Below are 55,536 nucleotides of genomic sequence, written 5' to 3' on the forward strand. Positions count from 1 at the left end.
TCGCCGGGCCGGCCGTCGCCGGGCCGGAGAGCCGACCTCCAGGTCGGCTCTTCGCCAGCGCATCCCGCTCTGTCGCCGTGTTGACCTGGAGGTCAACACTCCAGTCAACACTCCAGTCAACACTCCGGTCAACACTCCGGTCAACACTCCGGTCAACACTCCGGTCACTCCCGCCAACACCGCAGACATTCCATGACGATTACGACAACGACAACGACGAAACCCCGGTCTCGGGATTTCGGCAGCGAAGCACTAGCTCCTAGCCCCTAGCCCCTAGCCCCTAGCCCCTAGCTCCTAGCCCCTAGCTCCTAGCCCCTGCCTCCCATGGATTTGGTCAACACCCTGTTCCAGTCCGCCCCCTGGGGCGTGCTCCGCATCGGCCTGCACGCGGTCTTTCTGCTCGCGGCGCTGTACGTGCTGAAGCAGATGCTGGACCTGCGCGCCGTCGTCGGGCTCAAGCACCTGGCCAAGCCGCGGGCGGGGTTCGCCGCCGCCGGCGTGCTCGCGGTGCTGGCGTTCGGCGCCGTGCTCGCGTATCAGGCGAGCTGGCAGCTCTCCGGCACGGCGCGGCCGGAGCTCATCGCCTTCATGCAACTGCACGACCGCCGGCAGTTCAATCCCGCGCACTGGATCGAGCGCGGGCGCATCCTGGATGTCGCCGGCACCGTGCTCGCCGAGACCCGCGCCGTCGAGGCCCCGGCCGGGCTCCAGGCCCAGCGGCACTATCCCTTCGGGCCGGACTTCGCCCACGTCGTCGGCTATGCGGACCCGCGCTTCGGCGCCTCCGGCATCGAGTCCGCGACCAACGTGCTGCTGAACGGCGGCAAGCCCGACTCCTGGCGCGACTGGGGCGAGCTTGGCAAGCAGATCCTGACCAAGAGCAAGCGCCCGAAGGGCAACGACGTGACGCTGACGCTGGATGCGGCGCTGCAACGGCTCGCCGTCGAGCGCCTGGGCGAGCGCGCCGGCGCCGTGGTGGTGCTGCGCCCGCAGGACGGCGCGGTGCGGGTGCTCGCGAGCACGCCGTCCTTCGACCCGAACCACATCGACGCGGACCTCTTCCTGCGCGCGGACCCGCAGACGCGGCTCTTGAACCGCGCCACCGCCGGGCTCTACCCGCCGGGCTCGACCTTCAAGGTCGTCATCGCCGCCGACGCGCTGGACCGCGGCTTCCGCAGCCTCATCGACTGCCCGGCGGACGGCTGGACCACGTCCGGGCGCTACCGCAAGATTCGCGATCACGAGTACTACGAGGCGCGCCGCGCCGGTCGCGGCTGGCGCGGACACGGGCGCATCGGCATGACCACGGCGCTGGCGGACTCCTCCAACGTCTTCTTTGCGCAGCTCGGCGTGCACCTCGGCCACGAGGCCTTCCGCGCGACCGCGGAGCGCTTCCTGTTCAACAGTCGCGTCACCATCGGCGCGGGCGACTCGGGCCGGCAGCTCATGCGCACCGGGCGCATCCCGCGCATCCCGGCCTCGGACCGCTACGGGCTCGCGCAGGCCTCCATCGGCCAGGGCAAGGTGCTGGCCACGCCGGCGCAGATGGCGCTCATCGCCGCCGCCATTGCCAACGACGGTGTCGCGGTGCGGCCACGGCTCCTCGCCGACGAGGAGCCCGCCGCCATCGGCCGCTTCATGCAGGCGGGCACGGCGCAGGAGCTGCGCTCGATCCTGCGCAAGGCGGTCGCAGACGGCACCGGGCGCAGCATCGAGACGCCGGGGCTCGCCATCGCCGGCAAGACCGGCACCGCCGAGAACCCCTTCGGCGCATCGCATAGCTGGTTCATCGGCTATGCGCCGGCGGAGCGCCCGCGGCTCGCCTTCGCGGTGCTGGTGGAGCACGGCGGCTACGGCTCCACGGCCGCGGCGCCCATCGCGCGGGATCTCCTGCTGCTGGCGCAAGAGCGCGGCCACCTGCCATGACCCACACCGGTAGCTGAGCATGGCCAAGCCCGCCCGCCCCATCACCCTGGCCGAGCGCTGGGACGCCCGCGCGCCGGAGCGCCGGCTGCTGGCGTGGGTGCTGTTCGCCATCGGCGTCGGCTTCGTGATGGTGCTGGGCGCACTGCCGAAGGACGGCATCCCGGTGCGCTGGACGGACCTCGTACCACCCGTCGGCTTCGCGCTCGCCTTCGCCGGCGCGCATCTGGTCTTCGTCGCCGCCGGCTTCCGCGGCGATCAACTGATGCTGGCGGCGGTGGCCTTCCTCGCCGGCGTCGGGCTCCTGGTGCAGTTCCGCATGGGCGCCTATGCGGGTGGTGCCCTCACGCTCGATCACCTGGTGCTGCCGGTGGGTGTGCTGGCGCTCACGCTGACGACGCTGGCCTGCATGGACGGCCGCTACCGGCCGCTGGCGGCGGGGCTCTGGTTCTGGGCGGTGCTGTCGCTCGCGCTTGTGGCCTTCGTGCTCGCCACCGGGCAGCGCTTTCGCGGCGCGGTGTTCGGTGCCGGCTTCATCACGCCGACGGAGGGGCTCAAGCTCACGGTGGTGCTGTTCGCGGCCGCCTTCGTGGACCGCCATGCACAGGCGCTGGCCAAGTGGCACGCGCCCGTGCCCTTCCCGCCGCTGCGGGCGCTCTGGCCGCTCGGGCTGTTCAGCGCGCTCTTGCTCGGGCTGCTGCTGGTGCAGCGCGACCTTGGCCTGGCGCTGATGCTCGCCGTCGTGCTGCTGCTTCAGCTCGCGGCCGGCACCAAGCGCGTCTGCTATCTGGTCTATGGCGCGCTCGCCGCCGCCGCCGCGGGCTATGCCGTGCTCCAGTTCTTCAGCCACGGCCAGCGTCGCGTCGCGAGCTGGCTCGACCCCTTCGCGGACCCCACCGGCGCCGGCTGGCAGGTGCTCCAAGGCCTGTCGGGCATGTACGCCGGCGGGCTCTGGGGCGAGGGCTTCAGCCAGGCGCGCCCGCGCTACACGCCCATCGCGGAGTCGGACTTCGTCTACGCCGTGGTGGCGGAGGAGCTCGGCTTCGTCGGCAGCGCGCTGTTGCTCGTCTTCTTCGGGCTGCTGTGCTGGCGGCTGATGCTGATCGCCGCTCGCGCCAAGTCCCCCTTCGGCACGCTGGTCGCAACCGGCCTTGCCGCGGTCTTCACGGTGCAGACGCTGCTCAACGTCGGCGGCGTCACCAAGGCCATCCCCATCACCGGCGTCACGCTGCCCTTCATCAGCCAAGGCGGCAGCAGCCTGCTGGTCACCTGCCTCGCGCTCGGGCTGGTGCTCGCGATCTCCGACGGGGAGCCGAAGCCGGTGCGACAGAAAGCCGCGCCGCGCCGCGCCGGCGCGGCAAGGGCTCGGGCGAGTGCCCGCTAACTTTTCAGATCAGCAAGGACGGGCGCGAGCCGGTGGCACCGTTCCCCTGCCGACCCGGCTGTTCCGGCTGCGTCTGGAAAAGCTCGAAAGCCTGTGTGCCCCGGGTATGCCGCAGAAATTCCGCGAAGCCCGCCTACGGCTGCTCGAAGGCCTCCCGCCGCCTAGCCAAGTTAGGCGGCGCGGGCTAAGCTCGCTGGTCACCGCGACAGCGTGCCATGAACATCGCCTGGATCATCGACCGCGTCAGCACGCAACACTACCGCTGGTCCCGTCACGCCGATTCGATCATGTCGAAGAATCGAGAAGAAAAGCGCCGCCGGAAAAAGCAACAGGCGCGCCGTCAGGGGCAGGCCGCGACGAGCAAGCAGCCAGCGCCTCGCGAGCTGGTGCTCGTGCCGAGTGCGCAGACGCTGTGGCGAACCCTGCACCTGGACTTGAGCGTCCAAGAGCGGTTGCACGCGACGACAAAGGCGGTGCAGCCGTCGCTGTTGAAACGTGACGCACCCAAGATCCGACGCATCGAGCAGGCTGCGGACCTGGCGGCCTTGCTGGACCTCGCACCGGCTGCAGGCGGCTTGGCTGAGTATGCCTGGCTCAAGCGGGTGACGGAGCTCGGTGCAGGCGCCGCTGCCGAGATCGTCGCGCGGGTGCACAGTGATTGGATGCGATCGCAGCGGCAGTCGAGCGGGAGCGTTGATGAGCGATTCATCGGCGCGCTGCGGTGGTGCGGCGACGCTGGAGCCGGGGCGCTGATCGATTGCTGGGACGCGCTGGACGACTACGGACGCAGCCTGGCGAGCGTTGCGCTCGGTTTGCTCGATGCGCACACGGAAGCCGACCGACTATGGATCTTCTTCGAACGTACGCGCTCCGACTCGACCACGAACTGGGTCGGCCCGCTTTGGGGCTTGATCGACTTCGCGGACGCGCGTGCTGCGGACGCTTTGTTGGACCTCTTGCTTGGCCAGCGGGAGTTTTACGAGCGGTACGGATTCTTGTCCCGCGGCGGTGACCGCCGAGCGGTTCTGCCGTTGTTGGCGGCGACGTTCGATGGTCCGGAGTGGCTGCGTGCGGATGCGACCTGGGCACTGACCGGCATCGCGCATCGCCTGGGCCGGGAAGGCTTTCGCGAGGCCATGAATGACGCCGAGGCCGCCGCGAGCGCGCCGGCAGAGACGATCGACACGGTGGTCGATAGCATCTTTCGGTTTTCGCAAGACGCTGTAGAGAGGCACTTCGAGACCTTCTACAATCGTTACCCGAGCTTCCTCGCCAGTACCCGCGCCACTGGTCGGGCGCTTTGACCAGCTTAGGGAGCCCACCTCAGGGAGCCCACCTCAGGGAGCCCACCTCAGGGAGCCCACCTCAGGGAGACCAGACGTCGCGCTGCTCCAGCAAGCGGCAGCGGCCGGGGCTGACCTCCTAGACCCGGAACTGCTTGGCGTGGCCGAAGTGCTCGCTGACGGCGAGGCCTTCCTTGCTGGCGACGGCAACCTTGAGCGGTGTGGGGGTGGGCGGGGTCAAGCTGGGATTACCTGCATGCGGGCCGTTGGGGCAGGCTTCGTTGTCGTTGTCGAATTGCGCGGGATGCCGAAGCTCCCCCGCGTCGTCGTTTCGCGGCTGCAGCCGCTCCCACGGGTCAGAGGTTGATCTCGGCGCCCACCGGGTTGCGCTGGACCTGCTGCATCTCTTCCGGCGTCTTGGCCTTGATGCCGAGCGCGTGGAGCTTGCCGGTGGCGATCTCGGTCTTGAACAGGTCCAGGATGCCGCGCTGGCGCTCCAGGGTCTTCATGCCCGCGAAGGCGGGCGTGACGACGTAGACCTCGAAGCTGCACCGTTCGCCGGCGACCTCGATGACGGCGTCGGGGTAGAGGCCGCGGATGCGGGCGATGATCTCGTCTTCGTGCATGTCTGGTCCCTCAGCTCGCGGCGGCGGCCTTGGCGGCCTTGGCGGCCTGGAGCATGTCCATCAGCTCGCCGGACTCCATCAGCTCGGCGACGATGTCGCTGCCGCCGATGAGCTCGCCGCCGATGAAGACCTGCGGATAGGTCGGGAACTGCGACACGGCCGGCAGACGCTCGTAGATGAACGGCGATTGCAGCACGTTGACGAAGGCGTAGTCGATGCCCGTGTCGGTCAGGATCTGCGCCGCGCGAGCGGAGAAGCCGCACTCGGGCTTCTCGGGCGTGCCCTTCATGTAGATGAGCACGGGGTTGTCGCTGATCTGCTGGCGGATCTTCTCTTCGGTGGTCATGGTTTGGGCTCCGGTTGCGGCAGGGGGCGCGTCGCGCGCGTGCTGACTGGTGACGCGATGAGGCGCCGCCCGCGGCGATGCCGAGGCATTAAGCAAATAACGAGCCGGGCTGGATCTGTCCGTAAGCCGCTGTTTTCGCAGTTCGGGGCGCAGCGGCGGGCCTGTCGCGTCCACCGCAGTCCAACGGGTGGGCCGTTGCGATTGCGACAAACCGCGTTGGGATCTGGGTTGAGGGGAGGCGAGCGGTTTGACCCGCGTGCCGGTCAGGTCCCGTCGATGCGATCGTAATAGCGAGCGCGATACAGAAGCCGCGGCACCTCGCCGTCGGTGAAGCCGGTGCGGGTGTGCAGCACGTTGTTGCTGATGAGGCCCCAGCCGGACTCGAGCCGGCCGCGGAAGTGCCAGGGCGTGTCGCGGTGCAGCACGTCCTTGAGCCAGGCGACGGCCTCGCGCGTGAGCGGGTCGTCGCGCCAGACGATGTTGCGCGCGCGGTTGGTGTAGCGCATGTGCAACTGCCCGTCGGGGCGCACGGCGAACACGGGGCCGGGCTGGTCCGGGCGCACCTGGGCGCCGTCCACATGGCTCGCGGGGATGGTCATGCACTCGGGGTGCATCAGCGCGCGGATGTAGTCCGGCGACTGGTCGCGGACCAGGATGTAGACGATCTCGTGGTCGAGCAGGTCGTTGGCGCCGCCGTCCGCGGCCGGGTGCACGCAGTGCAGCAAGAGCGCGTCGATGCGTCGCTCGGGGCTGTTGTAATAGCCGTCGGTGTGCCAGGCGATGGGCCGGTTGGAGTAGGGGATGTAGTCGCGGTGGCGGGCGTCGGTCTGCACCGTGAGCGAGGTGATGGCGTCGTCGTCGGCACCGCGGTTGTGGTCCAGCCGCGTGAGGCCGAAGGCGGCGCCGAGCCGGGTTGGGATCTCCTTGTCAGGGTCGTCGCCGGTGTTGCCGATGTAGATGGCCATGTTCGCGCGCCGGCAGCGCTCCAGGATGGCCGCATGCTCCGCGGCCGTGAGCCGGCGCGGGTCGTCGATCTCGACGATGAGGTCAGCGAGCCGCGTCGGCGCATCGGCGAGCTTCTGCTCGCGCCAGGCGAGGTAGGCGTTGTCGGAGCCGAGATCGAAGGGCGATGCGGGCATGGTCATTGACGCGAAAGGCGGCGGCTGCGGCGGGCCGTGGATTCTCGCACAACCAGCGGGGTCTTGGCCTCAGCGTCCCGGGCGCACCAGCCCGCCAAGGCCGATCTCCTCCAGCGCGTCCATCAAGAGCTGGCGCACGCAGGCGCCGGTCTCGCAGAAGAGCGCCTTGCGCAGGATCTCTTTGGCGCGGGTGCGGCTGATGCTGCGCACGACGCCCTTCACGCGCAGCAGGCTGCCGGCGCTCATGCTGAGGCTGTGCACGCCCATGGCGAGCAGGAGCGGCGTTGCCCGCGGGTCGCCGGCCAGCTCGCCGCAGACGCTGACCTCGCGTCCATAGGCGCGCGCGGCCTCCACCACCTGGATCAGCGCTCGCAGCACGGCGGGGTGGAACACGTCGTAGAGCCCGGCGACGCGGGCGTTGTTGCGATCCACCGCGAGCAGGTACTGAATCAGGTCGTTGGTGCCGATGGACAGGAAGTCCACGCGGCGCGCGAGGGCCTCCGCCTGGTACACGGCAGCAGGGGTCTCGATCATGACCCCCACCGGCGGCAGCCGCACCGGATGACCCTCCTCGTGCAGCTCGTCGCAGGCGCGCTGGATCAGCGCGAGGGCGTCATCGACCTCGTCGGTGTTCGTGATCATCGGCAGCAGTAGCTGCAGGTTCCCGAGGCCGACGTCGGCGCGCAGCATCGCGCGCACCTGGGTCATGAAGATCTCGGGGTGGTCGCGGGTGATGCGGATGCCGCGCCAGCCGAGGAAGGGATTGGACTCCTCTACCGGGAAGTAGGGCAACGACTTGTCGCCGCCGACGTCGAGCGTGCGGATGGTGACGGGGCGCGGCGCGAAGGTCTCCAGCAACTGCCGATAGTGGTTGCGCTGCGTCTCCTCGCCGGGGAAGCGGTCGCGCACCATGAAGGGCAGCTCGGTGCGGTAGAGCCCGACGCCGGCGGACTCCTCGATGCCCAGCGGGCGCTGCTCCAGCACGAGGCCGGTGTTGAGGTAGAGCGGCAGCGCGAAGCCGTCGGTGGTCTCCGCCGGCAGGCCGCGCAGGTTGTCGAGCTCCGCGGAAAACGCCTGCTCCTCGACAATGAGTCGCCCGTACTCGGCGCGCACCAGCGCGGACGGCTGCACATAGACCCGGCCGCGGTAGCCGTCGACGATGAGCGGCCAGCCCTCCAGCCGGCTCACGGGCAGATCCATGACGCCCAAGGCGGCCGGGATGCCGATGCCGCGGGCGAGGATCGCCACGTGCGACGACGCCGAGCCGCGGCGGCTCACCAGGCCGACCAGCGATTCCCGCGGCACCGCCGCGATCTGCATGGCGCTGATGTCGTCGCCGACGAGCACCGTCTGCCCCGGATAGTCCTCACCGGGGGTTGCCGCCGCGCCTTGTTGCAGGCGCAGCAGCACCTGCCGACCGAGGTCGCCGACGTCGGCGCCGCGCTCGCGCAGATAGGGGTCGTCGAGTCGGTCGAACTCGGCGACCAGGTTCGCGACCGTGTCGCGCAATGCGCCCTGTGCCCAGTTGCCGGCGCGGATGCGCGCGATGGTGTCGGCGACGAAGCTCTCGCTCTCGAGCATCAGCCGCCAGGCGCCGAACAGGGCTTGGTCTTCGTCGCGCAGCGTGCCGCTCATGCGCTCGGCAAGGCGGCCGATCTCGGCGGCGACCGCGGCAACGGCTTGTTGAAACGCGGCCACCTCGGCGTCGGGGTCGGCGGCGGGCCGGTCCGGCACCGCTTCCAGGTCCGCGGGCGGATAGACCACGACGGCGGTGCCGATGCCCACACCGGGCGAGGCGGCGACGCCGGCCAGATGGCGGCTCGGCAGGCCCGGACCCTGGCTCAGCCGGCCCAGCTCGCCGTTGCCGCGGGCGAGCGCGATGGCCGCGGCCAACTGCACGGCGAGGGTCACGACGAAGGTCACCTCGTCGTCGGCAAACCGCCGCGGCGCGCGCTGGCGCAGCACCAGCACGCCGAGCACCTTGCGGTGCTGGATGATGGGCACGCCCAAGAAGCCGTGATACTGATCGTCCCCGGTCTCGTTCAGCTTGAGATAGCAGGGATGGGTGTGCGCATCGTCCAGGTTGACGATGTCGGCGCGCTCGGCGGCGCGGCCGATGAGGCCGCGGTTCAGCGGCACCCGCACACGGCCGACAGCGTCGGGAGGGAGCCCGTCCGTGGCCAGCAGCACATGCTCGCGGCGGTCTGGGTCGGTGAGATAGACCGAGCAGACGTCGGCGCCGATGGCGTCCTTGACCTCGTGCACGAGCACGGCGAGCGCGGCGTCGAGTGACGGCGCCCTGTCGACGGCCTCAAGGATACGGCGCAGTGGGGCGAGCATGGCGTCAGGAACCGTGCAAACGCATCGGCGTTGCGTCGTGCTCGGCCGTGGGTGCTGTGTCCCTCAACGGCGGCGCTGCCGCAGGCCGCCGAGAAAGTGGGCGCTGCCGGCGCGCCGCTCGGCGTCCAGCCACGCGGCCAGGGCCGTGTCCTCCGCCGGGTCCGGCAGCGGTGCGCCTTCCGGATAGAGCAGCGGCGCGAGCTCTTGCAATGCCTGCGCGTAGACGTGCCGCTTGAAATACACGACCTCGCGTAGCGGATGCCAGTAGCGCACCCAGCGCCAGGCGTCGAACTCGGGCTTCGCGGTGCGGTCGAGGCAGAACTCGTTCTCGCCACAATCCACGCGGAGCATGAACCAGACCTGCTTCTGGCCGATGCAGGTGGGCCCGCAGCGTCGGCGGATGAAGCGCCGCGGCAGCCGGTAGCGCAGCCAGCCGTGGGTCGCGCCGAGCACCGTGACTTGGCCGGCGCAGAGCCCAACCTCCTCCTCAAGCTCCCGGTACATGGCCTCCAGCGGCGTCTCATCCGACCGGATGCCGCCCTGGGGGAACTGCCAGGCGTTCTGGCCGATACGCCGTCCCCAGAACAGTCGGCGCTGCTCATTGGTCAAAATGATGCCGACATTGGGGCGAAAACCGTCCGGGTCGATCAAGGCGGCGTACCTGTTTGAGTGCCACGGCATTTTTCCATAACCACACGCAACCGGGCAAATCCACAAGCATTTCAGTCTTTGCTGATATGGCCTGCTTCCGCTAAGGTTCGCGACCACCCTGCTCCAAGCGCCGACCATCATGCCGCTCGCGATCTTCGATCTGGACAATACGCTCTTGTCGGGCGACTCGGATTACCTCTGGGGCCGGCATTTGGTGGCGCTCGGCGTGGTCGACGGTCCTGCCTACGAGGCCGCGAACGCCCGCTTCTACGCGGACTACAAGGCCGGCCGGCTCGACATCGACGCCTTCCTCGCCTTCGCGCTGCGGCCGTTGCGCGACAACGACCCGATCCTGCTCGCCGCCTGGCGGCAGGCCTTCGTCGAGACGGTGATCGCGCCGCTCATCGGCCGGCCGGCCCTCGACCTGGTGGCGCGCCACCGGGCGGCGGGCGACACGCTGCTCGTGATTACCGCCACCAACGCCTTCGTCACGGCGCCCATCGTGGAGCGCTTCGGCATTGCGCATCTGATCGCCACCGAGCCGGAGCGCGACGGCGATGGCTATACGGGCCGCGTCGCGGGCATCCCGGCCTTCCGCGAGGGCAAGGTCACGCGGCTGCAGGCCTGGCTCGCGGAGCAGGGCGCGGACCTTACCGGCAGTCACTTCTACAGCGATTCCATCAACGATCTCCCGTTGCTGGAGCGCGTCGACCATGCCGTGGCGGTGGATCCGGACCCGCTGCTGGCCGTTATTGCGTCGGAACGCGAGTGGCCGATCATCTCGTTGCGCGAAACGCCCGCCTGAGCGCGCCGCGCCGTCACCGTTCCGTCATCATTCCCTCATCAGCCTGCAATGCCGATCCGCTATTCTGCTCAATTGGCCGGTCCATTGGCCGCGTTATTGGCCGAACAGCGAGCGATGGGGTGATTTCATGGGGGTCAACGCGTCCGCACTCCCGGTCCGGCGGGGAGAGCGTTTGTTCGTGGAGCTGGCCGCTGGCCCGCAGGCCGTGCGCCAGGCGCAGGCGCTGCGCTACCGTGTCTTCGGGCAGGAGCTCGGCGCCAAGCTCAAGCACGGCCACCCGGGCCTGGACGTGGACGATTTCGACGCCCATTGTCATCACCTCTTGGTGCGCGAGACCAAGACCGGCGCCGTCGTGGGCTGCACGCGGCTCCTGAACGGCGACGACGCCCGGCGCATCGGCGGCTTCTACTCGGCCGGCGAGTTCGACTTGGGACCGATCCCGAACCTGCCCGGCAAGCTGCTGGAGGTGGGGCGGACCTGCATCTCCGCGGAGTGCCGCGACGGCGCCGCCATCGCCGTGCTCTGGTCCGGCATCGCCGGCTACATCCAGATCCACAACATCGACTACCTGTTCGGCTGCGCCTCGGTGCCGCTCGGCGAGGGCGACCTGCAGGCCGCGGCCATCATGAACCGCATGCGCCGGCACGCGATGTCGCCGCCGACGCTCCGCGTCACGCCGCGGACGCCGTTGCTCTGCACCCATGTTCCTGCAACCGTGCTGGATGCGCCGCTGCCGGCGCTGCTGAAGGCCTACGTGCGCCTTGGCGCGCGGGCCTGCGGCGAGGCCTGCCGGGATGCCGACTTCGAGGTGGGCGATATCCTGATGCTGCTCGACATCGGCGAGCTCAACCCTACCTATGCCAGACACTTTCTGGAGCGTGTCGGCGAGCATTGAACGAGCGGCAACCATCGACCGCGCTGGCGCGGGCGCTCCGTCTGACGGAACATTTCTCGACCGGCGTCGTGCTCGCCGTGCCGGTCGCCGTGCTCGGCTTGCTCAAGCGCCCGCGGCCCTGGCTGCCGGGGCTGGTGGCCTGGTGGCACCGACGCCTGCTCAGGAGCCTCGCGGTGGGCGTGGAGGCGACCGGCACACCGGTGCAGGGGGCGCTGCTGGTGGTGAACCATGTCTCCTGGCTCGATATCCCGGTGCTGGGGAGCCTCGCGCCGGTGCGCTTCGTCTCCAAGCTCGAGGTCCGGCGGTGGCCCGTCGTGGGCTGGCTGGCCGACCTCGCCGGCACGCTGTTCATGCAGCGCGGCGCGCACCAGGCCACGGCGATGGCCCGGGTCATCGCCGCCGAGCTGCAGGCGGGCGCGACGGTCGCGATCTTCCCGGAAGGCACGACCGGCGACGGCCGCGAGCTCAAGCGCTTTCACGCCCGCCTGTTGGCGGCGGCGGACGGCGGGCAGGTGCCGATACAGCCGGTGGCCATCCGCTACGGCAACGGCGTGGAGCCGGACGCCATCGCGCCGTTCATCGGCGATGACAGTCTGTTGCCGCACCTGGGGCGCGTGCTGCGGCATCCTGAGCTCTGCGTGCGCGTAAGCTTTCTGCCGCAGCTAGACCCCGCGGGTCTCACTCGGCGCGCCCTCGCCGAGGCCGCCCGCGAGGCCATCGACCGGCAGTTGCGGGACTGGTCGAATGCCGCCTGCGGCAGCAGCGCGGCCACCCCGGACGCGCATGCCGCGGCCCGGACGTTCTGACTTTACGATTCTGGACAGCGCTCGGCGGACGCGTCATGGACAATCAGCACGAACAACCTCTCCGTATCGCCGTCGTCACCGAGACCTTCCCGCCGGAGATCAACGGCGTCGCCAATACCATGCAGCAACTGGTGACCGGCCTCGCGGAGCGCGGCCACCACCTGTTTTTGGTGCGCCCGCGACAGGTGACCGATCGTCGTCGCCGGACCCCGCGCGGGCATTTTCTGGTGCCGGGCCTGCCCATCCCCGGCTACCGGGGGCTGCGTTTTGGGCTCCCCGTGTACTGGCGCCTGCGCCACCTGTGGCTGCGCCTGCGCCCGGACGTGCTCTACGTTGCGACCCAAGGCCCCCTCGGCCACGCGGCGCTGAACGCGGGGCTCAACGCGTCGATCCCCGTCATCACGGGCTTCCACACCCAGTTCCATCAGTACAGCCAGCACTATGGGCTCGGGCTGTTGACGCGTCCCATCGAGCAGACGCTCAGGAACTTCCATAATCGCTCGGACGCAACGCTGGTGCCGACGGCGGCGCTGCGCACACAGTTGCACGAGTCCGGGTTTCGCAACGTGCATGTGTTCAGCCGCGGCGTAGACACCGCGCTGTTCGACCCGGCCCGGCGCAGCGCCGCATTGCGCCGAGACTGGGGCTGTGAGCCGGACAGCCTGGTCGCGCTCTATGTCGGGCGCATCGCGGCAGAGAAGAACATCCATCTCGCGCTCGAGACCATGGACGCGCTCGGCGCCCGCCTGCCGAGCCTGCGCTGCGTCCTGGTGGGCGATGGCCCGGAGCGCGCGCGGCTCGCCCGTAACCATCCCAATTGCCGCTTCGTCGGCGCCCGGGTGGGCGAGGAGCTGGCGGCGCACTACGCGAGCGGCGACCTGTTCCTGTTCCCGAGCCTGACGGAGACCTTCGGCAACGTCGTCACGGAGGCGATGGCGAGCGGGCTCGCGGTCTGCGCCTTCGACTACGCCGCCGCCCACGAGCACATCCACGCGGGCGTCAACGGACAGTTGGTGCCGTTCGACGACGCCGAGCAGTTCGTCGCGCGCGCACTCGCGCTCGTCGAGCAGCCGGAACAGGTGCGTGCCATGGGCAAGGCCGCGCGCAGCACCGCAGCGGCGCTGAGCTGGTCACGCGTCATCGCCGGCGTCGAGGAGCGGCTGCGGGATGTCGTCGGCGGGCGCTCGGCGCGGCCCGCGCCGAAAGCGGTGGAGGCGGCAGAAACGGCGCCGTCGGGCAACGGGGTCTAGCGAGTGCTCATCGAGATCGAAATCGCTATCGAAATCGCTATCGCTATCGAAATCGAACCCAGTGGCTACCGATCCCGATCCCGATCCCGATCCCGATCCCGAAAGTGAGCCAAAGGGCCAAGGGCCAAGGGCCAAGGACGGCTCCCTCGGCCCTCGGCCCTCGGCCCTTATTCCCGGCTCATCTGCAAACATCCATAAGCCCCGAAGGCTTTGTCGCCGCCAGCACCGTCACCGGCAGCGCCGGGCGCCAGGTCTCGAAGCGCCCGAGTGCTGCGGCATCTGCCACCTGCACGCGGGTCAGCTCGCCGCCGATGCGCTGGTGCAGCGCCACCAGCAGCGTCTCGGTCTCCAGCGTGACGGCGTTGGCGATGAGCCGCCCGCCCGGCCGCAGCGCGTCCCAGCAGCGCTCGACGACGCCGCCCGCGGTGAGCCCGCCGCCGATGAAGATCGCATCGGGCGCCGGCAGGTCGGCGAGCGCCTGCGGCGCGCGGCCGGCGACGATGACCAGATCCGGCACGCCGAGGGCCGCCGCGTTCTGCTGGATCAGCGCGCCGCGCCCCGCGTCGGGCTCGATGGCGATGGCCCGGCAGCCGTCGCCGACGCGCAGCCATTCGATGGCGATGCTGCCGCAGCCGGCGCCGACGTCCCACAGCAGCTCGCCGGGCAGCGGCGCGAGGCGGCTTAAGGTTACGGCGCGCACGTCGCGCTTGGTGAGCTGGCCGTCGTGCGCGAAGGCGTCGTCCGGCAGCCCGGCGCGGCGCGGGCGCGGCGGCAACCCCGGTGCCGCCCGACACTGCACGGCAATGAGATTGAGCGGGTCGACGTCGATCTCCGGCCAGGCGTCCGCGCTGGCGTCGATGCGCCGCTCGGCCGGGCCGCCTAAGCGCTCGAACAGCGTCATTGCGCTGCTGCCGAAGCCGTCGCCACGCAGCAGCGCGGCCAAGAGCCCCGGCGTCTCCCGATCCGCCGACAGCACAATGAGCCGCGCCCCATCGGCCAGATGCAGCCGCACCCGCGCGAGCCCGAGCAGCCGGTCCGGCGCCACCGGACGCAACACGCGCAGGTCCTGGAGCGGCCAGCCGAGCCGAGCCGCCGCCAGCGACGCGGAGGACACCGCCGGCAGCACCTCGTATTCGCCGGGCGCGAGCCGCTCGGCCAGCTTTGCGCCCGCGCCGAACCACATCGGGTCGCCGCTCGCGAGCACGCAGACGGGCGCGCCCCGCAGCGCCAGCACGGCACTGAACCCAACGTCGAAGGGCTGCGGCCAGGGCTCGCGGCGCTGGCCCTCGCGCTGGCCCGGCAGCCGCTCGGGCAAGAGCTTGAGGTGGCGCTCGGCGCCGAAGACCACGGCGGCCCCGGCCACGGCCGCGCGCGCCGCCTCGCCGAGGCCGGCGAGCCCGTCCTCGCCGATGCCGACGACGCACAGCCAGGGGCCGGCGGGCGCCGGGTCGGATTGCAGGTTGATTGACATAGATAGCGATTCCATCGGGCGCCGCGCTGGTGGATACCGGCGCCAGCCGCTACAGTTACGCGTTTTCGCGCATCATCGCGTGATCGGGCCGCGCCAACGCGCCGCCGCCACGCCGCCGAAGACCCCGCAGATGCTGCCATACAACCGCGACGCCCACGCCATCTACCGCGAATCCTTCGCGATCATCCGCGCCGAGGCGGACCTCTCGCGCATCCCGCCGGACTTGGAGCCGCTCGCGGTGCGGGTGGCCCACGCCTGCGGCATGCCGGACGTCATCGATGACCTGGTGTTCTCCGACGGCGCCGGCCGCGCCGGGCGCGCCGCGCTGCAACAGGGCGCCGCGCTGCTCTGCGACGGGCGCATGTCCGCCGAGGGCATCACCCGCGCCCGGCTGCCGGCGGACAACGCCGTCATCTGCACGCTGCAAGACCCGCGCGTGCCGGCGCTCGCCAAAGCCCACGGCAACACGCGCACCGCCGCCGCGCTGGAGCTGTGGCGCGAGCATCTGGCCGGCGCGGTCGTCGTCATCGGCAACGCGCCCACGGCGCTGTTTCGGCTGCTGGAGATGCTGGACGACGGCGCGCCCCGACCGGCGCTGATCCTGGGCTTTCCGGTCGGCTTCGTCGGCGCCGCGGAGAGCAAGGCCGCGCTCGCCGAGGACAGCCGCGGCGTGCCCTTCGTGACGGTTCGCGGGCGCCGCGGCGGCAGCGCGATGGCGGCGGCGGCGGTCAACGCGCTCGGCATTGAGTCATCGACCGGGCATCGCGCCGCATGAGCCCGTTCGACGCGCGCCCGGACCCGCTTCGGCTGCCGGATGGACAAGCGGCCGCCCCGACCACGCGGTCCGTGGCCGTCGGCCGGCTCATCGGCATCGGCGTCGGCCCGGGCGACCCGGAGCTGCTGACCCTGAAGGCGCTGCGGCTGCTGCGCGCGGCGCCCGTCGTCGCCTATTACGCGGGGCCGAAGAAGCGCGGCAACGCCTTCACGACGGTGCAGGATTATCTGCGCGAGGAGCAGATCCTGCTGCCGCTGATCTACCCGGTCACGGGTCGCATCCCGGCGCCGCCCTTCGACTACGAGGGCGTCATGAGCCGTTTCTACGACGCCTCCGCCGAGCGCATCGCCGCGCATCTGGCCGCCGGGCGCGACGTGGTGACGCTGTGCGAGGGCGACCCGTTCTTCTACGGCTCCTTCATGTACCTGCACGACCGGCTGTCCGGCCGCTTCCGTGCCGACGTGGTACCCGGCGTCTGCTCCGTCGTTGCAAGCGCCGCGGCGCTCGGCGTGCCGCTGGTCTACCGCGACCAGAGCATGCTCGTGCTCGCCGGCACGCTGCCGGAGGACGAGCTCGCGCGGCGCTTGGCCGACGTGGACGCGGCGGCGATCATGAAGCTCGGCAGCAACTTCGCGAAGGTGCGCCGGGTGCTGAGCCAACTCGGTCTCGACACGCGTGCGCTGTACGTGGAGCGCGCGACCATGACGGATGAGCGCATTCGCCCGCTGGCCGACGTCGACCCGGCGACCGTGCCCTACTTCGCCATGGTGCTCTTGCCCGGCGCGCGGTGGCAGGGCGCGTGACGGGGCCGGCCGGCCCGGGCAGCCTCACCGTCGTCGGCCTAGGGCCGGGCGATAAGCAACTGCGCACCCCGGCCGCCGACGCCGCGCTCGCTGCTGCAACGGACATCGTCGGCTACCAGACCTATCTCGACTTGGCGGGTCCCTTCCGTGCCGAGCAGCGCGTACACGTGTCGGACAACCGCGAGGAGATCGCCCGCGCCCGGCACGCCTTCGCGCTCGCGGCCGGCGGTGCCGCCGTCGCCGTCGTCTCCTCCGGCGATCCCGGCGTATTCGCCATGGCCGCCGCGGTGCTGGAGGCGCTGGAGGCCGCGGACGACCCCGCCTGGCATCAGGTGGCGCTGCGCATCCTGCCCGGCGTCAGCGCCGCCCAGGCCGCCGCCGCGCTGGCCGGCGCGCCCCTGGGCCACGACTTCTGCGCCCTGTCGCTGTCCGACAACCTCAAGCCCTGGGCCGAGATCGAGCGCCGGCTCGCGCTGGTCTGCGAGGCCGACCTGGTGATTGCGCTCTACAACCCGCGCTCCAAGGCGCGCCCGGACCAATTCGGCCGCGCGCTCGCCCTGCTGCGCGGGCGGCGCGCGCCGGACACCGTCGTCGTGCTCGGCCGCGATGTGGGCCGCTTGGACGAGCAGCTCACCATCACGACGCTCGCCGCGCTGTCCCCCGAGCAGGTGGACATGCGCACCGTCGTCATCATCGGCTCCTCGCGCACCCGGCGCATTGCGCGGCCGGACGGGCGCGAGTGGGTGTATACGCCGCGGAGCTATCCGGGCTGAGCCAGGCTCATATCACCTCTTTCGCTCGTGCCTGTAGAAACTGCGATGCTGCGCGCTGTGCTCGACATGATCAATAAAGGACAACCACCGTTCCTGCCAGACATCCACCATCGACCTCATCTCTTCCAGCGAGTAATTCCGGCCCACTTCCTCCGGTGTCAATCTGCCGTGGGCTATTGCGTTCCTTTCGGCTACCACGGCATCCAGCCTGTTCCAAACCTCCGCAAGAATGGGGCCGGGATGCCCGAGCTCGAATATCTCACAGAAAAGCATAACCTGAGATCGTTTCATAAAGCTGCCGTCGCCAGGAAACAGGTTTGCATTGATCGTGCAGTCTCGGCCATCCATTACGCACGCTAGGAGCTCGCGGCCTTTACTCTTCCAAACCGTGGCGGGCGAGACGCCAGCGAGGGATTGCATTTTCTCGTGTGCCGCGAACATGAGTAGGCCATCACGAAGCCTGCGATTCCCAACGCGCAGCGTCACCGCGATCTCCAAGAGCCGCCGACAGAGGGAATACAGTAGATGTTCGTAACAGGCATAGAGCAGCAAGACCGCAATGCCGCGCGCATCGCGACTAGCGTCGGCCGCGTCATCGACGGGAGAAGGAGGGTGCGCGGCATCCAATATCCGCCGCACAGCATCAAGTCGGCGAACGAGCTCATCACGATAAGGCTGACCATCAAACATCTTGTGGCAAACTCAAGAATCGATCGCGGCAGAACTCGATGCGACCTTTGACCCGTGGTCGACTGTTGGTAGCGCCGGTCGTCAGCCGCCGCAATTCGGGAGAAGCAAGCCATTCCGTAGAGCGCGGAAGCTCAAGTGCAGGCTCAGCGCGAAGCGCCAGCGCCGCGCCAACAGAGACCGCTTCGAAAAGATTGACCGGTGTCATGCCCCTGCGCGTCTTGACGCCATCGGGGAACACCCGAGCAAGGAAAAGAAAAGTCTTCCGAAAAGTTCCTTCCCGTCCCTCTGTATCGGCGTCCTTGGCATTGTTCGCGGTAAAGGCATTCAAGAAATCCTTAACTGAGTGGCTAAAGACTTCGTACCCTTCCAGAAAAGCGAAGAAGCGCAGCACATAGTCCTCCGGCGTACCGTCCTTCCAATTGGGCTTGGGCAGCCGCACTACGGTGCGAAAGTCGGCACTGTCCGAGAGCGCCGTCAACATTGCAATGAAGGGGCCTCGATATACGCATGCCCGAACCTCCTGATCGGTGAGGGCGATTCCTCCCGTATTCAGGCGTTCGAATAGGTCGAAGCGAACCTGCAGATCGCTCTTATCGTTCAGCACAATGACCTTGACGGGGCGGTCCTCCAATGCCGTGCGGATGTCTTGGGGCAGATCTTCGAACGCCATGCCAACCAGCGCGGATAGCTTATTCAGATCGGTGAGGCGAAGAGGGCCGTCGTCCAATTTCGCAACCTTCCTCGCCGTCTCGCCTCCAACGAAATGGACCAGGCTCAGCAGCCGCTGCAATCCATCGACGACTTCCCATTGGTTTCGCTCGTCCGGCGACAGGTTCGTAGCCATGAAGAGCGGGGGAACGGGAATGCCCAGCAGCAGCGATTCCAGCAGCCTGGACTGCCTGCCCTCGTTCCAACGGAATTGTCGCTGGTAACTCGGTGCGATCTCGATCCGCGCCCGCTCTACTCTTCGAACAAGCTCTTCCACAGTGACGTCGTAAGTATCGAAGTCTACTTTGCGCCGCTCTTTGGCAAGCTGGGAGCGCTGCTTCATTGGATCATTCATATGCAAGCCGACCCTTATCGAAACCTTCAGCCGCAGTCCGCGCCGTCACCGAACGGAGACTATCAGGAAATCCCGCACGCCGGAAACGCTCCGCGATGCGAGTGTATGGGCATTACGACTGCAGACCCAGTACGCAGTCCAGCCCAGTCATCCACCGCCCGCGCTCGGTCGATATTCAGCTTGATCGGAGGGCGTTGCGCAGCCAGCGGGCGGCCGCGGCCACGTCCGCCACCACGGCCGACGCCGGCCGCGCCGGGCGCTCGCGCATGACCACCGGAATGGCGCGCTCGCGGGCGGCCTGGAGCTTCGCGGCGCTTGCGCTGCCGCCGCTGTTCTTGCAGACGATGCAGTCGATGCGGTGCGTATCGAGCAGTGCGCGCTCGGCGGCGAGGTCGAAGGGGCCGCGGTCCAGCAGGATCTCGGCGTCGGCGAAGGGCGGCAGCGGGTCCGGGGCGCTGACACAGCGGATCAGGAACCGGATCTCATCGAGCACCGCGAAGGGCGCAAGCTCCTGCCGGCCGAGGGCGAGCAGCACGCGGCGGGCGCCAAGGGTGCGCAGCGCGGCGATGGCGCCATCCCAGTCGGCCACCGGCTCCCAGCGATCTCCGGGCACGGGCCGCCAGGGCGGGCGCTCCAGCCGCAGCAGCGGCACGGCGAGCTCGGCGCAGGCGGCTGCCGCGTGCTCGCCCATCGTGGCCGCGAAGGGGTGCGTGGCATCCACCACGGCGGCGACGCCCTCCGCGGCGAGATAGTCCTTGAGCCCGGCGACACCGCCGAAGCCGCCGCTGCGCAGCTCCCCGGCCGGCCGGCGCGGGCTCGGCGTGCGCCCGGCCAGCGAGCTGATGACCCGCACCCCCGGTCGGCCCGCCAGCGCCTCGGCCAGCGCATAGCCTTCGGTGGTGCCGCCGAGGATCAAGAGCGTGGTCGGGTCCGGCACCGGGCTCATCGGCCGCGCCGCTCCAGCGCATCCCGCATCAGCGCGGCGGCGCGATAGGCGCCGTGCACGAGCTTGCCGTAGGGCGCGAGCACGAACAGCGCCAGCACCGTACCCAGGTGCACGGCGAGCAGGAGGCCCATCGCCGCCGTCTCGCGCAGCGCGAGCAGCGCGAGCCCCGTCACGGCCACCGCGAGCAGCAGCCACAGGAGCGCCCGGTCGGCGCCGCGGCTGTCCGGGTCCGTCGGCGCCGGGTCCTCGCGGTGCGCGAGCCACAGCAGCCCGACGGTGCCCGCGACCATGCCGAGGCCGCCGAGCATGCCGAGCAGCACGGGCAGGCTCAGCAGCGGATACGGCGCCGCGCGGCCGAGCAGGTGGTGATAGCCGCTCGCCGCGAGCGTCGCCGCGAAGCAGAGCAAAAACCCGTAGAACAGCGCATGGTGAAAGCGCCGGCGCAGCCGCGACGGGCGATGATCGATGTCCGCGCAGCCGGGGCCGCCGCCGCGCTGGTTCGTCAGCGTCAACACCTCGAGCGTCGCCGTGGCCGCCGCGGCAGCCGGCGGCGCGCTGACCGCCATCGCGGGGGCCGTCGTCCGCCAGAAGCGGCGCACCCCCATGCCGATGGCAAGGATCGCCCAACCGAAGCCGAGCCCGGCGCCGGCGACCATGAGCCACCACGGGATGATCCGGTAGAAGGCGCCCTCGCCCACCTGCGCCGAGAACAGCACCGACGACGGCACCGCGAGCAGCACCGCCGCCGTGAAGGCGACCGTGATCCCCAGTGCAAGGCCCGGGAACCAGCGCCCACCGCCGGCAAAGAGCACCGCCAGCGCCGACGGCCAGGCGTAGGCCCGATAGCTTGCCCAGCGCTGCCGTGCCAGCGCCCGCGGCAGGTTCACGTCGAAGGCGTGGGGCGGCGCGTACTGGCAGTCGTACAGGCAACTGCGGCACTGGTGGCAGAGGTTGGCGAGCAGGTCGAGGTCGCCCGGCGCGAGCCGCGCCCGGCGCTCGGCCGCGTCGAACACCGCGCAAAGCCCGTTGCAGTAGTTGCAGATGTTGCAGACGGCGAGCTGCCGGCGCGCCTCGGCGTCGTTGCCATCAGCAGCGGCACCGCCCGCCGGCCGAGTCGGCTCAGCACTGCCCATCGCCACCTCCGCAGCGGCTCGCCGCCCGCCCGGCCAGGCGCCCGAACACCAGCGAGATGCTCACCGCGAGGCCGGACACATAGCCCCGCGGGATCAGGTTCGCGGCCATGATCATGCCGGCCGCGAAGGCGTTGTCGAGCTGCGTGCCATCGGCCCATCGTACCCGCGTCGCCGCGTCCACCGCGACGCCGTGGTGCGCGAACGTCACGCCGGGGCGCATCGGGTAGGCGGCGAAGGGCGGCTCGGCGATGGGGCGGGCGTGGGCGGACTTCGGCGGCACGAGCCCCGCAGTGCGCCAGCCGGCGGCGTCGGCCCGGTCCGCGGGCGGGCGGATGCTCGCGTTGTAGTTGGCGACGGTGGCGGCGAGCCCGTCCGCGTCGATGCCGGTCGCCGTGGCCAGATCGGCGATGCTCGGCGCCCGGATCGGCGGATACAGCGCCGCCGGGGCGGCGGCGAGTCCCGCGGCGTCGAGCACCAGCCAGCCGGTCTGCCCAGGCAGGTCCGCGAGCCGCCGCCCCCAGCGGGCATAGCGCGTGGAGGCCGTGTCCGCGCCCTCGTCGTGGCCGCGCAGCCCGGCGTTGTCCACGACGATGCCGAGCGGCATGCCGCGGATGCGCGTGACGATGCCGCCGTCGTGCGCCGGCGAGCGCGCGTCCACGGCCACCAGATAGAGCCCGGCCGGATCGCCCGCGGGCTCTGCGCCGGCGGCCATGAGCCACTGCAGCAGCTCGCCGCGCGCATGCGGCGTGCCGCGGTTGATGAAACCGGCGGCGGCCTCGCCCCAGTGCCGGCGGAGCCAGTCCGGGTCCGCGTGCGCGGCACCGCAGGCGAGCACCTGCGCGCCGGCGGCGACGTCCTCGGCCGTGGTGACGGCCGCGACAACCCGGCGTCCGTCGAGCTCAAGCCCGGTAACGCCGACGCCGTGGCGGATCTGGACCCCGAGCGCCAGCGCCCGATCCGTCAGCGCGCGCACCGCCGCCGTGCCGCCGCCGAGAAAGAATGCCGTCTTGCGCGAATACGGCAGCCGGCCGTCGCCCGCGCGTTGCAGCGCGACGCCCTGCGCCGCGAGCCAGTCGGGCAGCGCGGCGGAGCCCGTCACCAGAGCATCGAGCAGCGCTGGGTCGGCGGCGTCCGCGCCGGTGCGCGTCAGGTCGGCGCGAAACTCGTCCGGCCTGTACGCATCCGGCGTGAAGGGCGTCGGCGCCAGATGCGCACAGCGGAAGTTGCGCGAATGGCGCGTGTTGCCGCCGCGGAGCGCCGGCGGCGCGGCGTCGAGCAGCAGCACCTGGGCGCCGGCTTGTGCGGCCTCGATGGCGGCGGCTAGCGCCGCGGCACCGCCGCCGCTGACCAGCACGTCCGGCGACGCTGAGTGAATGGACACGGGCGCGGTGGGTGCAGCGGCAGTGGGTTTGACAGCGGCGGGAGCGGGCAACAGAATCCGGCGCTTACCGCTCGGGATCGGCGAGCGCCCAGTCTCGGGCGCGCCCGCCCCGGCCGCAATGACCGACAACAGGTGAGTCCCTTGCACAGCGCCCCAGCCGCCTTCGCACCCCCAGCGCCCGCGCCGTGCGGGCAGTGCACGTCCCGTGGGTAAGGTCTGGTTCGTCGGCGCGGGCCCGGGCGCACCGGACCTCATCACCGTGCGCGGCACACGGCTGCTGGCCGAGGCCGGGGCGATCCTCTACACGGGCTCCCTGGTGGCCGACACGGCGCTGCAATGGGCCGCCGCGGGCTGCGAGATCGCCGATTCCAAGTCCATGGACTTGGAGCAGGTCACGGACTGGCTGTTGACCCGCGCCGAGCGCCACGCCACCGTGGTGCGCCTGCAAACGGGCGACCCGACCCTCTACGGCGTGCTCGCCGAGCTGGCGCGCCCGCTGGATGCGGCCGGGGTCGAGGTCGGCATCGTGCCCGGCGTGTCGTCCGCCATGGCTGCGGCGGCGGCGGCCGGCGAATGCCTGACCCTGCCCGAGGTGACGCAGACCGTCATCTTCACGCGCCTCGGCGGGCGCATCCCGATGCCCGCGGGCGAGGCACTCGCGGACCTGGCCCGGCATCGCTGCACGCTCTGCATCTTCCTGTCCATTGAGCGCATCGACGCCGTCGCCGAGACCCTGATCGGCGCCGGCTGGGCGCCGGACGCGCCGGTGGTGGTGGTGCACAAGGCCACCTGGCCGGGCGAGGAGCTGGTGCAGCGCGGCAGCCTCAGCGACATCGCCGGGCGCTGCCGCGATGCGCACATCGTGCGCCAGGCCATGATCCTGGTGAGCCCGGCGCTCGGCGCCCGCGACGCGCCGGGCGGTGCGACCTCGAAGCTCTACGACGCGGGCTTCGAACGCCGGTTTCGCGGCAAACGGGCTGGGGACGAGTAGACCCTCGGCCCTCAGCCCTACTGTTGCGCTACAGTTAACCGCCAACGCCAGCGAAGCCGACCGCCCCGACGCAATGCTTGTCAAAGAGAACCACGCGAAGATGGTCGCCTGCCCGCTGCTCGGGAACAACGCCATCAACATCGGCTGCAAGGCCTCCCACTGCATGGCCTGGCGCTGGGCGACGCCGCGCCGCGACGGCCAGCCGCCGGACAACCCGGGCGACGACTGGGGCTACTGCGGCATGGCCGGCCGCCCCGTCGGCGTCATCGACCCCCAGGACGGCGAGCACGCGCTGCCGCCGGCGCAGCAGCAGCCGACGAAGCCAGGTTCTAGGAGCTAGGTACGAAGCCAGGTTCTAGGAGCTAGGTACGAAGCCAGGTTCTAAGAGCTAGGTACTAGGCGCTAGGGTCCGCCTAGCCCCTAGCCCCTAGCCCCTAGCCCCTGGCACCTAGCCCCTAGCCCCTAGTGCTTCGCTGCCAAAATCCCGAGACCGTGGTTTCATCGTTGTCGTTATCGTCGTCGTGATCGTAATCGAACGTGCGCGGTGTTGACGGGCGTTGACTGGAGTGTTGACCTCCAGGTCAACACGGCGACAGAGCGGAATGTTGTCGCGACTGCCGAGCCGACCGGGAGGTCGGCTCTCCGGCCCGGCCCGGGCCGCTCTGGATCGGCTGCCGACCCGCCCGCGACGACCCAAGACGGTCTCAAGACTTCCGCGCCGCTGCACTAGCACCTCTCCTACCCATGCCAGAAATCATCCAAATAGACATCGCCGGCCGCGATCGCCCCGGCATCACCATGGCGCTCACCGGCGTGCTGGCGCGCTATGCCGTGACGGTGCTGGACATCGGCCAGTCCGTGATCCACGACACGCTGGCGCTCGGCCTGCTGGTGGAGCTGCCGGACGGCGGCGGCGGCTGCCCGGTGTTCCGGGAGCTGTTGTTCAAGGCCCATGAGCTCGGGCTCGACGTGCGTTTCACGCCGGTGGCAGCCGATGCCTACGAGCACTGGGTGGGCGAGCAGGGCCAGCCGCGCCACATCGTGACCCTGCTCGGGCGCGCCATCACGGCGGAGCACATCGCGCGGGTGTCCTCGGTGGTGACCCACTACGGGCTCAACATCGAGCAGATTACGCGCCTGTCCGGGCGCATCTCGCGGCGGCCGGACGCGGCAGCGACCGGCCACGCCAGCATCCAGCTCTGGCTCAAGGGGCCGGTGCCGGACGTGCGCGCGCTGCACGCGGAGTGCCTGGCGCTCGGTGCCGGCATGGACGTGGACATCGCGATTCAGGAAGACGACGTGTTCCGGCGCAACCGCCGGCTGGTGTGCTTCGATATGGACTCGACGCTGATCCAGACCGAGGTCATCGACGAGCTGGCCGCCGCCGCCGGCGTCGGCGCGGAGGTTGCGGCCATCACGGAGCAGGCGATGCAGGGCGAGCTGGATTTCAGCGAATCCTTCCGCCGCCGCATGGCGCTCTTGGAGGGCATGCCGGAGTCGGTGCTGGCGGAGGTGGCCGAACGGCTGCCCATCACCGACGGCGCCGAGCGGCTGATTTGCACGCTGAAGGCGCTCGGCTTCAAGGTCGCCATCCTGTCCGGCGGGTTTACCTACTTTGCGGAGCATCTCAAGCGCCGCCTTGGCATCGACGACGTGCATGCGAACCGGCTCGAGTTCCAGGACGGGCGGCTCACCGGCAAGGTGGCCGGCCCCATCGTGGACGGCGCCCGCAAGGCCGAACTGCTGCGCGAGCTCGCGGCGCGCGAGGGCATTCGGCTGGAGCAGGTGATCGCCGTCGGCGACGGTGCGAATGACCTGCCGATGCTGTCCATCGCCGGGCTCGGCATCGCCTTCCGCGCCAAGCCCATGGTCAAGGAGCGGGCGCGCCATGCCATCGGTGCCGTCGGGCTCGACGGCATCCTGTACCTGCTCGGCATGCGTGACCGGGACCTTGCGGCCCTGACCGGCGCCGCAACCGGTTGAGGCCGCGGTGCGTGGCGCATGCCGCAGAAAAGACAAGGGCCGCTAGTGCGGCCCCTTGTCTTTGCGCTGGAAGGCGCAGAAACAGGTTACTGCGCCTGCTCCGGCAGCCAGGCGGCGATGCGGGAGCGCTCCTGCGCCACATCGATGTCACAGTAGCGGCGGAGCACACCGAGTGCCTCGTCGAGATTGTCGCAGCCGTAGTCGTCGACCACGACATGGTTGCTCCAGTCCTCAACGAAGAAACTGTGCTCCCCGGCGCCGACCGCGCGGCGGATGCGATAGCCGGAACCGGTCCAGGGGTCCCACTTGTAGCGGATGACGTTGTCTTGCTCGTCGAACATTTTTCTTTGCTCAGTGATGAGATCTATCGAGTCGGGTGCTTGCCCTTGATTCATAGAAGGATTTCGGGTTTTCCCGGGGCTACAAACCGCGCATGTCGCGTGCTTGCGACATTTCGATCTGTTCCGCACAGTTTAGAAGCCGATCAGGAACTTGACAAGCTCGAATGCAACAGATGTTTGAGTCACCGGAGTGACGGTTTTGTAACGAATTTCCTAAATACCTGACAAACCTAGTGCACCATCGCGTCGGCAGCGCAACGGATGTACTGAAAACCCAACAGTTTGGGGGTTGGCGACAGCCCGGACGGCGGAAAAGACCCGATCTGGGGGCACAGGGCGGCCCGCCCGGCGGGTCAGCGGCGCAGCCCGAGGGGGTCCTCCGGGTCCACGCCCGCCATGAAGGGGATGCGCCGGTCGTTGTGCGTGACGCGGTAGATCAGGCCCATCCAGTTGCCGATGACCCCCTCCGCCGTGTCGCGCCAGGTGTTGTCGAGCCCGGCGGCAATGCGTGCCTCCGGCAGCGCCGGCGGCGGGCGACCGCGGTCGCGCTCGTGCTCCAGCAGGTGCCGGTACTCCGTCAGCACGGCGGCGGCCTTTGGGCTGAAGACATGCTCGGGAAACGGCGGATAGTCCGGCCGCGCGCCGGCGGCGTAGCGGTAGACCTCGCGCTTGTACTCCTTCAAGAGCGAGACGGTGTCGTACTCCGGGTGGCCTTGGAACATCACCAGCCTGAGCCCATCGCCGCTCACCGCGAGGTGCACGCCGGCGGCTGCGCTCTCCACGAGCACCCGGCAACCGACGGATTCAAACTGCTCTCGGCCGATGTCGTTGAAGCGCGAATGCGGCACATCGAACAGCGTATTGACGCTGGTGACCAGCGGATGGCCGCGGTCGACAACGCGGTGCGCAAAGACGCCCCAGCGCTTGAACCCGAGCGGTCGGCGCACTTGTCGGTAACGGAACTGCATCACGGCATGGGTCGCGAGGCAGGAGCAGAGCGTCGATGTGACGCTCTCGCAGGCCCAATCCACCACGTCCATCAACGGCCGCCAGAAGGGCTCGCCGGACAGGTCCGGCCCCGCGACATTGGCACCGGTGATGATGAGCGCATCGAGGCCCTGGTCGCGCACCTGCGCGTAGGGCTCGTACCAGCGCTCGATGTGCGCGCGGGCCTCCGGCGAGCGCGGCAGCGCGTCCAGCGTGAAGGGGTGCACGTAGAATTGCGCGATCTGATTGCTCTGGCCCACGAGCCGGAAGAACTGCCGCTCGGTCGCGGCCAGCGCCGCATCCGGCATCATGTTCAAGAGCCCGATATGCAGCTCGCGGATGTCCTGCGCGATGGCGCGGTCCGACGGCAGGATGTTCTGCCCCTCGGCGCGCAGCCGCTCGAACGTAGGCAGATCGTTGTGGCCGACGATCGGCATGGCCGCGCTCAGCCCTCCGCCGCCGGCTCGTCCGCGCCCGGCGCATCGGCGGCGCTCGTCTTGCGCGCGATGGCGGTCTCGATCAGGTCCAGAAAGTCCCGCTCGTCGCGCACCGCGGCGACCTCCGGCGACTCCACGACATAGCCGTGCGGTCGCGCAATGGCCTCGTAGCGCGGCACGCGGGAGTGAAACAGCCGCGGGAACACCCAGCGGGTGAAGTCGTCCGGGTCGATGTCCGCGACATAGTCCAGCGCGTGCTCGGCGAGGTAATCCTTCACCGCGGACTTCAAAAACGCCGGGCGGAAGTAGAGCGGCTTCGGGTCCGCCTGCGCGCGGCGGATCAGCTTGATCTCGTCCTGCTGCGGCACGCGGATGTACAGGATCAGCGTGTGCCGCGCCAAGAGGTCGATGACTGACGGCTCATCGAGCTCGCACAGGCTGCCGCCGACGTCGTTCACGAAATGGCTGTAGCCGTAGATATGCCGCGCCTTGTCGATGAAGGCGGGCACGTCCAGCATGGCCTGGATCTCCGCCTGTCGGTACATGGCCTGCCTGCGGTTGAACTCCTGCAGCGACAGCCCGCCCTGATCCGGATCGCCGAGCTTGCCGACGAAGCTCAGCACCGGCCCCAGGTCATCGACGGCGATCTTGTTCTGGATCGCGATCCAGTCGCGCCGCAGCAGGTCGCGCAGAAACGGCACTTCCATGGCCTTGGACTTGATCAGATCCAGGATCGGCTCGTCCAGATAGCGCGTGCCGATGCGGTAATCGCCGGAATAGTGGAACCAGTCGTTGCGCCTTAACAGCGCCGACAGATAGGTCTTGCCGACGCCGGACATGCCGAGCAGCGTGACGCTGCGGTGCTTCCAGGCGCGGAAGGTTTCGATGTCGAAGTGCACGGGGGCGCGGAGCGTCGGTCAGGCCGCGGGTGCGGCAGCGAGCGGCGGATGATACGCCATCACGGGCGGAGCGACACCTCCCGCCGCGCGCTCCTCCTTAGCGGACCGGGGCATCCGTGCGCCTGTCCGCGGGACTTTAGGCCGCTCCGCGGCGTCGACGTACCGCGGCCATTGAGAAGAGACCCAGCGCAATCAACGCCAGGCCACCGGGCAGGGGTACGGCACCGGCACGGACAATGATGTCAAAGGTCCAGATGGAGCCGATCTCGTCCCCGAGACAAGCCTCAACATTCAGCCCGGCGCAGCTATTCAGGGGACGATTCTGGTCCGTCAGGAAATACAGCGTCGCCCGCCACTCCGTTGCCAGATCGCCGGCACGGTCGAAGTCGATCTGCAGCGGTGTGCCGGTCGTGCTTGCATCAAGGTCGTCGCCGAAGGACGGTAATCCGCCGACGATGCTGAAGAACGAAGTGGTCGGATCGAAGCTCGGGCCAAATCCGACACTGTAAAACGTCAAGTCCGTCAGGTTGCCATCGGCAGGATCGACATCGCCGAAGAGGTTTGCAAGTGCCAGCGACTTCGTGAAGCTGTCGCCGTCGATGCTGGTATCGCCGATCACGATCTCGCTGCCGTAGTCGGCCCACGCGGACAGATCCGAGGTTGCGGGAGTGCTATTCGGCGTCTTCCCAAGACCGAGAATCGGACCTTTGATCGTCGCCGTGATGGCCCGCGTCACGTCGGGCACGCCGTCCGCGGAGACGCTCTGCACGGCCTCGCCGGCACCGATGGTTACGCCGTCTACGTCGCCGAAGGCGAGCCCGCCAGCGCTGTAGCCTCGCGCGAGTGTGTCGGCGGCAGCGGTGCCGAGACTCGCCGGCCCCGGGCCGGTGGCCGGATCAACCACGAAATATGAAGCCTTAGACCCGCTGAGGACGTCCGCAAACTTCACGTTGTCGAGCGTGGTGCCGCTCGCCCCCGCGTTGCGTGCCGTTAGGCCTTCGGTAGCTGAGCTGTCCCGGCACGAACTGTCCCGAAGTCGATGCCGGCCTCTTGATTCGCGTCGTTCTGAACCGAGAGCGCCGGCTCCGGCTCATCCAGCGGCGTGATGATGATGTCGAAGCTGCCGTAGTAGGCATCAGGAGCTTTGACGGCCTGAGCAATAATCGTGGAGTTGTTCCAGACCTCCTCGTAGAACTGAAAGCTCAGGGTGTCATCTTCGCGTAAGCGAATCGCTTCGTTGCGATTGGCGGTCGGATCTGCCGGGTCATTGACCGTGGCCATGTCGGAGTTGGTGAAGAAGAAAGTCCTGTCCGCCTCCATACGGAAATCGGCGATACCCCCATTCTGCACGTACTTGGTGTTCGCGCTAGGCGTAGCCGACTGATCGACTACGACCTTCCAATCCCTCGTGGTCGCAGACACAGCAGTGTCATCGGCGTCGCGGTAGGACGCATGCAGCGCCATCTGCTGCTGTGTCACATCTTGGAGGGATAGAATCTGGGTCGGTCGGAACACCCGCTCGTATGCGAGCATGGTTCCCGTGCCTTGCGTGGGACTCAGGCCTTGACTGGCTGGACCAGCCAGCGGGCCGAGGTTGGGCGTATCGGCGACCGTCTCGAACGCCACTGTGCCGAGAACAAAGTCGATGTCCGCATCGAAGGTCACCCGGAGCCAGGAGTTGTCGCCGACGCTGGGGTCGTTTGGACCCCGCGTGCCCCAACTGAACAGGAGATGATCTTGTTTTGGACCTGGTTGCGCCGCTGGGCTACAACTGGCGGAAGGGCCGCCCACACCAGGGCAATTTTGGGAGAAATTGACCCAAATGCTCGGGTTCAGGGTCACCGGCGCAACATAGGCATTGAGGTCTGCGTCGAAGTGGCCGCTTTGTATCTCGATCGTGACGACCCCGTGCGCGCTGGAGGCAAAGAGCCCGAGCATCGCGGCGGCCAGTGCCGATCGCCGTGCTGCGGCGCAGCCGCGCCGAGGATCGGCCCTGCGCATGGACGTTTGCCCGGCAAGTCCGAGCAGCGCGAGCGCGATGCCCTTCATACCCCACCCCCCACACGCCCGGCCACCCACCGCCGCCGCGCCCGCACCCCTGCCAACCCGGCTAGCCCTAGGCCGACCAGCGCCAGCGCGCCGGGGGCGGGGACGTCCTGGGTGCCGCTGGTTCTCCCGCTGAGCGTGAAGGTGAAGGGGGTGTCGTTCTGGGCGTCGTAACCGGACGCTTGATCCGTGAGGAAGCTGAGGGTGACGGTGTACTGCGCACCCGCCTGCGCGGTCGTGAAGATGTCGAAGGTCAGCGATAGCTCTTCGTTTGCGCTCAACGTGTCGCTCGGCAAGCTCAAGGTGCCCAATGTTCCGGCCGTGATATCGGCAGAGACGTTGAAGATCGTCAGATCGTCCAAGGTGCCGAAGTCGGCGCCGAAGAGGTTCTTCAGGGTCAGGGTCACGGCCAAGGTATCGCCAGGGTCCACGGTATCGAGATTGATCTGGCCAACCCCGGGCGCAAAGTAGCGGGCGCCGGCGTCGGGCGACACGCCGAGCAGCGGCCCGACGGTTTGCTGCGTGAGCTCGGCGAAGGTGCCGCTGCCGGCGGTGGGGCCGCCGACGCGCACGCGAACGCTGTCGACTTGGGCATTGCCGGTGGCGGCGGTGTTGACAGTGCCGTTTGCGTTGAAAGTGTACGGCATGCTCGCGGGCCGCGCCGGCATCGTGAAGCCAAAGCCGTCCAGCACGGGCGTCTCGCCGACGGCAAGGTTCACGTTGCCCTGGGCGCCCGAGACACTGGTGGTCGCGTTGCCGGTGGACTCGACGTAGGCGGTGCCGGCGATGCTGCTGCCGGCCCCACCCTGGTTGAACAGCCAAATGCTGCCTTCAAGGGTCGACCCTGGGGTGCCATCCGCGCGGGTGCGCCCCAGCGATGCGCGCAGGTCATCCGGGCTCGGGCGGCTGTATGTCACGTCCGTGATGGGCGCATCGTCGCCGTCCAGCAGGATCATGCCTGCCTCCGGAGGGGCGCCGACTGCCGGTGCATTGAGCTGCACGAGGAAGTCAGACATGTACGCCTCTGGGACTCCCGACGTGTCGCCAGCGAAGAACGTCGCGTCGACGGTGCCGCCGGTCTGCAATTGCACTGGAGCGGTGCCCGCAACAAACGGCACCACCTGAGACCGCTGAGCGATCTGCGCGGGGACAGAAGACAATAGGAAGTTCGGAAAAGTCCCCGTCTGCGCCCAAAGTGAGCCTGGCGCAGGCAGCTCAGCCCCGAACTCGTGGGTCGCGCTGCCCGCTGCGGCCGCCTTCAGGGTGCCTGACCATTGTCGAGCGGGGGGATAGAACACACCGACCATACTTGGATCGTTTTGATCTAACACCCCGGGTCTCCCGTAGGCAGCAGCGATGCCTTGACCCTGCAAAGCGTCGGGATTGAATGTGTAGTTGCTGCTCCCGAGCGGTGTGAGCGGCTCCGCCGGCCCATAGCTTGGCCCCAACGGCGTGCTGAGACCGGCGTCGTCGCGCAGCGTCATGACGCGAATACTTGTGATGTCCGGGCTGTTCCCGGTGCCGGCCCAGGTGAGTGTCGCCTTGCTGTTGGTGGCTTCGCCTTGACCGCCCCAGAAGAACAGGGTGTCGTCGTTCGGCGTCGGCGCGTCGGAGTCGCTCATGGCACAGCCGCTCCCGCCCGCGACATTGCTGCAATCGGTCGCCCAGGCGTCATAGCTCGCCGTATCGGATGTGAAGAACACCGCGTTCTCGACGCTGTCGATATTGGCCTGAAACGGCACGGCGCCGACTGGTACGGCGATTCCGGCGAGGATGGCCGCGACGGCGGCACTGAGCGGGCTTCGCAGAGGCATGGGGTGGGTCGCTCCGGCAGGGGTAGGACATCGGGGGACCGGCCTGGCGCGCCAGTATTTGTCACCGATGAACATTTTCAGGGGATTGCCTAGAATCACAGCAAGTATTAGACCATCCAAAAATCAAAGAACAAGAACAATCACTTGCAAGACGAAGCCCCGGTGCGCACGGTGATCGGCGATGAATACTGTAAAAAATTCTGACAGTCATCGAACAGTCATTGAGCGCCCCCAGCCCAGCACCGCGGCGGAAGCTCGATCCGGGGCCCGCCGCAGCGACCTGGGATCCCCGCCAAGTGGGCCATACTAGCGGACGACAGGTGCAGCGTGCGATTGACGGACGCACGATGCCAGCTCCGGAGTTGAAAAAGATGGCTCGAACGTCTGCAGATCTCGGGGAGAGCCGGCCTAATCGACTGTAAAGCCACGCTTACAGGTCGCCACGCTCCGCACGAGCCGCGTTCGTCGGCGCCAAGTGGTGGGCCGTCTAGGATTCGAACCTAGGACCAAGGGATTATGAGTCCCCTGCTCTAACCGCTGAGCTAACGGCCCGGGGGGAAGGCGGGCGGCGCGTGCGATGCGCGCGGATCGAGCCGGCCAAGCCGGGCCGCAGGCCCGCGCCCGGCACGGGGCAGTCCCCGGCGGCTCAGTCGCTGTCGAGAAAGCCGCGCAGCTTCTCGGAGCGGGTCGGATGGCGCAGCTTGCGCAGGGCCTTGGCCTCGATCTGGCGGATGCGCTCGCGGGTCACGTCGAACTGCTTGCCGACCTCCTCCAGCGTGTGGTCGGTGTTCATGTCGATGCCGAAGCGCATGCGCAGCACCTTGGCCTCGCGGCTGGTGAGGCTGGCGAGCATGTTCTGCGTCGCCTCGCGCAGCCCGGCGGCGGTGGCGGAGTCGAGCGGCGAGATGACGCCGGCGTCTTCGATGAAGTCGCCCAAGTGGCTGTCCTCGTCGTCGCCGATGGGCGTCTCCATGGAGATCGGCTCCTTGGCGATCTTGAGCACCTTGCGGACCTTTTCCTCCGGCATCTCCATGCGCTCGGCGAGCTCCTCGGGCGTCGCCTCGCGGCCCATTTCTTGGATCATCTGCCGGGAGATGCGGTTCAGCTTGTTGATGGTCTCGATCATGTGCACCGGGATGCGGATGGTGCGCGCCTGGTCCGCGATGGAGCGGGTGATGGCCTGGCGAATCCACCAGGTGGCGTAGGTCGAGAACTTGTAGCCGCGGCGATACTCGAACTTGTCCACCGCCTTCATGAGGCCGATGTTGCCCTCCTGGATCAGGTCCAGGAACTGCAGGCCGCGGTTGGTGTACTTCTTGGCGATGGAGATCACCAGCCGCAGGTTGGCCTCGACCATCTCTTTCTTGGCGCGGCGGGCCTTGGCCTCGCCGATGGACATCTTGCGGTTGATCTCCTTGATCTCGCCGATGGTCAGCGTGTTCTCGCGCTCCAAGTCCTGCAGCCGGCGCTGGGCGCGGCGCACGTCGCTCTCGACCTCTGCCAGGCGCACCGAGTACGGGTGGCCGGCGTCGATCTGCTCGCGCACCCAGTCGGGGTTGGTCTCGTTGTCCGGGAAGCTGTCGATGAAGGCCTTGCGCGGCATCTGCGCGTGCTCAACGCAGAGCCCCATAATGATGCGCTCCTGCGTGCGCACGCGCTCGATGCTGCCGCGCAGCACCTCCACCAGCTCGTTGAAGACGTTGGCGACGAGCTTGAACTGCATGAAGTCTTCGGAGACGTTCGCCATCGCGGCGCGGGAGGCGTCGTGATCGCGGCCGTGCTCGCGCAGCAGTGCGACGAACTCCTCGAAATGCGTCCGCAGCGAGGCGACGCGGCGCCTGACCTCCTCCGGATCCGGCCCGGTGTCGGGAGCGGCCTCCTCGGCATCGTCGTCTTCTTCTTCGGTGGCGGTCCCGGCGGCGGTGGTCGTCTCCTCCTCGACGGCAGCGGCGGCTGCGGCCCCCTTGGCGACGGGCTCCGGGGCTTCCTCGTCGGTGAAGCCGGAGATGACGTCGGACAGGCGGCGCTCGTCGCGCTCCACCTGCGCGAACATGTCGAGCAGCAACTCCACGGCACGCGGATAGGTGGACAGCGCGCCGAGCACCTGATTCAGGCCGTCCTCGATGCGCTTGGCGATGCGCAGCTCCCCCTCGCGGGTCAGCAGCTCCACGGTGCCCATCTCGCGCATGTACATGCGCACTGGGTCCGTGGTGCGACCGAACTCGCTGTCGACGGATGCGAGCGCGGCGGCGGCGGCCTCGGCGGCCTCGTCATCGGCGACGGCGGAATCGCTGCTCAGCGTGTCGATCTCCGCCGGGGCGGTCTCGTGCACCATGATCCCCATGTCGTTGATCATGCGCACGATGTCTTCGATCTGCTCGGGCTCGATGATGCCGTCCGGCAGATGGTCGTTGACCTCGGTATAGGTCAGAAACCCCTGCTCTTTGCCCTTGGCGATCAACTGCTTGAGTTGCGAAGCCTGCTGCTGGTCTTGATCCATGCGGATACCTGTTCGAGGATTGGACCGGGCGGAATGCGGAAACGCGCCGGCAACCGCGCCCGGGCGCGGTCGGGCCGGCAACTGCCCGAAGGTGTTGAAGTATAGGTGCTGAGTATAGTTGCTGAACTGTAGGATGCTGCGAACAAACTGGCCAGCGTATCAGATCTGCGCTTTTTCCGGTATCCCAAGGCCCCGGAGTCCGACGGCGCGTTAACCTGAGGCGCGCTCGTTGCCGGCGCGCCTCCCCGACGGGCTCAGCCGGCGCCGTGGCCATCACCTCCGCCGCGCGCCTGCCAGCGCCGCGCGATCTCGGCGGCACGGCGCTGGGCGGCCACCTCGCGATTGAGCCGATCGATGGTCCCGGCGAGCTCCTCGGCGCGGCCCTCTGCCGGGATCAGGGCGATCAGTCCCGGCTCCGACAGCCGACGGACGGTCCGTTCGTGCTCCGTGTCGCGCCAGCGCTCGGCGAGCGTCGCCGTGGTGATGCCGGGATAGGCGGCGGCGATGTCGACGATCTCGGCCAGCAGGGCGATGCCGGGGTTATCCAGCTCGCGCCAATCCGCGGGGCGCTCGACCACGAGCGCGGCGCGGCCGGGATCATCCAGCAGCAGCGCGATGGCCCGGCGCAGCGGCGTCAGCGCCGGCCCTGCCTGCTGCATGCGCGGCACCGACGGCCGGCCCTGCGCGCGCCGGGCACCCTGGCGCGGTTGGGCGGTGCCGCTGCGCCGCGCGAGCTCCGCGCCGAGCTGCTGGCGATAGCTGCCGGCGGGCATGCCCTGGAGCAGCCCCTGGACCTCGTCCACCAGCCCTGCGCGGCCCTCCGGCGTGGCTGGGTCGTGGCGCGCCTCGACGTGCTCGAACAGGAACGCGGACAGGAGCTTGGCCTCCGCGAGCCGGGCCTCGAAGGCGTCTTTGCCCTCCTTGCGCACCAGCGTGTCCGGGTCCTCGCCGTCGGGCAGGAACAGAAAACGCAAGGGCTGCTGCCCGGTGGCGAGCGGCAGCGCGGTCTTGAGTGCCTTCCAGGCGGCGTCGCGGCCGGCCCGGTCGCCGTCGAAACAGAACACGATCTCCGGCGCGCTGCGCAACAGCCGCTTGATGTGCTCCGGCGTCGCCGCGGTGCCGAGCGCCGCGACGGCATAGTCGATGCCGAACTGCGCGAGCGCGATCACGTCCAGATAACCCTCGACCAGCAGCATGCGCGGCGGGCCGCGCAACGCCTGCTGCTGCTCGTAGAGGCCGTAGAGCTCGCGACCCTTGACGAAGACCGGCGTCTCCGGTGAGTTCAGGTACTTGGGCTCGCCGTCGTCGAGCACGCGCCCGCCGAAGCCGACCACGCGCCCGCGCCGGTCGCGTATCGGGAACATGATCCGAGCGCGAAAGCGGTCGTAGCGCCGCCCGTCGCGCTCCGTGATGAGCCCCGCCGTCAACAGGCGCTCTTGCTCCGCCGGCGTCTTGCCGAGTGCGTCGAGCAGGAAGCTCCAGCCGCTCGGCGCGAGCCCCAGCCCGTAGCGCTGCACCACCTCGGCGCTCAGGCCGCGACGCTTCAGGTAAGCCACGGCCGCTTCGCGCTCGTGGTGCTCGCGCAGCGCTTGCCGGTACAGCCCCGCCGCCTGCTCCAGCACGGCGAGGATCGGCGCCGGGTCCGGCCCTGTCGGCGCGCCGTCGTCCGCGGGCAGCGACATGCCGGCGCGCTGGGCGAGCTCGGTGACGGCCTCCGGGAAGCTCAGCCGGTCAAACTCGATCAGAAAGTCGATGGCGTTGCCGTGGGCACCGCAGCCGAAGCAGTGGTAGAACTGTTTCGCTGGACTGACCGTAAACGAGGGCGTCTTCTCGGTGTGGAACGGACAGCAGGCGGTGAATTCAGCGCCGGCCTTCTTGAGCTGCACGCGCAGCCCGACGATCTCGACGATATCGGTGCGGGCGAGCAGCCGGTCTTTGAATTCCGGCGTGATGCGACCGACCATCGACCACGACCTCGCGAGAGCCGGAACCGAGACGCGCTGGCCGCAGCCCGGGCATGTGGTCTTGCCGCAGCCGAGTCACGGCAACCGGCGAGATAGAACCTGCAGAAGGGCCGAGGGCGGAGGGCCGAGGATGGCGCCCTTGGCCCTCGGCAGCGCCGCTATCGGCCATTGTTCAGCCCGCGAGTCGCGCCTTCACGCGCTGGCTCACGGCGCCCATGTCGGCGCGGCCCTGTAGCTGCGGCCTCAGCACGCCCATGAGCTTGCCCATGTCGCGCATGGATGCCGCGCCGGTTTCCGCGACGGCCGCGTTGATCAGCGCATCGATCTCGTCATCGGACAGGGCCTCGGGGAGGTAGCCCTGGATGACGTCGATCTCCGCGCGCTCCTTGGCGGCGAGGTCCTCGCGACCGGCGGCCTCGAACTGTGCGATCGAGTCCCGCCGCTGCTTGACCATCTTCTCGAGCACCGCGAGCACTTGCGTGTCGTCGAGCTCGATGCGCTCATCGACCTCGCGCTGCTTGATGGCGGCGTTGACGAGCCGGATGGTGCCGAGGCGTTCCTTGGCGCCGGCCCTCATCGCGGCCTTCATGTCGTCGGTGAGGCGCTGCTTGAGCATGGTCGCTGGAGTCGGGCTTGGGCTCGATTTGCCGGGAGGTTTGGAGCCGCCGGGTGCCGGTCCTTAGGGCACGGCAACGCGCAGAGGTTCCGGCATCCGCCGTGGGGATCGAGCCGTCAGTACGGGCGCTCCCAACGACGCGCCTCGCGGGAGAGCTTCTTGTGATGGCGCTTGACGGCGGCTGCCTTCTTGCGCTTGCGCTCCGCTGTCGGCTTCTCGTAGAACTCGCGGCGGCGGACCTCGGCGAGCACACCGGCCTTTTCGCAGGAGCGCTTGAAGCGGCGCAAGGCGACCTCGAAGGGCTCGTTCTCTTTGATGCGAACGCTGGGCATGAAAAATCCTTGCAATGAAATTCAGTTGAGCATTACGCCGCGCCGCGTCTGGCCAACGCGTGCGTAATCGCGCATTATGCCCTGCACAACTTCCCACTGACAAGCACGCCCGCCTGCTGCTCCGCCCCCGGGGCGCCGCTGGGCGGATCGCGGCGAATCGACCCAATGCGTGTACTTGGCATCGAAACCTCCTGCGACGAAACGGGCGTGGCCATCTACGACGGCGACGCGGGCCTGCTTGCGCATGAGGTCCACAGCCAAGTGGACCTGCATGCGGCCTATGGCGGCGTGGTGCCGGAGCTTGCCTCCCGCGACCACATCCGCCGGCTGACGCCGATGATCCGACTGGTCATGGACCGGGCGGCGACGGCACCGGCCGACATCCACGGCGTCGCCTACACGGCGGGGCCGGGGCTGGTCGGCGCGCTGCTGGTGGGCGCCGGGCTCGGCCGCAGCCTCGCCTGGGGCTGGGGCGTGCCCGCCATCGGCGTGCACCACATGGAGGGCCACCTGCTGGCGCCGCTGCTGGAGGAGCCGGCGCCGGCCTTTCCGTTCGTCGCGCTGCTCGTCTCCGGCGGCCACACGCAACTGGTGCACGTGGCGCAGATCGGCCATTACCGGCTGCTCGGCGAGTCCGTGGACGATGCCGCCGGCGAGGCCTTCGACAAGACGGCCAAGATCCTGGGCCTGCCCTATCCCGGTGGTCCGGCGCTGGCGAAGCTCGCCGAACAGGGCCAGCCCGGCCGCTACCGCTTTCCGCGCCCAATGACCGATCGCCCCGGGCTCGACTTCAGCTTCAGCGGGCTCAAGACCTTTGCGCTGAACACGGTCCGCGACGAGCTCGCGCGCCGCCCGGACACCGAGCAGGCCAAGGCCGACATCGCCCGCGCCTTCGAGGACGCGGTGGTGGAGACGCTCGCGATCAAGTGTCGCCGCGCGGTGGAAGCCGCCGGCAGCGACCGCCTCGTGCTCGCCGGCGGTGTCAGCGCCAATCGCCGGCTGCGAGCGCGTGTAGACGAGATGATGGCCGCGCGCGGCGGTCGGGCCTTCTACCCGCGGCCGGCGCTGTGCACCGACAACGGCGCCATGATCGCCTTCGCCGGCCACGAGCGCCTCGCGGCGGGGCTCGCGGAGCCACTGGCGTTCACGGCGATGCCTAGATGGCCGCTTGAGGGACTCCCTGCGTTGGAGAAGGGCTGAGGGCCAAGGGCCGAGGTACAGCGAATCCGGCGCCTCAGCCCTCGGCCCTCGGCCCTTGCCCCTGCACCACGGTCGCTTCCGCCGCCCCGCCGCCGATCCGATCCTCCTCACCCCGCAGCAGCTTCTTGATGTTGCTGCGATGACGCAGGAACAAGAGCCCCGTGATGACGAGCTGCATGCCGATGAGCGCGGGATTGGGCCACAGGAGCCAGACGAACACCGGCGCCAGCGCCATGGACAACAGCGCCGACACGGACGAGATCTTGAGCACCTTCGCCGCAAACAGCCACACCGCCGCCGTCGCCGCACCGATGGGCCAGTAGAGCCCGAGCTGCACGCCTAGCGCGGTCGCCACGCCCTTGCCGCCGCGGAAACCGAAAAACACCGGGAGCAGGTGGCCAGCAAACGCGGCGATGCCCACCAGCGCCAGCGTCAACGGCGCGACGCCAAGCACGTGCGCGATCAGCATCGGCAGCACGCCCTTCAGCATGTCGCCGGCCAGCGTGATGGCCGCCGCGGGCTTGGCCTTGGCACCGCCGATGCGCAGCACATTGGTCGCGCCCGGGTTGTTGGAGCCCTGCGTGCGCGGGTCCGGCAGGCCCATCGCCCGGCAGACGATGATGGCGCTGGACACGGAGCCGAGCAGATAGGCCCCGAGCACGAGCAAGAGCGCAATGATGAGGGATAGGTCCATGGCCGCGCATTGGACCGGCTGCGCCCCTTGCGGTCAAGCTCGGAACTAAGCTCTTGGCGCTCGCGCGGTGCTTGCACAGGCGCGAACAGACAACATTTGGGAAGGGGCTAGTGCCGAGGGCCGAGGAGGGCCGGCCGGAGCCGGAGCTGGGCCGGAGAGCCGACCGCCAGGTCGGCTAGGCACGCGCGATATCCGTGCATCCCGCTCTGTCGGTGTTGACCTGGAGGTCAACACTCCAGTCAGTCCAGCCAACGCCAGACGACAACAATAGGAGCCCCCGTGGACATCGTTTTCATCAGCCAACTGCGCATCGAGACCGTCATCGGCATCTACGACTGGGAAAAGGCGATCAAGCAGCCCGTGGTGCTCGACATCGAGATGGCCGCCGATAACCGCAGGGCCGCCGCCTCCGATCGCATCGAGGACACGCTGGACTACAAGTCCGTCTCGAAGCGGCTGAAGCAGTTCGTCGGCGAGTCGCAGTTCGAGTTGGTGGAGACCCTCGCCGAGCGCTGCGCCGCGATCATCCTCGACGAGCTCGGTGCGCCCTGGGTGCGGCTCAAGGTCAATAAGATCGGTGCCATCAGCGACGCCGCCGGCGTCGGCGTCGTCATTGAGCGGGGCGTGCGGCCCGGCTGAGCCGAGCGTGCTTCGAGCGGGGTGTGTTACCCGGCTTAGACGAGGCCGATGCCGTGGCGTCGCAGCAGCGCATCCACCGGGATGGCTACATAGTCCTTCGCCGGATACTCTGCATGCACCACGCGGCCATCCCAGCCGATGAGGTCGAGGTCAATCTTCCGCGGACCCGCCTTGATGCCGCCGCGCTGGCGGCCGAGCCGGTCCTCGACGCCTTTCAGGTAAGCGACGAAGGCCGTCTGCTCCAGGCTCGTCTCAACCAGCCAAGCGCCGTTCAGGAAATCCGGCTGGGCCAGATATCCCTCCGGGTCGGTGCGAATCAGCGGCGACTCGTCCACCAGCCGGTGCTCGGCGGCGACGATGTCGCGGGCACGCTCAAGGTTCAGCTCCGGCTCGATGTTCGAGCCAATCGAGACCACGGCGAGATGCACGGCGCTCGCGCTCATCGCGCGGCCGGATAGTTCTCGGAGTGCCGCCCCACTTGGAACATGCCCTCGCCGCCGTCGACGGTGAGGATCTGGCCGGTCACGAAGTCGTTTTCCACCAGGTAGCGCAGCGCGTGGCACAGATGCTCGGGCTTGCCTTGGCGCTTGAGGGGGATGCCGTCTAGGCGCCAGCGCAGGTAATCCGCCGTCCGGCTCGACATCGGCATGACGACCCCGGGCGAGAGGCCGTTGACTCGGATACGCGGCGCGTACTCCAAGGCCGCCATGCGCGTCGCCTCCGCGAGGCTCTTCTTGGAGAGCAGGTAGGCGGCGTAGTCGTATTGGGCGTAGGCGACCTTGTTGTCGATGATGTTGACGACACAGCCCGCGTCTACGCTGGCCGCGAAGACCCGCATCAGCTCCATCGGTGCCACGAGGTTGACGGCGAGCTGCGCGTAGACGGTCTCCGGGCGGGTGCTGGCCAGGTTGCCGGCTACGTAGCGCGACGCGCTGTTCACGAGGACGCCCAAGCGCGGGAAGCGCGCCAGCGCCCGTTCCATCAGGCCGGGCAGGTCTTGGTGCCGGGACAGATCGCATTGCAGCGGCTCGGCATCGCTGCCCCGGGTGCGAAGCTCCGCGGCCGTGGTCTCGGCCTCGGTGGCGGAGCTGTTGTAGTGCAGCGCGATGTCGTAGCCCATGTCGGCCAGGGCGAGGGCAAACTCGCGGCCCAGCCGCGTGGCGGCACCGGTGACGAGGGCCGCGGGGCGGTCGGCGGTGTCTGTCATCAGGTCAATCCTTGATGGAGAAGGGCGTGAAATTGGTGCCCCGGTCATAGATGTCAACGCCCTCGGCCTGTTTCAGGAAGCCGACGACAGCGTAGGTCACGGGCGTCATGGTCGCTTCCAGCAGCACCTTGAAGGCGAAGTTGAATGCGATCACCGACGCGATGCTCTCTGCGGACCAGATGCCCAAGAAGGCGATGGGGTAGAACAGCAGGCTGTCCGCGCCTTGGCCGGCGATGGTGGAGCCGATGGTCCGGGTCCACAGGTACTTGCCGCGGGTCCAGAGCTTCATCTTCGCCATCACGTAGGAGTTCACGAAGTCGCCGACCCAAAAGGCAACGATCGAGGCGATGACGACGCGCGCGGTGTTGCCGAAGACCGTCTCCAGCGCCGGCTGCAGCGTCGCGTTGAAGGGCTCGGCCGGGTCCGCCGGCAGCGCGATGATCACCATGGACATCACGGAGGCGAACACCAATGCGCCGAAGCCCGCCCAGATCACGCGTCGCGCGCGGGCATAGCCGTACACCTCCGTCAGGATGTCGCCGAAGATGTAGCTGATGGGAAAGAACAGGTTGCCGGCGCCGAAGCTCAAGCTCTCGCCGATGCCGGGCAGCGCAAACGGCAGCTCGATCTGCCCCACCTTCGCGGGCCCGATGAGGTTGGAGCACAACAGCACCGTGACAAAGCCGACCATGATCAGGTCGTAGTACTGAAAGCGGCGGCCGTGCGTGGCGGCGCCGGGCATGGCGGCGTAGGGTCGACTGGCGTAGCTCATGCGGGCTCCCCTGGCTGGCGATGCCGGGGGTTCTGCGGCCGGCAGGCGCGCCACACAAGGCGCGACGCCGAATGACCGGCACGCACGGGCTCCGGCGCGCGGTGCCGTCAGCCGGCCTCGCCGCGGTGCAGTCCGCCGATGCGCAGCAGCTCGCCGACGATCTCGCCGGTGTCGTCGGCGCGGTCGAGGTCCTCGGCCGGGGTCCAGGAATAGTCCGTCTCCAGCCGGTAGGAGCCCAAGTACTCGTGCGGCGGCGCGCCGCGCCAGTCCGCCGGCGACAGCATCGAGAAGAAACTGCCGCCGGCCTTCCGGTACAGGTGATAGACCTGGCCCGGGATGCGCTTAAAGGCGCACTCGGCATGCGTCAGCGCCTGCTCCTCGCGCGCCTCATCGAGCACCTTGCGCGCCTCGGCCTGCAGCGCCTTGATCTGGTCCGCGATGACCCGGAGCTTGGCGCCGGTGCGCGCGCTCAGCATGGACTCCGCGCGGGCGATCTCCTCGGCCAGCTCCGGGGCCTCGAAGGCCGGCGCGAGGCGGCTCACGGGATACGGCGAGCTGCGCGCGTCGCCGCGATGCAGCAGGGCCTTGTCGTCTTTGCTCATGACGATGCTTGAGATCCTCCGGGCTCGGGTGCGCGGTCTCGGCGCACCGTCGATGCCGTCTTATTGCTGAATGGTGCGACCACCATCGACGGCGATGATCTGCCCCGTAATGTAGGGCGCGTCGCACACCAGAAAGCGCACGGTGCGGGCGATGTCCGCGGGCGCGCCGGGACGCTTCAATGCGGTGCGCGCGAGGATGGTCTCCTTGACGGCGTCCGCCAACCCCTGCTCGGGCCACAGGATCGCGCCCGGTGCGACCCCGTTGACGCGCACGCGCGGCCCGAGCTCCCGGGCCAGCGCCTGCACCATCATCGCATTGCCGGCTTTGGCGATGGAATAGATGGGGTGGTGCGCATGGGGGCGCTCGGCGTGGATGTCTACCAGATTCACGATGCAGCCGTCCGCGGCCGTCAGGAGCGGCGCCAGCGCCTTGGCCAGAAAGAAGGGCGCCTTCAGGTTCGTGTCCATAAGCTCGGTCCACTGCGCCTCGGTGGCCTCGGCGAGCGGCGTCGCATAGAAGCTGGAGGCGTTGTTCACCAGCACGTCGAGCCGGTTGCGAAACGCGCGCACCGCGTCCAGTAGCACGGTCGGGGCCTTCGGGTCCAGCAGATCGGCACGCGCGAGCCGCACCGAGTCCGCCCGCGCGGCCTCCAGCTCCGCCTTCAGCGCCGCGGCGTCGTCGCCCGAGCTGCGATAGTGGATGATCAGGTCCATGCCCTCGGCGTGCAGCACGCGGGCGATCTCGGCGCCGATGCGCGCCGCCGCGCCGGTGATGAGCGCCACCGGCGGTGCGAGCGGGGCGTTTGGATGCGGGGTCGGATGCGACGTAGCCAAGGGTGAGTCACCTCATTGATCGGTGCAAATGGGCCCGCTCGGGCCAAGGTCGGAGGGCCGAGGGCCGAGCCCGGACTGCCGATGCCTTGGCCCTTGGCCCTTGGCCCTCAAACCCCTGTATCGTTGCGCAACCTGACGCGGCCCAGCGAGCTGAACCATGCAGTACCCCAACGATGCCGACGGCGCCGCTCTTGCGCAGAGCGAGGCCATTGCGGCGCACATCGCAGCCGCCATCGACGCGGCCGGCGGTGCGCTCCCCTTCGATCGCTTCATGGAGCTCGCGCTGTACGCCCCCGGGCTCGGCTATTACTCCGCCGGAGCCGCCAAGCTGGGGCCGGACGGCGACTTTGTCACGGCCCCGGAGATCTCGCCGCTGTTCGGCCGCTGCGTCGCCAGCCAGTGCGCGGAGGTGCTGGCGGCGCTCGGCGGCGGCGATGTGCTCGAATTCGGCGCCGGCAGCGGCGCCCTCGCGGCGGAGCTGCTGAGCACGCTCGACGCGCTCGGGCGGCCCCCCGAGCGCTATCTGATCCTGGAGCCGAGCCCGGACCTGGCGGAGCGCCAGCGCGCGCTGCTCGCCGAGCGGGTGCCCGCGCTCGCGCCGCGCGTCCACTGGCTGCCCGCGCCGCCCGCGGGGCTCCGCGGCGTCGTCATCGCCAACGAGGTACTGGACGCGATGCCCGTGCACCGCTTCTGCGTGCCGCCGCTGGACCCGGCCGCCGCCGACCCGGCGCACCTCGCGGAGCGGGTGCAGGAGGTGCTGGTGGTACGCGACGGCGACGGCTTCGGCGAGATCCGCTCGGCGCCGGTGTCGGCCGGGCTCGCCGAGGCGGTCGCAGCGCTCGACCTGCCCGCGGACCTGCTCGCCGACGGGCTCTGCGGCGAGCTGAACCTGCGCCTCGCGCCCTGGCTCGCGCTCCTCGCGGAGCACCTCGCCGCCGGCATGCTGCTCGTCATCGACTACGGCTATCCGCGCCGGGAGCTGTACCTGCCGGAACGCCGCGACGGCACGCTCTTGTGCCATCACCGCCACCGCGCCCACGCCGACCCCTACAGCCACTTGGGCCTGCAGGACATCACCGCGCACGTGGACTTCACCGCCGTCGCCGACGCCGGCACCGCCGCGGGACTCGACCTCGCCGGTTACACGACGCAGGCCAACTTTCTCATCGGCTGCGGACTCGACCGCCATCTGAGCGCCGCGACCGATGACCCGGCCACGCTCATGGACCTCGCCGTCGGCGCCAAGCAGCTCGTGCTGCCGGCCGCCATGGGCGAGCGCTTTCAGGTGCTCGCACTGGCCCGCGCCGCAGAGGCGCCGCCCGCCGGGTGGTGCGGCTTCGGGCTGCGGGATTTGCGGCATCGGCTGATCGACCGATAAGGCTCCTGGCGTCCCGGCGAGCTGTAGGGCACATAGGCATAGCCGGCCCGCAGCAGGAGCAGCGTGGTCAGCACCTGAGGTATCCCAAAATCGGCCTGGACAGCGAGCCGTCACGGACTGGGAGCGCCGGCTTTCAGCCGGCTTCGCGCGCCGGGGGCTCGATGCCCCCGGCGTGCGATCGACTGCGCTGGAGCAGGGCGACTACCCATGCCGCGCCGCCGGGCCGGGCGACTGCGCTTGTGCCCTTGTGCCAGCCCAGACGCCGCCGACGCGGCATCGAGCCGCGACGGCGCCGAGCCGGCTGGAAAGCCGGCGCTCCCAGTCAGCCGCGCGTCTGCGAGACGGCTGGGATTCCGGTCCCGATTTCAGGTCGGAAGGATGCACTCTCGATGGTGGCGCCCCGGCGCAACGCCGACAGACGCTCCGGCGCCAGAGTGCCCAGGGCGCGCCAGGCGCCCTTGAGCTCGTCGATCTCGGCGACGAGGGAGAGCATCTCCGGGCTATCGATCCAGGCGAGCACGGCGTCGCCGTCGACGACTTGTCCCGCATCCAGCTCGGCGAGGGCCTCCTGCGTTTCCTCGTCACGAAGCGGCCGCAGATCCTCACGCTCCAGGTACGCGCGCACGGCGTCGTTGATGATCCAGCCCTTGGAGCGACGCAGGCGTGCCGCCGTGGCGTCGAGCCGCTGCACGAGATCGTCGGGCATCCGGACGCGTGTCATACCGTCATACCCGTGGCTCGAATCCGCTGGTGTTTTAATGCACCGCATTATAGTTCTTGGCCGCGGTAGGCCGGAGTTTGCTGATTTTTTGCTCTGCGCCGCCTCGATCGCTTCAGCAGCGGCGAGCCGCTCTCAGTCTCCATCCGCAAACAACGCCCGCCAGAACAGCACGAAGCTCATCGCGAGCATCGCGCCGGCGGCGGCCGGCAGGAGCCAGGGCAGCTCCGCCCAGGGCTCGCCGAAGAGCAGCACGGCACTCGCGAAGCCGGCGAGCCCGAGCGCGCCAAAGGTTGCGAGCAGGCGGCGGTTGTTGTCGCCCAGATTCCGGCGGATGGCCTTGAGGTCGCCGGTGGCGCCGTCCGGGTAGATGGCGGCCTGGCGCTCGAGCTGGTCGATGATGCGGGTCAGCGCAACGGGCAGGTCCGGCAGTCGCTCGGCCAGCGCGGGCCAGTTGTGCAGCGTGCGCTCGACCAGTCGCTTGGCGCCGATCTGCTCGCGCATCCAGCGCTCCATGTAGGGCTTGGCGGTGGTCCAGAGGTCGAGTTGCGGATAGAGCTGGCGGCCCAGGCCCTCGATGTGGATCAGGGTCTTCTCCAAGAGCACGAGCTGCGGCTGGATCTCCATGTCGAAGCGGCGCGCGGTCTGGAACAGGTTGACCAGGAAGTTGCCGAAGCTGATCTCGGCGATGGGCTTCTCGAAGATGGGCTCGCACACGGTGCGGATCGCGGATTCGAACTCCTCGACCCGGGTGCCGAGCGGCACCCAGCCGGACTCCAGGTGCAGCTCCGCCACGCGCCGATAGTCGCGCCGGAAGAACGCGAGCAGGTTCTCGGCGAGGTAGCGCTGGTCTTCCTTCGTGAGCGTGCCGACGATGCCGAAGTCCACGGAGATGTAGCGCCCGGACGGCTCCACGAAGATGTTGCCGGGGTGCATGTCCGCGTGGAAGAAGTTGTCGCGGAACACCTGCGTGAAGAAGATCTCGACCCCGCGGGTGCCGAGCTGGCGCATGCTGATGCCCTGCGCCTTCAGCTCCTCGACCTTCGACACCGGGGTGCCGTAGATGCGCTCCATCACCATCACGTTCGGGCGCGTCCAGTCCCAGTACACCTCAGGGATGTACAAGAGCTCGCTGTGCTTGAAGTTGCGCCGAAGCTGCGAGGCGTTGGCGGCCTCCCGTTGCAGGTTCAGCTCATCGAGGATGGTCTTCTCGTACTCGCGCACCACCTCCACCGGCCGCAGCCGCCGCCCGTCCGGCCAGTAGCGCTGGGCGAGGCCGGCGAAGGCGTAGAGCAGGTCCACGTCGCGGCGGATGATCTTCTCGATGCCGGGGCGCAGCACCTTGACGATGACCTCGCGCCCATCCTTGAGCTGCGCCGTGTGCACCTGTGCGATGGACGCGGACGCGAGCGGGGTCTCGTCGAAGGCGTCGAGCACCGCCTCCACCGGCCGTCCCCAGGCCTTTTCGATGAGCGCGCGGGCCTCGCTGCCCGGAAAGGGCGGCACGCGGTCCTGGAGCTTGGCCAGCTCCTCGGCCATGTCCGCCGGCAGCAGGTCCACGCGCGTGGACAGGAGCTGGCCGAACTTGATGAAGATGGGCCCGAGCTCCTCCAGCGCGAGCCGCACCCGCACCGGAAACGCGGGCAGGTCGCGCTTGAACCAGTTCCAGGGCGCCAGGTGCACGAGAAAACGCACCGGGCGCAGCACCGGGATGGACGCCACCACCTCATCGAGTCCGTGCTTCAAGAGCACGAGGTTGATGTGCAGCAGCCGCAGCGTCTGCGGGAGGCGAAGCATGTGCGGCGGGTATCCTTAAGGATGCGGGCGACGTGTCGCGGCGCGGGTTACAGCAGGTTGAGCGCCCGGCTGGCGTCGGGCTGGCGGACGCGGCTTGTCCGGGCGGCCTGGTCAGCCGCCGCGCTGGCGTTGCAGGCGCTCGACCCGGGCGGCGAGGCGCTCCACGTCGTCGCGCAGCGTGTCCACGGCGGCGAGAAAGGCCTCCAGCTCCGAGCGGCTCGGCAGCACGGCGGCCTCTTCTTGCAGGTACTCGCGCAGGTTCTGCGCGGCGACATCGCCGCTGCGCCCGGCCCAGCGGCTGCCGGCTTGGGCGCGCTGCACCAGCCGATGCGCCAGCGTGTCGCCGAGCAGCTTGGAGAGCTGCTCTTCCCAGTCGATGTCGAGACCGCGAAAGACATCGCCCAGGGTCTGCGCGAGGCGATTGTCGCCGTCGATCCGGATGGTACCGGCGAACACCGCGTCCTCGCGATTGCGGGCGAGCACCATGCCCAGGAGCGCCACCGGGCTGCCGCGGACGACGCAGTCGGGCGGCGCCTCGTAGGCGGAAAACAAGAACAGCCGGTCCTCGCCGGGCACCACGTAAAGGTGCGTGCCGAAGCCGGTGAGATCGAGCCTGAGCACCTGGCCCTGCACGCCAGCCAGTCGCGCGGCGCCCTCCGGGTCCAGCGCCAGCACGCCGTTGACAGTGCCCTCGGCAGCGGCCAGCAGCGCGTCTGGCAACTGGATGCCGGTGGCTTCGGCGCCGCCCATGTCTGCGCCCGTGCTCACAGCTTGTATCCCCGATGGATGGCGACGATGCCGCCGGTGTGGTTCTCGTAGCTCGCGCGCTCGAAGCCGGCCTGCTCCAGCATGCCGAGCAGCGTCTCCTGGTCCGGATGCATGCGGATGGACTCGGCCAGATAGCGGTAGCTGGCGGAATCGCCGGCGACCAGCCGCCCGAGCACCGGCAGCACACTGAAGGAGTAGGCGTCGTAGACCTTCTCCAGCGGCTTGGTGGTCGGGTGCGAGAACTCCAGGATCAGCGCGCGCCCGCCCGGGCGCAGCACGCGGTACATCTCGTTCAGCGCCAACTGCTTGTGCGTGACGTTGCGGAGCCCAAAGGCGATGGTAACGCAGTCGAAACTGTCCGACGCGAACGGCAGCGCCTCGGCGTTGGCCTGGCAGTAGTCGAGGTTGCCGACGACGCCGGCGTCCACCAGCCGCGTGCGGCCTTGATTCAGCATCGCGGCGTTGATGTCGGACATCACCACCTCGCCGTCGGCGCCGACGATGCGTGCGAAGCGCTCGGCGAGGTCGCCGGTGCCGGCGGCGAGGTCCAGCACCCGCTGCGCGCGGCGCACGCCCGCCATCTCGATGGTGCGGCGCTTCCAGAGCCGGTGGATGCCGAGCGACATCAGGTCGTTCATCAGGTCGTAGCGCGACGCCACGGAGTCGAACACGGCCCGCACGCGCTCCTGCTTCTCGGCGACCGGGACTTCTTCGTAGCCGAAATGGGTCTTGTCTTCAGACACAGGGCGGGCTCCATCAGATATCAGGCGGCTATTCTAACCGCGGCGCGGGGGTCGCGCGTGGGAGGCGCTGGGTACGAGAGCTTCGCTGCGGGAATATCGAGACAGGCGCGTGGTTGACGGTGTTGACTGGAGTGTTGACCACCAGGTCAACACAGCGGCGGAGCCGGTTGCACTGATCGCGAGCGAGGAGCCGACCTGGAGGTCGGCTCTCCGGCCCGCTCCGGCCCGCTCCGGCCCGCTCCGGCCCGCTCCGGCCCCGGGCGGGCAAGTGCTTCGCTGCCGAGCTGCCAAGACCGGGCTCCGTCTATGCCGTTTACTTTCGTGCCGAGGCTCTACCTCGGCACCTAAGCGTCCTGTGTCCCTCCCGCCTCAGCCCTCGGCCCTCGGCCCTTCTTCAAGAGGGCCGCTCCTTGCGCGCGTAACCCGCCTTCTCCAGCTCGGCCAGGTAGTCGGACCAGAGCCCTTCCTGATTCTTGCCCAGGCTGTAGAGGTACTCCCAGGAGAAGATGCCGGTGTTGTGCTCGTCGTCGAAGTGCAGACACACGGCATAGTGGCCGACGGGCTCGATCCGGTCGATGTTCACGAATTCCTTGCCGATCTGCAGCACGCGCTGCCCGGGGCCGTGGCCCTGGACCTCGGCGGATGGCGAGTAGACCCGCAGCAGCTCAACAGGCAGCGTGAAGTGCGCGCCGTCGTCGAAGCTGATCTCCAGCACCCGCGAGTTGCGGTGCAGGTTGAATTCGGTCGGGGTAGGCATGGCTGACTCCTTAAAGACGGCTTAATCGGGACAGCCGATCAAGATGGGCCGACGGCGGCGCCGGTTCAATGTGGAAACCTGTTGGGGCACGAAGCGCGGCGAGCAGTGCGCGGGTGGTGTTGCGCTCGCCTAGCACCTAGCACCTAGCACCTAGCACCTAGCACCTAGCACCTAGCACCTAGCCCCTTCCTCAAAGAATGTACTGCGACAAATCCTCATCCGCCGCCAGCTCGCCCAAGTTCTGGTCCACGTAGGCGGCGTTGATGGTCACCGTCACGCGATCGAGCTCGGAGGCATTGAACGACACGTCTTCCAGCAGCCGCTCCATGACCGTGTGCAGCCGGCGGGCGCCGATGTTCTCGGTCAGCTCGTTGACCTGGAAGGCGATCTCGGCAAGGCGCCGGATGCCGTCGTCGGTGAACTCGATGTTCACGCCCTCGGTGGCGAGCAGCGCGGCGTACTGGTCGGTCAGGGACTCGTTCGGCTCGGTCAGGATGCGCACGAAGTCGTCGGTGCTGAGCGCGGAGAGCTCGACGCGGATGGGCAGGCGCCCCTGCAGCTCCGGGATCAGGTCCGACGGCTTGGCGAGCTGGAAGGCGCCGGAGGCGATGAACAGCACGTGGTCGGTCTTGATGGCGCCGTACTTGGTGGACACGGTGCTGCCCTCCACCAGCGGCAACAGGTCGCGCTGCACGCCCTCGCGCGACACGTCGGCGCCGCCCATGTGCTCGGCGCGGCGCGTGACCTTGTCGATCTCGTCCAGAAAGACGATGCCGTTGTCCTCGACGTTGCGCAGCGCCCGCTGCTTCATCTCTTCCTCGTTGACCAGCTTGGCCGCCTCCTCGTCCTTCAGCACCGAGCGCGCCTCGGCCACGCGCATGCGTCGGCGCTTGGTGCGCTGGGAGCCTAAGTTCTGGAACAGGCCCTGGAGCTGGCTCGTCATCTCCTCCATGCCGGGCGGCGCCATGATCTCGACGCCGAGCGGGCTCTGGCGGACCTCGATCTCGATCTCTTTGTCGTCGAGCTCGCCGGCGCGGAGCTTGACGCGGAATTTCTCGCGCGTGGCGCTGCTGGCATTGGCGCCGCGGCTGTCTTCCTCGAAGCCCGAGGGCTTCGGCAGCAGCGCATCGAGGATGCGCTCCTCGGCGGCGGACTCGGCCTTGCCGGCGTTCGCGTCCATCTCCTTCTCGCGCTCCATCTTGATGGCGATGTCGGCGAGATCGCGGACGATGGACTCAACATCACGCCCCACATAGCCCACCTCGGTGAACTTGGTGGCCTCGATCTTGATGAAGGGCGCGTCCGCGAGCTTCGCGAGCCGGCGCGCGATCTCGGTCTTGCCGACGCCGGTGGGGCCGATCATCAGAATGTTCTTCGGCGTGATCTCGGAGTGCATGGGCTCCGGGATCTGCGCCCGCCGCCAGCGGTTGCGCAGCGCGATGGCCACGGCGCGCTTGGCCGCGTCCTGGCCGATGATGTGCTTGTCCAGCTCGGCGACGATGCGCTTGGGTGTGATCTCGGACATGATTGCCTACGATGGTGATAGCCCGGGCGACGACAGGGGGCCCGGCGGGCTGTTGCGAGCGCGCGGCAATGCTGCGCGCGCTGGGTGCGGGAGCTGCGCTCAGTCGGCGCCGAGCTCCTCCAGCACCAGGTTGTGATTGGTATAGATGCAGATGTCGGCGGCGATGCCCAAGGCCCGCTCGACGATGTCGCGCGCGGACAGCTCGGTGTGCTCCAGCAGCGCGCGTGCCGCGGCCTGCGCAAAGCCGCTGCCGGAGCCGATGGACATGATGTCGTGCTCGGGCTCCAGCACGTCGCCGGTGCCCGTGATGATCAACGACGCCTCCCGGTCCGCCACACAGAGCATGGCCTCCAGCCGGCGCAGCATGCGGTCGGTGCGCCAATCCTTGGCCAGCTCCACCGCGGAGCGGGTCAGGTTGCCTTGGTGCTTTTCGAGCTTGCCCTCGAAGCGCTCGAACAGCGTGAAGGCATCCGCTGTCGCCCCGGCGAAGCCCGCGAGCACCTGGCCCTTGTAGAGCCGGCGCACCTTGCGCGCGTTGCCCTTCATCACCGTCTGGCCAAGCGAGACCTGGCCGTCGCCGCCGATGACGACGGCGCCGTCGCGACGCACGCCGAGGATCGTCGTTCCGTGAAACTGTTCGCCGTGAAATTGTTCCATGCTGCTGACTCGATGAAAGCGGAAGGATGACGCCGGGCGGCGCCGTCGGCGGCGTTAGACCCTGTTGTGGACCCGGGATTCTACGCCGTTCGGCAGACCGCGGCAGCGCATGGCCCGCCGATGGGCGGAGCGCCGCCGCTGCCGGGGGTGCTCAATCGGCCGGCGCGCGCTCGCTGCCGGCCGCGGGTGCCGCTCGCTCGGCTGCTTCGCCGGCGCCGCCGAAGTCCTCTTCCCAGGGCTGGTTGCGGCAGATGGCACGGGCATCGAGCAGCAGGCCGAAGATCTCGTGCAGGCGCTCGGGGATGCGGATGACGCCGTTCACGGCGCCGTACTTCTCCGCCAAGAGCTCGCGCGGCTGGCGGGCGAGATCGAACAGGTCTACCAGATGCATGCACCAGTCGTCGAAATACCGCGGACCGATCTGCTCGAACGCGATCAGCTCGACCTCGTGGTGGCGGTTATCGCGGATGATGCGGTTGAAGAGGTGGTTCACGGGCTTGTCAGGCCCCTCCAGCACCTGCAGGAACTTGTCGCCCGACATCAGCAAGAGCCCCGTGATGCCGTGCGCGGCGTTGTAGTCGGCGCTCTTGTGTACGAGCGCCCGCAGGTCCTCATTGGGCAGAAAGGACTCGGAGCAGGTGCTGCGGTAGATGAGGCGGCAGTCGCCCATGGATGGGACTCGCGGTGTCGGCGGCATGGTGGCGTCGGCGAGCGCCTTGGTATGCCATGAAGCTTGACATTAGCAAAGGCACCGGGGATTGCAACCGCATGCGTCGTTGGCACAAAAAAAACCCCGGACGCGAGCGTCCGGGGTCTTGCTGCCGCAACCTTGCCGGGACCGACGGTCCCGGCTGCGGCAGGTGCGCTGCGGCAGGTGCGCTGCGATGTTCGCTCAGCGGATCACACGGTCGATCACGTGCACGACGCCGTTGGCTGCATAGAGCCCGGAGTTGATGACCTCGGCATTGGCAACCCCGACTTGGCCGTTGAAGCGCGCCGACGGGCCGATGTCGAGCGTGCTGCCGTCCATCGACTGCACGCTCTCGCCCTGGATCAGGGCCGTCGCCGAGTGCCGGCCCGGCACGATGTGCTTCTTGATGACCGCCGCCAGCGCGTCCTTGTCGGCGAGCATGGCCTCACGCTCCTCGGGCGCCATCTTGTCGAAGGCCTCATCGCTCGGCGCGAACACGGTGTAGGTGCCCTCCGCCGCCAGCATGTCGTCCAGGCCGGCCAGCGCGATGGCCTCGCGGAAGTTGCCGAACACCCCGGAGCTGCCGAGGACATCGGCTAGGGTCTTGCCGCTCGCGTAGGCGGGAATGCCCTGCACGTCGTAGGGCGCCAGCATGTCCTTCGGCTCCGCGTTCTCGGCGGCGACGTGGGCGCGAGCAAGCGTTTCGGGACCGGCGTAGCGCGAGCCAAGGGACAGCGCCGTCAGCGGGCCCAGGGCCATCGCGAGGCCCAGGATGGCGAGGGGGGTGTAGTTGAAGGTCTTGCTGGTCTCGGACATGTCAGTTCACCTCAGGTTACGGTCGGACAAGTGTTGGGCGGTCACATTGCCGGCGCGATTCTTACGTCGACAAAACCTGGTCTCTGACCCGGCTGACGCAGATCATTGCGTCTGCAAAAAGCCTTGACAACGAATCCAGCAAATACTCCGAGGTTTCTGACCAATTTACTCGGGAATTAGCTCCCGACAAACCCTAAAGCGGCCACGAACAAGTCCTGAACAGGCCTGGGCATCCGCTGGACCGGCCCTAGCGGATCTCTGTCGAAACCCTTGCAGACAGGAGGGGCGCGGCAGGTCGCAGCACCGGGGGAGGGCTTGCGCGGCGGGCGGGCTCAAGTTCTGAGTTACCCCCGCGCCTAGACTCTGCCCAACCCGCAGTCGCCGACGCCGATCCCTCAACGGCCGAGGCTTCCCCCAACCCCCCGGTGCGGGCCACTCAACCGCGGCCGTCGCTGCCCCCCGGCGGCGGTCGCGGTTTCTTCTTGCGCGCGCCGAGAAGTAGCGGGCCGCAGGCACCCCGGCGGCGGCGAGGTCGACGTCGCTGCCGGCATGGTGCTCGCCGACCGCGAGGGAGCCGTGACTCGATTCTATTAACCCTCGGCTGGGGCATGCCGTGCTGCGGGCGGCGCGGACGTGAGGCGCAGTGCCGGGCAAGCGCCAAACAAGCGCCAGACAAGCGCCTGGACCTGCGCTCAGCCCCGATACAAGCGCCAGAACCGCTGCTCGTCGAAGCCGTCGAGCCGCGACTCGCCGACCAGGAGCACCGGCACGCCGCGCGCGCCCAAGCGCTCGAGCTCCTTGCGGGCGCGGGGACTGCTGCCGACATCCATCTCCCGAAACGCAATGCCCTCGCGCGTCAGAAAGGCCTTGGCACGGTTGCAATGCGGGCAGTTGGCGGCGCTGTAGAGAACGACACGCTTCATGGCCATGGCTTGGCTCCGTTGTTGCCGGCGGGGCGTTTCCGCGGAGGCGCAACTTGGCAGCCAGCGGCGCCGTGCGCAACCCGCTCGTTTGGCAACGCACCACTGGCCAAGGCGGGCTCCCTTAGCCCTTAGCCCTTAGCCCTTCCCGACCGCTGTCCTCACTGCCCAGAGCCAACCGGCGCGTTCAGAAAGGCCTCCAGCCGCACCACCCGCGGCAGCAGCCGCCCGCTCGGCCCCGCGCGCATGATCACTACCTGCCGGCTGTGCTCCGGGCCATAGCTCACGTGGATGGGCCGGTCCGGGCCATAGAAATAGAGCCGATCGAAGGGCGTGTTGGCGGCCACCCAGCGGGCGACCTCCAGCATGTCCTCGTCCTCGACCAGAAAGTCCACCGCGGCGCCCAATCGCGGGCAGGCCGGGTTGCCGCGACGGTTGTGCTCATGCGCGGCGTGCTGGTCGCGGGCGGGATCAATGGGGCCGCCACCGCGGGCGCGGATGGCTTTGGCAAGCTCGGGCGAGCAGAAGCCGTAGGTGAGCCGGATCATGCCGAACCAGTCGATGACGGGGTCGAGCACCTTCTCAGCCAGGTCCATCAGCGCGTTGCAACTGTCCACCCGCTCGGGCAGGTTCTCGATGCCGGTGGCAGCTTGGGTCTCGCCGCAGTGGATCAGGTCGCGGAAGCTGAGATACCGCCCGCAGAGATCATCCAGGCCCGGCATGGTCTGCGATCGGCGGAGCGTAAAGCCCGCGATCTCCCAGCGCTGCCGCGCCAGGGTACCGATGAGCACCGCGGGCGGCGGGCCGTAGCCGGCGAGGTCGAACAGCCCCAGCCCCTCCAGCGCCGCCTCGAAGGCAAGCTGGTCCGGATAGGCCGGGTCTTCTTCATTGATGAAGCGGGATTTGCGGTACAGGAACGGCGGCTCGAATTCGGTGCCTTTGCCGTAAGCGAAGTAGTCGACGTCCTGCTCGCGGAGCTTGATCTTCACGCGCTCCAACAGGCGCGGCAGCGGCCGGCCGTCGAAGTCGTCGAAGCGCATCAAGGTCAGCTTGCCGGAGCCGATGTGGATCTTGATCAGGTCCGCGTGGCGGTAGTCGCCATAGGCCGCGGCGGCGGCGCCGACGTAGACCCGCAAGAGCGCCGGCAGGCGCTCGACGAGGCGGGCGTCGAGTTGGAGCGAGACGGCCCCGGGCGCGCCGGCGTCTTCGGCAACCGTCTCGGCGTCGTCCTCGTTAGACACCGTCTCCAGCCAGCCGAGCCCATGCTCGGCGGCCTCGCGGCAGGCCTGCCCGATGGCGGCGGTGTCGGCGATCTGCATGAGCAGCGCAAGCCCCGCCGCCCGCGCCGGGGCGTAGTCGCCGAAGAAGGCCTTGATGTCGCGCCTCAGCCCGGGCTCCAGGTGCTGGTAGGGCTTGCGGCGGGCG

General features: G+C 68.9%; 54 protein-coding genes and 1 tRNA gene (1 of these 55 only partly in view). 16 read left to right on the plus strand and 39 right to left on the minus strand.

Annotated features, from left to right (window positions below; all coding sequences use genetic code 11):
* The first annotated feature begins 324 nt into the window (after positions 1-324).
* The 3 genes from ML01_RS16670 to ML01_RS16680 all read left to right on the plus strand — a co-directional run bounded on the left by ML01_RS16670 (position 325) and on the right by ML01_RS16680 (position 4,611).
* Positions 325-1,926, plus strand: coding sequence for a penicillin-binding protein 2 (locus ML01_RS16670; protein ID WP_058556538.1), 1,602 nt, complete (start codon positions 325-327; stop codon positions 1,924-1,926).
* 19 nt (positions 1,927-1,945) lie between these two features.
* Positions 1,946-3,307, plus strand: coding sequence for an FtsW/RodA/SpoVE family cell cycle protein (locus tag ML01_RS16675; protein ID WP_058556539.1), 1,362 nt, complete (start codon positions 1,946-1,948; stop codon positions 3,305-3,307).
* Positions 3,308-3,522: 215 nt separating this feature from the next.
* Positions 3,523-4,611, plus strand: a complete 1,089-nt coding sequence (locus ML01_RS16680; protein WP_058556540.1) for a hypothetical protein — start codon at positions 3,523-3,525, stop codon at positions 4,609-4,611.
* Positions 4,612-4,946: 335 nt separating this feature from the next.
* Here the strand turns inward: ML01_RS16680 and ML01_RS16685 are convergent, their stop codons facing one another.
* The 5 genes from ML01_RS16685 to ML01_RS16705 all read right to left on the minus strand — a co-directional run bounded on the left by ML01_RS16685 (position 4,947) and on the right by ML01_RS16705 (position 9,692).
* Positions 4,947-5,216 carry a BolA/IbaG family iron-sulfur metabolism protein gene (locus tag ML01_RS16685; RefSeq protein WP_058556541.1) on the minus strand — a complete coding sequence of 90 codons (270 nt, stop codon included), beginning with the start codon at positions 5,214-5,216 and terminating at the stop codon, positions 4,947-4,949.
* Between the two features lie 10 nt (positions 5,217-5,226).
* Positions 5,227-5,562, minus strand: coding sequence for a Grx4 family monothiol glutaredoxin (grxD, locus tag ML01_RS16690; protein WP_058556542.1), 336 nt, complete (start codon positions 5,560-5,562; stop codon positions 5,227-5,229).
* Between the two features lie 263 nt (positions 5,563-5,825).
* Positions 5,826-6,701, minus strand: a complete 876-nt coding sequence (locus ML01_RS16695; RefSeq protein WP_058556599.1) for a TauD/TfdA family dioxygenase — start codon at positions 6,699-6,701, stop codon at positions 5,826-5,828.
* A gap of 69 nt (positions 6,702-6,770) precedes the next feature.
* Entirely contained in the window at positions 6,771-9,041 is a 2,271-nt protein-coding gene (ptsP, locus tag ML01_RS16700) for a phosphoenolpyruvate--protein phosphotransferase (protein ID WP_058556543.1), read from the minus strand.
* A 63-nt stretch (positions 9,042-9,104) separates the two neighbouring features.
* Complete coding sequence (locus ML01_RS16705; RefSeq protein WP_082674359.1) at positions 9,105-9,692, minus strand: RNA pyrophosphohydrolase; 588 nt, start codon at positions 9,690-9,692, stop codon at positions 9,105-9,107.
* Between the two features lie 139 nt (positions 9,693-9,831).
* On the opposite strand from ML01_RS16705, the gene ML01_RS16710 reads away from it, so the two are divergent.
* From ML01_RS16710 to ML01_RS16725, 4 genes are all read left to right on the plus strand, one after another.
* Positions 9,832-10,497 carry an HAD family phosphatase gene (locus ML01_RS16710; RefSeq protein ID WP_058556544.1) on the plus strand — a complete coding sequence of 222 codons (666 nt, stop codon included), beginning with the start codon at positions 9,832-9,834 and terminating at the stop codon, positions 10,495-10,497.
* A gap of 127 nt (positions 10,498-10,624) precedes the next feature.
* The gene (locus tag ML01_RS16715; protein ID WP_058556545.1) at positions 10,625-11,392 is read left to right on the plus strand and encodes a GNAT family N-acetyltransferase; all 768 of its coding nucleotides are present in this window, start codon (positions 10,625-10,627) and stop codon (positions 11,390-11,392) included.
* Positions 11,389-12,198 carry a 1-acyl-sn-glycerol-3-phosphate acyltransferase gene (locus ML01_RS28915; RefSeq protein WP_162268038.1) on the plus strand — a complete coding sequence of 270 codons (810 nt, stop codon included), beginning with the start codon at positions 11,389-11,391 and terminating at the stop codon, positions 12,196-12,198. Before ML01_RS16715 ends, ML01_RS28915 begins: the two co-directional genes overlap by 4 nt.
* A gap of 35 nt (positions 12,199-12,233) precedes the next feature.
* The gene (locus ML01_RS16725) at positions 12,234-13,448 is read left to right on the plus strand and encodes a glycosyltransferase family 1 protein (RefSeq protein WP_082674360.1); all 1,215 of its coding nucleotides are present in this window, start codon (positions 12,234-12,236) and stop codon (positions 13,446-13,448) included.
* A gap of 178 nt (positions 13,449-13,626) precedes the next feature.
* Here the strand turns inward: ML01_RS16725 and ML01_RS16730 are convergent, their stop codons facing one another.
* The gene (locus tag ML01_RS16730; protein WP_058556546.1) at positions 13,627-14,919 is read right to left on the minus strand and encodes a bifunctional cobalt-precorrin-7 (C(5))-methyltransferase/cobalt-precorrin-6B (C(15))-methyltransferase; all 1,293 of its coding nucleotides are present in this window, start codon (positions 14,917-14,919) and stop codon (positions 13,627-13,629) included.
* A gap of 130 nt (positions 14,920-15,049) precedes the next feature.
* Between ML01_RS16730 and ML01_RS16735 the strand changes: the two genes are divergently transcribed.
* The 3 genes from ML01_RS16735 (at position 15,050) to cobJ (ending at position 17,270) form a co-directional block, all read left to right on the plus strand.
* Positions 15,050-15,694 carry a precorrin-8X methylmutase gene (locus ML01_RS16735; RefSeq protein WP_058556600.1) on the plus strand — a complete coding sequence of 215 codons (645 nt, stop codon included), beginning with the start codon at positions 15,050-15,052 and terminating at the stop codon, positions 15,692-15,694.
* A 71-nt stretch (positions 15,695-15,765) separates the two neighbouring features.
* Positions 15,766-16,497: a precorrin-2 C(20)-methyltransferase gene (locus tag ML01_RS16740; RefSeq protein WP_058556601.1), complete on the plus strand. Its 732-nt coding sequence runs from the start codon at positions 15,766-15,768 to the stop codon at positions 16,495-16,497.
* On the plus strand, positions 16,494-17,270 hold the full coding sequence (cobJ, locus tag ML01_RS16745) for a precorrin-3B C(17)-methyltransferase (protein WP_216819212.1): 777 nt from the start codon (positions 16,494-16,496) through the stop codon (positions 17,268-17,270). Before ML01_RS16740 ends, cobJ begins: the two co-directional genes overlap by 4 nt.
* 12 nt (positions 17,271-17,282) lie before the next feature.
* On the opposite strand, the gene ML01_RS16750 is transcribed toward cobJ, so the two are convergent.
* The 5 genes from ML01_RS16750 to tcuA all read right to left on the minus strand — a co-directional run bounded on the left by ML01_RS16750 (position 17,283) and on the right by tcuA (position 22,483).
* On the minus strand, positions 17,283-17,960 hold the full coding sequence (locus ML01_RS16750; protein ID WP_156427788.1) for a hypothetical protein: 678 nt from the start codon (positions 17,958-17,960) through the stop codon (positions 17,283-17,285).
* Entirely contained in the window at positions 17,953-19,011 is a 1,059-nt protein-coding gene (locus tag ML01_RS16755) for a DUF262 domain-containing protein (protein ID WP_058556549.1), read from the minus strand. The genes ML01_RS16750 and ML01_RS16755 overlap by 8 nt, the downstream gene beginning before the upstream one ends.
* 187 nt (positions 19,012-19,198) lie before the next feature.
* Positions 19,199-19,969, minus strand: a complete 771-nt coding sequence (locus ML01_RS16760; RefSeq protein ID WP_058556550.1) for a cobalt-precorrin-6A reductase — start codon at positions 19,967-19,969, stop codon at positions 19,199-19,201.
* Positions 19,966-21,102 (minus strand): tricarballylate utilization 4Fe-4S protein TcuB, encoded by a 1,137-nt coding sequence (gene tcuB, locus ML01_RS16765; RefSeq protein ID WP_058556551.1) that lies wholly within the window; start codon positions 21,100-21,102, stop codon positions 19,966-19,968. The genes ML01_RS16760 and tcuB overlap by 4 nt, the downstream gene beginning before the upstream one ends.
* Positions 21,089-22,483 carry an FAD-dependent tricarballylate dehydrogenase TcuA gene (gene tcuA, locus ML01_RS16770; RefSeq protein WP_254045285.1) on the minus strand — a complete coding sequence of 465 codons (1,395 nt, stop codon included), beginning with the start codon at positions 22,481-22,483 and terminating at the stop codon, positions 21,089-21,091. Before tcuA ends, tcuB begins: the two co-directional genes overlap by 14 nt.
* A gap of 205 nt (positions 22,484-22,688) precedes the next feature.
* Between tcuA and cobM the strand changes: the two genes are divergently transcribed.
* The 3 genes from cobM (at position 22,689) to serB (ending at position 25,457) form a co-directional block, all read left to right on the plus strand.
* Positions 22,689-23,474, plus strand: coding sequence for a precorrin-4 C(11)-methyltransferase (gene cobM, locus ML01_RS16775; protein WP_058556552.1), 786 nt, complete (start codon positions 22,689-22,691; stop codon positions 23,472-23,474).
* A gap of 73 nt (positions 23,475-23,547) precedes the next feature.
* The gene (locus ML01_RS16780) at positions 23,548-23,814 is read left to right on the plus strand and encodes a hypothetical protein (protein ID WP_058556553.1); all 267 of its coding nucleotides are present in this window, start codon (positions 23,548-23,550) and stop codon (positions 23,812-23,814) included.
* A gap of 404 nt (positions 23,815-24,218) precedes the next feature.
* A complete protein-coding gene (serB, locus tag ML01_RS16785) occupies positions 24,219-25,457 on the plus strand; it encodes a phosphoserine phosphatase SerB (protein ID WP_058556554.1) in 1,239 nt (412 codons plus the stop codon).
* Positions 25,458-25,543: 86 nt separating this feature from the next.
* On the opposite strand, the gene ML01_RS16790 is transcribed toward serB, so the two are convergent.
* The 11 genes from ML01_RS16790 to rpsU form a co-directional block, all read right to left on the minus strand.
* Positions 25,544-25,798, minus strand: a complete 255-nt coding sequence (locus ML01_RS16790) for a hypothetical protein (protein WP_058556555.1) — start codon at positions 25,796-25,798, stop codon at positions 25,544-25,546.
* A 353-nt stretch (positions 25,799-26,151) separates the two neighbouring features.
* Entirely contained in the window at positions 26,152-27,222 is a 1,071-nt protein-coding gene (locus ML01_RS16795; protein WP_058556556.1) for a homoserine O-succinyltransferase, read from the minus strand.
* 8 nt (positions 27,223-27,230) lie between these two features.
* The gene (locus tag ML01_RS16800; RefSeq protein WP_371258219.1) at positions 27,231-28,061 is read right to left on the minus strand and encodes an ATPase; all 831 of its coding nucleotides are present in this window, start codon (positions 28,059-28,061) and stop codon (positions 27,231-27,233) included.
* Positions 28,062-28,257: 196 nt separating this feature from the next.
* Complete coding sequence (locus ML01_RS16805) at positions 28,258-29,070, minus strand: hypothetical protein (RefSeq protein ID WP_162268039.1); 813 nt, start codon at positions 29,068-29,070, stop codon at positions 28,258-28,260.
* A 41-nt stretch (positions 29,071-29,111) separates the two neighbouring features.
* A complete protein-coding gene (locus ML01_RS28920; RefSeq protein ID WP_156427789.1) occupies positions 29,112-30,170 on the minus strand; it encodes a hypothetical protein in 1,059 nt (352 codons plus the stop codon).
* Positions 30,167-31,981: a PEP-CTERM sorting domain-containing protein gene (locus tag ML01_RS16815; RefSeq protein ID WP_058556560.1), complete on the minus strand. Its 1,815-nt coding sequence runs from the start codon at positions 31,979-31,981 to the stop codon at positions 30,167-30,169. Before ML01_RS16815 ends, ML01_RS28920 begins: the two co-directional genes overlap by 4 nt.
* A 476-nt stretch (positions 31,982-32,457) precedes the next feature.
* Positions 32,458-32,533: transfer RNA gene (locus ML01_RS16820), tRNA-Ile, on the minus strand.
* A 94-nt stretch (positions 32,534-32,627) separates the two neighbouring features.
* Entirely contained in the window at positions 32,628-34,481 is a 1,854-nt protein-coding gene (rpoD, locus tag ML01_RS16825; protein ID WP_058556561.1) for an RNA polymerase sigma factor RpoD, read from the minus strand.
* A 254-nt stretch (positions 34,482-34,735) separates the two neighbouring features.
* On the minus strand, positions 34,736-36,445 hold the full coding sequence (gene dnaG / locus ML01_RS16830) for a DNA primase (RefSeq protein WP_058556562.1): 1,710 nt from the start codon (positions 36,443-36,445) through the stop codon (positions 34,736-34,738).
* Between the two features lie 172 nt (positions 36,446-36,617).
* Positions 36,618-37,061, minus strand: coding sequence for a GatB/YqeY domain-containing protein (locus ML01_RS16835; protein WP_058556563.1), 444 nt, complete (start codon positions 37,059-37,061; stop codon positions 36,618-36,620).
* A gap of 116 nt (positions 37,062-37,177) precedes the next feature.
* Positions 37,178-37,393 carry a 30S ribosomal protein S21 gene (gene rpsU / locus ML01_RS16840; RefSeq protein ID WP_058556564.1) on the minus strand — a complete coding sequence of 72 codons (216 nt, stop codon included), beginning with the start codon at positions 37,391-37,393 and terminating at the stop codon, positions 37,178-37,180.
* A 165-nt stretch (positions 37,394-37,558) separates the two neighbouring features.
* Here rpsU and tsaD point away from each other — a divergent pair, with 165 nt between their 5' ends.
* A complete protein-coding gene (gene tsaD / locus ML01_RS16845) occupies positions 37,559-38,593 on the plus strand; it encodes a tRNA (adenosine(37)-N6)-threonylcarbamoyltransferase complex transferase subunit TsaD (protein ID WP_058556565.1) in 1,035 nt (344 codons plus the stop codon).
* A 34-nt stretch (positions 38,594-38,627) separates the two neighbouring features.
* On the opposite strand, the gene plsY is transcribed toward tsaD, so the two are convergent.
* A complete protein-coding gene (gene plsY, locus ML01_RS16850; RefSeq protein ID WP_058556566.1) occupies positions 38,628-39,287 on the minus strand; it encodes a glycerol-3-phosphate 1-O-acyltransferase PlsY in 660 nt (219 codons plus the stop codon).
* A 279-nt stretch (positions 39,288-39,566) separates the two neighbouring features.
* Here plsY and folB point away from each other — a divergent pair, with 279 nt between their 5' ends.
* Positions 39,567-39,926, plus strand: a complete 360-nt coding sequence (gene folB / locus ML01_RS16855) for a dihydroneopterin aldolase (protein WP_058556567.1) — start codon at positions 39,567-39,569, stop codon at positions 39,924-39,926.
* A 35-nt stretch (positions 39,927-39,961) separates the two neighbouring features.
* Here folB and folK read toward each other — a convergent pair whose 3' ends face one another.
* From folK to ML01_RS16880, 5 genes are all read right to left on the minus strand, one after another.
* Entirely contained in the window at positions 39,962-40,369 is a 408-nt protein-coding gene (folK, locus tag ML01_RS16860; RefSeq protein WP_058556568.1) for a 2-amino-4-hydroxy-6-hydroxymethyldihydropteridine diphosphokinase, read from the minus strand.
* On the minus strand, positions 40,366-41,133 hold the full coding sequence (locus tag ML01_RS16865; protein WP_058556569.1) for an SDR family oxidoreductase: 768 nt from the start codon (positions 41,131-41,133) through the stop codon (positions 40,366-40,368). The genes folK and ML01_RS16865 overlap by 4 nt, the downstream gene beginning before the upstream one ends.
* A 4-nt stretch (positions 41,134-41,137) precedes the next feature.
* Positions 41,138-41,905, minus strand: a complete 768-nt coding sequence (locus ML01_RS16870; RefSeq protein ID WP_082674364.1) for a queuosine precursor transporter — start codon at positions 41,903-41,905, stop codon at positions 41,138-41,140.
* A gap of 107 nt (positions 41,906-42,012) precedes the next feature.
* Positions 42,013-42,507: a DUF2452 domain-containing protein gene (locus tag ML01_RS16875; RefSeq protein ID WP_058556570.1), complete on the minus strand. Its 495-nt coding sequence runs from the start codon at positions 42,505-42,507 to the stop codon at positions 42,013-42,015.
* Between the two features lie 60 nt (positions 42,508-42,567).
* The gene (locus ML01_RS16880) at positions 42,568-43,341 is read right to left on the minus strand and encodes a pteridine reductase (RefSeq protein WP_254045286.1); all 774 of its coding nucleotides are present in this window, start codon (positions 43,339-43,341) and stop codon (positions 42,568-42,570) included.
* 157 nt (positions 43,342-43,498) lie between these two features.
* On the opposite strand from ML01_RS16880, the gene ML01_RS16885 reads away from it, so the two are divergent.
* Positions 43,499-44,719 (plus strand): class I SAM-dependent methyltransferase, encoded by a 1,221-nt coding sequence (locus tag ML01_RS16885; RefSeq protein WP_058556572.1) that lies wholly within the window; start codon positions 43,499-43,501, stop codon positions 44,717-44,719.
* Positions 44,720-45,041: 322 nt separating this feature from the next.
* On the opposite strand, the gene ML01_RS27495 is transcribed toward ML01_RS16885, so the two are convergent.
* The 11 genes from ML01_RS27495 to ML01_RS16940 form a co-directional block, all read right to left on the minus strand.
* Positions 45,042-45,425: a CopG family ribbon-helix-helix protein gene (locus tag ML01_RS27495; protein ID WP_254045287.1), complete on the minus strand. Its 384-nt coding sequence runs from the start codon at positions 45,423-45,425 to the stop codon at positions 45,042-45,044.
* A gap of 147 nt (positions 45,426-45,572) precedes the next feature.
* Positions 45,573-47,234: a ubiquinone biosynthesis regulatory protein kinase UbiB gene (ubiB, locus tag ML01_RS16895; protein ID WP_058556573.1), complete on the minus strand. Its 1,662-nt coding sequence runs from the start codon at positions 47,232-47,234 to the stop codon at positions 45,573-45,575.
* Positions 47,235-47,345: 111 nt separating this feature from the next.
* Complete coding sequence (locus ML01_RS16900) at positions 47,346-48,002, minus strand: SCP2 domain-containing protein (protein WP_254045288.1); 657 nt, start codon at positions 48,000-48,002, stop codon at positions 47,346-47,348.
* Entirely contained in the window at positions 47,999-48,745 is a 747-nt protein-coding gene (ubiE, locus tag ML01_RS16905) for a bifunctional demethylmenaquinone methyltransferase/2-methoxy-6-polyprenyl-1,4-benzoquinol methylase UbiE (protein ID WP_058556575.1), read from the minus strand. The genes ML01_RS16900 and ubiE overlap by 4 nt, the downstream gene beginning before the upstream one ends.
* Before the next feature lie 394 nt (positions 48,746-49,139).
* A complete protein-coding gene (locus ML01_RS16910; protein WP_058556576.1) occupies positions 49,140-49,502 on the minus strand; it encodes a gamma-butyrobetaine hydroxylase-like domain-containing protein in 363 nt (120 codons plus the stop codon).
* Between the two features lie 190 nt (positions 49,503-49,692).
* Positions 49,693-51,027: an ATP-dependent protease ATPase subunit HslU gene (hslU, locus tag ML01_RS16915; protein WP_058556577.1), complete on the minus strand. Its 1,335-nt coding sequence runs from the start codon at positions 51,025-51,027 to the stop codon at positions 49,693-49,695.
* Between the two features lie 99 nt (positions 51,028-51,126).
* Positions 51,127-51,684 (minus strand): ATP-dependent protease subunit HslV, encoded by a 558-nt coding sequence (gene hslV / locus ML01_RS16920; RefSeq protein ID WP_058556578.1) that lies wholly within the window; start codon positions 51,682-51,684, stop codon positions 51,127-51,129.
* Positions 51,685-51,835: 151 nt separating this feature from the next.
* Positions 51,836-52,354, minus strand: a complete 519-nt coding sequence (locus tag ML01_RS16925; RefSeq protein WP_058556579.1) for a BLUF domain-containing protein — start codon at positions 52,352-52,354, stop codon at positions 51,836-51,838.
* 222 nt (positions 52,355-52,576) lie between these two features.
* Positions 52,577-53,191 carry a fasciclin domain-containing protein gene (locus ML01_RS16930; protein ID WP_058556580.1) on the minus strand — a complete coding sequence of 205 codons (615 nt, stop codon included), beginning with the start codon at positions 53,189-53,191 and terminating at the stop codon, positions 52,577-52,579.
* A gap of 692 nt (positions 53,192-53,883) precedes the next feature.
* Complete coding sequence (locus ML01_RS16935; RefSeq protein ID WP_058556581.1) at positions 53,884-54,120, minus strand: glutaredoxin domain-containing protein; 237 nt, start codon at positions 54,118-54,120, stop codon at positions 53,884-53,886.
* A 152-nt stretch (positions 54,121-54,272) separates the two neighbouring features.
* A protein-coding gene (locus ML01_RS16940; protein ID WP_058556582.1) for a DNA phosphorothioation-associated putative methyltransferase crosses the window boundary here: on the minus strand, positions 54,273-55,536 show its end. 1,541 nt of this gene lie beyond the right edge of the window; the window shows 1,264 of its 2,805 coding nt (coding positions 1,542-2,805); its start codon lies beyond the right edge, outside the window — the gene reads right to left on this strand; its stop codon occupies positions 54,273-54,275.

Origin of the sequence: Thiohalocapsa sp. ML1 (genome assembly GCF_001469165.1) — a bacterium.
In the GTDB taxonomy this organism is placed as follows: Bacteria; Pseudomonadota; Gammaproteobacteria; order Chromatiales; family Chromatiaceae; genus Thiohalocapsa.

Excerpts from the sequence above, each read along its gene's own strand:
- ML01_RS16670 (WP_058556538.1), top strand. The coding sequence starts at position 325 with ATGGATTTGGTCAACACCCTGTTCCAGTCCGCCCCCTGGGGCGTGCTC.
- ML01_RS16675 (WP_058556539.1), top strand. The coding sequence starts at position 1,946 with ATGGCCAAGCCCGCCCGCCCCATCACCCTGGCCGAGCGCTGGGACGCC.
- ML01_RS16680 (WP_058556540.1), top strand. The coding sequence starts at position 3,523 with ATGAACATCGCCTGGATCATCGACCGCGTCAGCACGCAACACTACCGC.
- ML01_RS16685 (WP_058556541.1), bottom strand. The coding sequence starts at position 5,216 with ATGCACGAAGACGAGATCATCGCCCGCATCCGCGGCCTCTACCCCGAC.
- grxD (WP_058556542.1), bottom strand. The coding sequence starts at position 5,562 with ATGACCACCGAAGAGAAGATCCGCCAGCAGATCAGCGACAACCCCGTG.
- ML01_RS16695 (WP_058556599.1), bottom strand. The coding sequence starts at position 6,701 with ATGCCCGCATCGCCCTTCGATCTCGGCTCCGACAACGCCTACCTCGCC.
- ptsP (WP_058556543.1), bottom strand. The coding sequence starts at position 9,041 with ATGCTCGCCCCACTGCGCCGTATCCTTGAGGCCGTCGACAGGGCGCCG.
- ML01_RS16710 (WP_058556544.1), top strand. The coding sequence starts at position 9,832 with ATGCCGCTCGCGATCTTCGATCTGGACAATACGCTCTTGTCGGGCGAC.
- ML01_RS16715 (WP_058556545.1), top strand. The coding sequence starts at position 10,625 with ATGGGGGTCAACGCGTCCGCACTCCCGGTCCGGCGGGGAGAGCGTTTG.
- ML01_RS16725 (WP_082674360.1), top strand. The coding sequence starts at position 12,234 with ATGGACAATCAGCACGAACAACCTCTCCGTATCGCCGTCGTCACCGAG.
- ML01_RS16730 (WP_058556546.1), bottom strand. The coding sequence starts at position 14,919 with ATGTCAATCAACCTGCAATCCGACCCGGCGCCCGCCGGCCCCTGGCTG.
- ML01_RS16735 (WP_058556600.1), top strand. The coding sequence starts at position 15,050 with ATGCTGCCATACAACCGCGACGCCCACGCCATCTACCGCGAATCCTTC.
- ML01_RS16750 (WP_156427788.1), bottom strand. The coding sequence starts at position 17,960 with ATGTTTGATGGTCAGCCTTATCGTGATGAGCTCGTTCGCCGACTTGAT.
- ML01_RS16755 (WP_058556549.1), bottom strand. The coding sequence starts at position 19,011 with ATGAAGCAGCGCTCCCAGCTTGCCAAAGAGCGGCGCAAAGTAGACTTC.
- ML01_RS16760 (WP_058556550.1), bottom strand. The coding sequence starts at position 19,969 with ATGAGCCCGGTGCCGGACCCGACCACGCTCTTGATCCTCGGCGGCACC.
- tcuB (WP_058556551.1), bottom strand. The coding sequence starts at position 21,102 with ATGGGCAGTGCTGAGCCGACTCGGCCGGCGGGCGGTGCCGCTGCTGAT.
- ML01_RS16780 (WP_058556553.1), top strand. The coding sequence starts at position 23,548 with ATGCTTGTCAAAGAGAACCACGCGAAGATGGTCGCCTGCCCGCTGCTC.
- serB (WP_058556554.1), top strand. The coding sequence starts at position 24,219 with ATGCCAGAAATCATCCAAATAGACATCGCCGGCCGCGATCGCCCCGGC.
- ML01_RS16790 (WP_058556555.1), bottom strand. The coding sequence starts at position 25,798 with ATGTTCGACGAGCAAGACAACGTCATCCGCTACAAGTGGGACCCCTGG.
- ML01_RS16795 (WP_058556556.1), bottom strand. The coding sequence starts at position 27,222 with ATGCCGATCGTCGGCCACAACGATCTGCCTACGTTCGAGCGGCTGCGC.
- ML01_RS16800 (WP_371258219.1), bottom strand. The coding sequence starts at position 28,061 with ATGTCCGGCGTCGGCAAGACCTATCTGTCGGCGCTGTTAAGGCGCAAC.
- ML01_RS28920 (WP_156427789.1), bottom strand. The coding sequence starts at position 30,170 with ATGAAGGGCATCGCGCTCGCGCTGCTCGGACTTGCCGGGCAAACGTCC.
- ML01_RS16815 (WP_058556560.1), bottom strand. The coding sequence starts at position 31,981 with ATGCCTCTGCGAAGCCCGCTCAGTGCCGCCGTCGCGGCCATCCTCGCC.
- rpoD (WP_058556561.1), bottom strand. The coding sequence starts at position 34,481 with ATGGATCAAGACCAGCAGCAGGCTTCGCAACTCAAGCAGTTGATCGCC.
- dnaG (WP_058556562.1), bottom strand. The coding sequence starts at position 36,445 with ATGGTCGGTCGCATCACGCCGGAATTCAAAGACCGGCTGCTCGCCCGC.
- ML01_RS16835 (WP_058556563.1), bottom strand. The coding sequence starts at position 37,061 with ATGCTCAAGCAGCGCCTCACCGACGACATGAAGGCCGCGATGAGGGCC.
- rpsU (WP_058556564.1), bottom strand. The coding sequence starts at position 37,393 with ATGCCCAGCGTTCGCATCAAAGAGAACGAGCCCTTCGAGGTCGCCTTG.
- tsaD (WP_058556565.1), top strand. The coding sequence starts at position 37,559 with ATGCGTGTACTTGGCATCGAAACCTCCTGCGACGAAACGGGCGTGGCC.
- plsY (WP_058556566.1), bottom strand. The coding sequence starts at position 39,287 with ATGGACCTATCCCTCATCATTGCGCTCTTGCTCGTGCTCGGGGCCTAT.
- folK (WP_058556568.1), bottom strand. The coding sequence starts at position 40,369 with ATGAGCGCGAGCGCCGTGCATCTCGCCGTGGTCTCGATTGGCTCGAAC.
- ML01_RS16865 (WP_058556569.1), bottom strand. The coding sequence starts at position 41,133 with ATGACAGACACCGCCGACCGCCCCGCGGCCCTCGTCACCGGTGCCGCC.
- ML01_RS16870 (WP_082674364.1), bottom strand. The coding sequence starts at position 41,905 with ATGAGCTACGCCAGTCGACCCTACGCCGCCATGCCCGGCGCCGCCACG.
- ML01_RS16875 (WP_058556570.1), bottom strand. The coding sequence starts at position 42,507 with ATGAGCAAAGACGACAAGGCCCTGCTGCATCGCGGCGACGCGCGCAGC.
- ML01_RS16885 (WP_058556572.1), top strand. The coding sequence starts at position 43,499 with ATGCAGTACCCCAACGATGCCGACGGCGCCGCTCTTGCGCAGAGCGAG.
- ML01_RS27495 (WP_254045287.1), bottom strand. The coding sequence starts at position 45,425 with ATGCCCGACGATCTCGTGCAGCGGCTCGACGCCACGGCGGCACGCCTG.
- ubiB (WP_058556573.1), bottom strand. The coding sequence starts at position 47,234 with ATGCTTCGCCTCCCGCAGACGCTGCGGCTGCTGCACATCAACCTCGTG.
- ML01_RS16910 (WP_058556576.1), bottom strand. The coding sequence starts at position 49,502 with ATGCCTACCCCGACCGAATTCAACCTGCACCGCAACTCGCGGGTGCTG.
- hslU (WP_058556577.1), bottom strand. The coding sequence starts at position 51,027 with ATGTCCGAGATCACACCCAAGCGCATCGTCGCCGAGCTGGACAAGCAC.
- hslV (WP_058556578.1), bottom strand. The coding sequence starts at position 51,684 with ATGGAACAATTTCACGGCGAACAGTTTCACGGAACGACGATCCTCGGC.
- ML01_RS16925 (WP_058556579.1), bottom strand. The coding sequence starts at position 52,354 with ATGGGCGACTGCCGCCTCATCTACCGCAGCACCTGCTCCGAGTCCTTT.
- ML01_RS16930 (WP_058556580.1), bottom strand. The coding sequence starts at position 53,191 with ATGTCCGAGACCAGCAAGACCTTCAACTACACCCCCCTCGCCATCCTG.
- ML01_RS16935 (WP_058556581.1), bottom strand. The coding sequence starts at position 54,120 with ATGGCCATGAAGCGTGTCGTTCTCTACAGCGCCGCCAACTGCCCGCAT.